The 54,046-nt window shown below is 73.1% G+C and carries 63 protein-coding genes, 2 pseudogenes and 2 riboswitches (2 of these 67 only partly in view); of the genes and pseudogenes, 25 read left to right on the forward strand and 40 right to left on the reverse strand.

Annotated features, from left to right (window positions below):
* The 4 genes from TPA0908_RS23170 to TPA0908_RS23185 all read right to left on the reverse strand — a co-directional run.
* Positions 1–342, reverse strand: partial view of a hypothetical protein gene (locus TPA0908_RS23170; RefSeq protein ID WP_281941211.1) — the 5' portion only. 225 nt of this gene lie to the left of the window's left edge; 342 of the gene's 567 nt are visible here — the first part of the coding sequence; its start codon is at positions 340–342; the stop codon falls past the left edge of the window.
* A 32-nt stretch (positions 343–374) separates the two neighbouring features.
* The gene (locus tag TPA0908_RS23175; RefSeq protein WP_281941213.1) at positions 375–1,154 is read right to left on the reverse strand and encodes a class I SAM-dependent methyltransferase; all 780 of its coding nucleotides are present in this window, start codon (positions 1,152–1,154) and stop codon (positions 375–377) included.
* Positions 1,155–1,568, reverse strand: a complete 414-nt coding sequence (locus TPA0908_RS23180) for a nuclear transport factor 2 family protein (RefSeq protein WP_281941215.1) — start codon at positions 1,566–1,568, stop codon at positions 1,155–1,157.
* Between the two features lie 85 nt (positions 1,569–1,653).
* Complete coding sequence (locus TPA0908_RS23185) at positions 1,654–2,193, reverse strand: DUF1062 domain-containing protein (RefSeq protein ID WP_281941217.1); 540 nt, start codon at positions 2,191–2,193, stop codon at positions 1,654–1,656.
* A 362-nt stretch (positions 2,194–2,555) separates the two neighbouring features.
* Between TPA0908_RS23185 and TPA0908_RS23190 the strand changes: the two are divergent.
* A pseudogene (locus TPA0908_RS23190) lies at positions 2,556–2,765 on the forward strand (NUDIX hydrolase); the annotation flags it as partial.
* Positions 2,766–2,780: 15 nt separating this feature from the next.
* On the opposite strand, the gene TPA0908_RS23195 reads toward TPA0908_RS23190, so the two are convergent.
* The 4 genes from TPA0908_RS23195 to TPA0908_RS23210 all read right to left on the reverse strand — a co-directional run bounded on the left by TPA0908_RS23195 (position 2,781) and on the right by TPA0908_RS23210 (position 6,040).
* Entirely contained in the window at positions 2,781–3,239 is a 459-nt protein-coding gene (locus TPA0908_RS23195) for an HNH endonuclease family protein (RefSeq protein WP_281941219.1), read from the reverse strand.
* 100 nt (positions 3,240–3,339) lie between these two features.
* Positions 3,340–3,648 (reverse strand): hypothetical protein, encoded by a 309-nt coding sequence (locus tag TPA0908_RS23200; RefSeq protein ID WP_281941221.1) that lies wholly within the window; start codon positions 3,646–3,648, stop codon positions 3,340–3,342.
* Between the two features lie 39 nt (positions 3,649–3,687).
* Positions 3,688–5,148: a hypothetical protein gene (locus tag TPA0908_RS23205; RefSeq protein ID WP_281941223.1), complete on the reverse strand. Its 1,461-nt coding sequence runs from the start codon at positions 5,146–5,148 to the stop codon at positions 3,688–3,690.
* Positions 5,149–5,221: 73 nt separating this feature from the next.
* Entirely contained in the window at positions 5,222–6,040 is an 819-nt protein-coding gene (locus TPA0908_RS23210) for a TIGR04222 domain-containing membrane protein (RefSeq protein ID WP_281941225.1), read from the reverse strand.
* 88 nt (positions 6,041–6,128) lie between these two features.
* Between TPA0908_RS23210 and TPA0908_RS23215 the strand changes: the two genes are divergently transcribed.
* The 4 genes from TPA0908_RS23215 (at position 6,129) to TPA0908_RS23230 (ending at position 8,489) form a co-directional block, all read left to right on the forward strand.
* The gene (locus TPA0908_RS23215; protein WP_281941227.1) at positions 6,129–6,617 is read left to right on the forward strand and encodes a GNAT family N-acetyltransferase; all 489 of its coding nucleotides are present in this window, start codon (positions 6,129–6,131) and stop codon (positions 6,615–6,617) included.
* A gap of 77 nt (positions 6,618–6,694) precedes the next feature.
* Complete coding sequence (locus TPA0908_RS23220) at positions 6,695–7,261, forward strand: cysteine hydrolase family protein (protein ID WP_281941229.1); 567 nt, start codon at positions 6,695–6,697, stop codon at positions 7,259–7,261.
* Between the two features lie 131 nt (positions 7,262–7,392).
* Positions 7,393–7,917: a DUF2087 domain-containing protein gene (locus TPA0908_RS23225; RefSeq protein WP_281941230.1), complete on the forward strand. Its 525-nt coding sequence runs from the start codon at positions 7,393–7,395 to the stop codon at positions 7,915–7,917.
* 137 nt (positions 7,918–8,054) lie between these two features.
* The gene (locus tag TPA0908_RS23230) at positions 8,055–8,489 is read left to right on the forward strand and encodes an Hsp20/alpha crystallin family protein (RefSeq protein ID WP_281941231.1); all 435 of its coding nucleotides are present in this window, start codon (positions 8,055–8,057) and stop codon (positions 8,487–8,489) included.
* 7 nt (positions 8,490–8,496) lie between these two features.
* On the opposite strand, the gene TPA0908_RS23235 is transcribed toward TPA0908_RS23230, so the two are convergent.
* On the reverse strand, positions 8,497–9,519 hold the full coding sequence (locus TPA0908_RS23235; protein ID WP_281941233.1) for a helix-turn-helix transcriptional regulator: 1,023 nt from the start codon (positions 9,517–9,519) through the stop codon (positions 8,497–8,499).
* Between the two features lie 82 nt (positions 9,520–9,601).
* On the opposite strand from TPA0908_RS23235, the gene TPA0908_RS23240 reads away from it, so the two are divergent.
* Both TPA0908_RS23240 and TPA0908_RS23245 read left to right on the forward strand, forming a co-directional pair.
* The gene (locus TPA0908_RS23240) at positions 9,602–10,588 is read left to right on the forward strand and encodes a tyrosine-type recombinase/integrase (RefSeq protein WP_281941235.1); all 987 of its coding nucleotides are present in this window, start codon (positions 9,602–9,604) and stop codon (positions 10,586–10,588) included.
* 29 nt (positions 10,589–10,617) lie between these two features.
* On the forward strand, positions 10,618–11,463 hold the full coding sequence (locus tag TPA0908_RS23245) for an LLM class flavin-dependent oxidoreductase (protein ID WP_281941237.1): 846 nt from the start codon (positions 10,618–10,620) through the stop codon (positions 11,461–11,463).
* 7 nt (positions 11,464–11,470) lie between these two features.
* Here the strand turns inward: TPA0908_RS23245 and TPA0908_RS23250 are convergent, their stop codons facing one another.
* On the reverse strand, positions 11,471–11,845 hold the full coding sequence (locus tag TPA0908_RS23250; RefSeq protein WP_281941238.1) for a VOC family protein: 375 nt from the start codon (positions 11,843–11,845) through the stop codon (positions 11,471–11,473).
* Positions 11,846–12,012: 167 nt separating this feature from the next.
* Between TPA0908_RS23250 and TPA0908_RS23255 the strand changes: the two genes are divergently transcribed.
* Positions 12,013–12,471, forward strand: a complete 459-nt coding sequence (locus TPA0908_RS23255) for an Rv0361 family membrane protein (protein WP_281941239.1) — start codon at positions 12,013–12,015, stop codon at positions 12,469–12,471.
* 3 nt (positions 12,472–12,474) lie between these two features.
* On the opposite strand, the gene TPA0908_RS23260 is transcribed toward TPA0908_RS23255, so the two are convergent.
* From TPA0908_RS23260 to TPA0908_RS23270, 3 genes are all read right to left on the reverse strand, one after another.
* A complete protein-coding gene (locus TPA0908_RS23260) occupies positions 12,475–13,194 on the reverse strand; it encodes a thymidine kinase (RefSeq protein WP_374709241.1) in 720 nt (239 codons plus the stop codon).
* A 62-nt stretch (positions 13,195–13,256) separates the two neighbouring features.
* Positions 13,257–14,648 (reverse strand): MFS transporter, encoded by a 1,392-nt coding sequence (locus TPA0908_RS23265; RefSeq protein ID WP_281941240.1) that lies wholly within the window; start codon positions 14,646–14,648, stop codon positions 13,257–13,259.
* An 18-nt stretch (positions 14,649–14,666) separates the two neighbouring features.
* Complete coding sequence (locus TPA0908_RS23270) at positions 14,667–15,434, reverse strand: glycerophosphodiester phosphodiesterase (protein ID WP_281941242.1); 768 nt, start codon at positions 15,432–15,434, stop codon at positions 14,667–14,669.
* An 88-nt stretch (positions 15,435–15,522) separates the two neighbouring features.
* On the opposite strand from TPA0908_RS23270, the gene TPA0908_RS23275 reads away from it, so the two are divergent.
* Positions 15,523–15,972, forward strand: coding sequence for a helix-turn-helix domain-containing protein (locus tag TPA0908_RS23275; protein ID WP_281941244.1), 450 nt, complete (start codon positions 15,523–15,525; stop codon positions 15,970–15,972).
* On the forward strand, positions 15,965–16,333 hold the full coding sequence (locus tag TPA0908_RS23280) for a DUF4180 domain-containing protein (protein WP_281941246.1): 369 nt from the start codon (positions 15,965–15,967) through the stop codon (positions 16,331–16,333). Before TPA0908_RS23275 ends, TPA0908_RS23280 begins: the two co-directional genes overlap by 8 nt.
* Before the next feature lie 111 nt (positions 16,334–16,444).
* On the opposite strand, the gene TPA0908_RS23285 is transcribed toward TPA0908_RS23280, so the two are convergent.
* The gene (locus tag TPA0908_RS23285) at positions 16,445–17,296 is read right to left on the reverse strand and encodes an SDR family NAD(P)-dependent oxidoreductase (protein ID WP_374709242.1); all 852 of its coding nucleotides are present in this window, start codon (positions 17,294–17,296) and stop codon (positions 16,445–16,447) included.
* A 33-nt stretch (positions 17,297–17,329) separates the two neighbouring features.
* A complete protein-coding gene (locus TPA0908_RS23290) occupies positions 17,330–18,100 on the reverse strand; it encodes a lysophospholipid acyltransferase family protein (protein ID WP_281941248.1) in 771 nt (256 codons plus the stop codon).
* Between the two features lie 148 nt (positions 18,101–18,248).
* Here TPA0908_RS23290 and TPA0908_RS23295 point away from each other — a divergent pair, with 148 nt between their 5' ends.
* Positions 18,249–19,658, forward strand: coding sequence for a cytochrome ubiquinol oxidase subunit I (locus tag TPA0908_RS23295; protein WP_281941250.1), 1,410 nt, complete (start codon positions 18,249–18,251; stop codon positions 19,656–19,658).
* 15 nt (positions 19,659–19,673) lie between these two features.
* Positions 19,674–20,672, forward strand: a complete 999-nt coding sequence (cydB, locus tag TPA0908_RS23300) for a cytochrome d ubiquinol oxidase subunit II (RefSeq protein ID WP_281941253.1) — start codon at positions 19,674–19,676, stop codon at positions 20,670–20,672.
* A gap of 78 nt (positions 20,673–20,750) precedes the next feature.
* On the opposite strand, the gene TPA0908_RS23305 is transcribed toward cydB, so the two are convergent.
* The 3 genes from TPA0908_RS23305 to TPA0908_RS23315 form a co-directional block, all read right to left on the reverse strand.
* Positions 20,751–21,440: a hypothetical protein gene (locus tag TPA0908_RS23305; protein ID WP_281942672.1), complete on the reverse strand. Its 690-nt coding sequence runs from the start codon at positions 21,438–21,440 to the stop codon at positions 20,751–20,753.
* A 67-nt stretch (positions 21,441–21,507) separates the two neighbouring features.
* Positions 21,508–21,966, reverse strand: coding sequence for a peroxiredoxin (locus TPA0908_RS23310; protein WP_281941255.1), 459 nt, complete (start codon positions 21,964–21,966; stop codon positions 21,508–21,510).
* Between the two features lie 37 nt (positions 21,967–22,003).
* Positions 22,004–22,840 carry a patatin-like phospholipase family protein gene (locus TPA0908_RS23315; protein WP_281941257.1) on the reverse strand — a complete coding sequence of 279 codons (837 nt, stop codon included), beginning with the start codon at positions 22,838–22,840 and terminating at the stop codon, positions 22,004–22,006.
* 75 nt (positions 22,841–22,915) lie between these two features.
* Here TPA0908_RS23315 and TPA0908_RS23320 point away from each other — a divergent pair, with 75 nt between their 5' ends.
* Positions 22,916–23,644, forward strand: a complete 729-nt coding sequence (locus tag TPA0908_RS23320) for an SDR family oxidoreductase (RefSeq protein WP_281941260.1) — start codon at positions 22,916–22,918, stop codon at positions 23,642–23,644.
* Positions 23,645–23,687: 43 nt separating this feature from the next.
* On the opposite strand, the gene TPA0908_RS23325 is transcribed toward TPA0908_RS23320, so the two are convergent.
* Both TPA0908_RS23325 and TPA0908_RS23330 read right to left on the reverse strand, forming a co-directional pair.
* Positions 23,688–23,813, reverse strand: a complete 126-nt coding sequence (locus tag TPA0908_RS23325) for an MFS transporter small subunit (RefSeq protein WP_281941262.1) — start codon at positions 23,811–23,813, stop codon at positions 23,688–23,690.
* A complete protein-coding gene (locus TPA0908_RS23330; protein ID WP_281941264.1) occupies positions 23,810–25,228 on the reverse strand; it encodes an OFA family MFS transporter in 1,419 nt (472 codons plus the stop codon). The genes TPA0908_RS23325 and TPA0908_RS23330 overlap by 4 nt, the downstream gene beginning before the upstream one ends.
* A gap of 178 nt (positions 25,229–25,406) precedes the next feature.
* Here TPA0908_RS23330 and pdxY point away from each other — a divergent pair, with 178 nt between their 5' ends.
* The 4 genes from pdxY (at position 25,407) to TPA0908_RS23350 (ending at position 29,631) form a co-directional block, all read left to right on the forward strand.
* On the forward strand, positions 25,407–26,258 hold the full coding sequence (gene pdxY, locus TPA0908_RS23335; RefSeq protein WP_281941266.1) for a pyridoxal kinase PdxY: 852 nt from the start codon (positions 25,407–25,409) through the stop codon (positions 26,256–26,258).
* Positions 26,259–26,298: 40 nt separating this feature from the next.
* Complete coding sequence (locus TPA0908_RS23340) at positions 26,299–26,751, forward strand: helix-turn-helix transcriptional regulator (RefSeq protein ID WP_281941267.1); 453 nt, start codon at positions 26,299–26,301, stop codon at positions 26,749–26,751.
* A gap of 19 nt (positions 26,752–26,770) precedes the next feature.
* Positions 26,771–27,184, forward strand: a complete 414-nt coding sequence (locus TPA0908_RS23345; RefSeq protein ID WP_281941270.1) for a VOC family protein — start codon at positions 26,771–26,773, stop codon at positions 27,182–27,184.
* An 86-nt stretch (positions 27,185–27,270) separates the two neighbouring features.
* Positions 27,271–29,631, forward strand: coding sequence for an excinuclease ABC subunit UvrA (locus TPA0908_RS23350; protein WP_281941272.1), 2,361 nt, complete (start codon positions 27,271–27,273; stop codon positions 29,629–29,631).
* 104 nt (positions 29,632–29,735) lie between these two features.
* Here the strand turns inward: TPA0908_RS23350 and TPA0908_RS23355 are convergent, their stop codons facing one another.
* A complete protein-coding gene (locus TPA0908_RS23355; RefSeq protein ID WP_281941275.1) occupies positions 29,736–30,605 on the reverse strand; it encodes an aminoglycoside phosphotransferase family protein in 870 nt (289 codons plus the stop codon).
* A gap of 97 nt (positions 30,606–30,702) precedes the next feature.
* Here TPA0908_RS23355 and TPA0908_RS23360 point away from each other — a divergent pair, with 97 nt between their 5' ends.
* Positions 30,703–31,695 carry a tyrosine-type recombinase/integrase gene (locus TPA0908_RS23360; protein ID WP_281941277.1) on the forward strand — a complete coding sequence of 331 codons (993 nt, stop codon included), beginning with the start codon at positions 30,703–30,705 and terminating at the stop codon, positions 31,693–31,695.
* On the opposite strand, the pseudogene TPA0908_RS23365 reads toward TPA0908_RS23360, so the two are convergent.
* Positions 31,692–32,713, reverse strand: a pseudogene (locus tag TPA0908_RS23365) (beta family protein). The gene TPA0908_RS23360 and the pseudogene TPA0908_RS23365 sit on opposite strands and share 4 nt — an antisense overlap.
* Positions 32,714–32,831: 118 nt before the next feature.
* Here TPA0908_RS23365 and TPA0908_RS23375 point away from each other — a divergent pair.
* Both TPA0908_RS23375 and TPA0908_RS23380 read left to right on the forward strand, forming a co-directional pair.
* Positions 32,832–33,857 (forward strand): hypothetical protein, encoded by a 1,026-nt coding sequence (locus tag TPA0908_RS23375; protein WP_281941283.1) that lies wholly within the window; start codon positions 32,832–32,834, stop codon positions 33,855–33,857.
* Positions 33,855–33,936, forward strand: a riboswitch (ZMP/ZTP riboswitch). Its footprint overlaps the gene before it by 3 nt.
* Before the next feature lie 13 nt (positions 33,937–33,949).
* Positions 33,950–34,840, forward strand: a complete 891-nt coding sequence (locus TPA0908_RS23380) for a bifunctional 5,10-methylenetetrahydrofolate dehydrogenase/5,10-methenyltetrahydrofolate cyclohydrolase (protein WP_281941285.1) — start codon at positions 33,950–33,952, stop codon at positions 34,838–34,840.
* Positions 34,841–34,843: 3 nt separating this feature from the next.
* Here TPA0908_RS23380 and TPA0908_RS23385 read toward each other — a convergent pair whose 3' ends face one another.
* Positions 34,844–35,623, reverse strand: coding sequence for an endonuclease/exonuclease/phosphatase family protein (locus TPA0908_RS23385; protein ID WP_281941288.1), 780 nt, complete (start codon positions 35,621–35,623; stop codon positions 34,844–34,846).
* Between the two features lie 174 nt (positions 35,624–35,797).
* On the opposite strand from TPA0908_RS23385, the gene TPA0908_RS23390 reads away from it, so the two are divergent.
* Entirely contained in the window at positions 35,798–36,574 is a 777-nt protein-coding gene (locus TPA0908_RS23390; protein WP_281941290.1) for a sulfite exporter TauE/SafE family protein, read from the forward strand.
* The gene (locus TPA0908_RS23395) at positions 36,574–37,350 is read left to right on the forward strand and encodes a GNAT family N-acetyltransferase (RefSeq protein WP_281941292.1); all 777 of its coding nucleotides are present in this window, start codon (positions 36,574–36,576) and stop codon (positions 37,348–37,350) included. The genes TPA0908_RS23390 and TPA0908_RS23395 overlap by 1 nt, the downstream gene beginning before the upstream one ends.
* Positions 37,351–37,366: 16 nt before the next feature.
* Here TPA0908_RS23395 and def read toward each other — a convergent pair whose 3' ends face one another.
* Both def and TPA0908_RS23405 read right to left on the reverse strand, forming a co-directional pair.
* Positions 37,367–37,876, reverse strand: coding sequence for a peptide deformylase (def, locus tag TPA0908_RS23400; RefSeq protein ID WP_281941294.1), 510 nt, complete (start codon positions 37,874–37,876; stop codon positions 37,367–37,369).
* Between the two features lie 10 nt (positions 37,877–37,886).
* On the reverse strand, positions 37,887–38,396 hold the full coding sequence (locus TPA0908_RS23405) for a MarR family winged helix-turn-helix transcriptional regulator (RefSeq protein WP_281941296.1): 510 nt from the start codon (positions 38,394–38,396) through the stop codon (positions 37,887–37,889).
* 51 nt (positions 38,397–38,447) lie between these two features.
* Here TPA0908_RS23405 and pip point away from each other — a divergent pair, with 51 nt between their 5' ends.
* The gene (gene pip, locus TPA0908_RS23410) at positions 38,448–39,395 is read left to right on the forward strand and encodes a prolyl aminopeptidase (RefSeq protein WP_281941298.1); all 948 of its coding nucleotides are present in this window, start codon (positions 38,448–38,450) and stop codon (positions 39,393–39,395) included.
* Between the two features lie 18 nt (positions 39,396–39,413).
* Here the strand turns inward: pip and TPA0908_RS23415 are convergent, their stop codons facing one another.
* Positions 39,414–40,601 (reverse strand): chorismate-binding protein, encoded by a 1,188-nt coding sequence (locus TPA0908_RS23415; RefSeq protein WP_281941300.1) that lies wholly within the window; start codon positions 40,599–40,601, stop codon positions 39,414–39,416.
* A gap of 123 nt (positions 40,602–40,724) precedes the next feature.
* Here TPA0908_RS23415 and TPA0908_RS23420 point away from each other — a divergent pair, with 123 nt between their 5' ends.
* Entirely contained in the window at positions 40,725–40,925 is a 201-nt protein-coding gene (locus TPA0908_RS23420; RefSeq protein WP_107157847.1) for a DUF5999 family protein, read from the forward strand.
* Positions 40,926–41,019: 94 nt separating this feature from the next.
* Here TPA0908_RS23420 and gcvP read toward each other — a convergent pair whose 3' ends face one another.
* Both gcvP and TPA0908_RS23430 read right to left on the reverse strand, forming a co-directional pair.
* Positions 41,020–43,842: an aminomethyl-transferring glycine dehydrogenase gene (gene gcvP, locus TPA0908_RS23425; protein ID WP_281941304.1), complete on the reverse strand. Its 2,823-nt coding sequence runs from the start codon at positions 43,840–43,842 to the stop codon at positions 41,020–41,022.
* Positions 43,843–43,915: 73 nt separating this feature from the next.
* Positions 43,916–44,006, reverse strand: a riboswitch (glycine riboswitch).
* Between the two features lie 57 nt (positions 44,007–44,063).
* On the reverse strand, positions 44,064–44,957 hold the full coding sequence (locus tag TPA0908_RS23430; protein WP_281942674.1) for an NAD-dependent protein deacetylase: 894 nt from the start codon (positions 44,955–44,957) through the stop codon (positions 44,064–44,066).
* 100 nt (positions 44,958–45,057) lie between these two features.
* On the opposite strand from TPA0908_RS23430, the gene TPA0908_RS23435 reads away from it, so the two are divergent.
* Positions 45,058–45,714, forward strand: a complete 657-nt coding sequence (locus TPA0908_RS23435) for an NAD(P)H-binding protein (protein ID WP_281941306.1) — start codon at positions 45,058–45,060, stop codon at positions 45,712–45,714.
* A 61-nt stretch (positions 45,715–45,775) separates the two neighbouring features.
* Here the strand turns inward: TPA0908_RS23435 and TPA0908_RS23440 are convergent, their stop codons facing one another.
* The 12 genes from TPA0908_RS23440 to TPA0908_RS23495 form a co-directional block, all read right to left on the reverse strand.
* Positions 45,776–46,435, reverse strand: a complete 660-nt coding sequence (locus tag TPA0908_RS23440) for a DivIVA domain-containing protein (protein ID WP_281941308.1) — start codon at positions 46,433–46,435, stop codon at positions 45,776–45,778.
* Between the two features lie 46 nt (positions 46,436–46,481).
* Complete coding sequence (locus TPA0908_RS23445) at positions 46,482–47,642, reverse strand: globin domain-containing protein (RefSeq protein WP_281941310.1); 1,161 nt, start codon at positions 47,640–47,642, stop codon at positions 46,482–46,484.
* 8 nt (positions 47,643–47,650) lie between these two features.
* On the reverse strand, positions 47,651–48,040 hold the full coding sequence (locus tag TPA0908_RS23450; RefSeq protein WP_281941312.1) for a group I truncated hemoglobin: 390 nt from the start codon (positions 48,038–48,040) through the stop codon (positions 47,651–47,653).
* A 382-nt stretch (positions 48,041–48,422) separates the two neighbouring features.
* Positions 48,423–49,013, reverse strand: coding sequence for a MerR family transcriptional regulator (locus tag TPA0908_RS23455; protein WP_281941314.1), 591 nt, complete (start codon positions 49,011–49,013; stop codon positions 48,423–48,425).
* A gap of 210 nt (positions 49,014–49,223) precedes the next feature.
* Positions 49,224–49,688, reverse strand: coding sequence for a bifunctional nuclease family protein (locus tag TPA0908_RS23460; RefSeq protein ID WP_088647333.1), 465 nt, complete (start codon positions 49,686–49,688; stop codon positions 49,224–49,226).
* A 215-nt stretch (positions 49,689–49,903) separates the two neighbouring features.
* Entirely contained in the window at positions 49,904–50,608 is a 705-nt protein-coding gene (gene ftsR / locus TPA0908_RS23465; protein WP_281941316.1) for a transcriptional regulator FtsR, read from the reverse strand.
* A gap of 50 nt (positions 50,609–50,658) precedes the next feature.
* Positions 50,659–51,111 carry an oxoglutarate dehydrogenase inhibitor Odhl gene (gene odhI, locus TPA0908_RS23470; protein ID WP_007071101.1) on the reverse strand — a complete coding sequence of 151 codons (453 nt, stop codon included), beginning with the start codon at positions 51,109–51,111 and terminating at the stop codon, positions 50,659–50,661.
* A gap of 218 nt (positions 51,112–51,329) precedes the next feature.
* Positions 51,330–51,710, reverse strand: a complete 381-nt coding sequence (gene gcvH / locus TPA0908_RS23475) for a glycine cleavage system protein GcvH (RefSeq protein ID WP_107157839.1) — start codon at positions 51,708–51,710, stop codon at positions 51,330–51,332.
* A 55-nt stretch (positions 51,711–51,765) separates the two neighbouring features.
* On the reverse strand, positions 51,766–52,698 hold the full coding sequence (locus tag TPA0908_RS23480; protein ID WP_281941321.1) for a DUF881 domain-containing protein: 933 nt from the start codon (positions 52,696–52,698) through the stop codon (positions 51,766–51,768).
* A gap of 10 nt (positions 52,699–52,708) precedes the next feature.
* Positions 52,709–53,041: a small basic family protein gene (locus TPA0908_RS23485; protein WP_007071104.1), complete on the reverse strand. Its 333-nt coding sequence runs from the start codon at positions 53,039–53,041 to the stop codon at positions 52,709–52,711.
* Positions 53,038–53,988: a DUF881 domain-containing protein gene (locus TPA0908_RS23490; protein ID WP_281941323.1), complete on the reverse strand. Its 951-nt coding sequence runs from the start codon at positions 53,986–53,988 to the stop codon at positions 53,038–53,040. Before TPA0908_RS23490 ends, TPA0908_RS23485 begins: the two co-directional genes overlap by 4 nt.
* Positions 53,985–54,046: the 3' end of a CDP-alcohol phosphatidyltransferase family protein gene (locus tag TPA0908_RS23495; protein WP_281941325.1), read on the reverse strand. It continues 574 nt past the right edge of the window; the window shows 62 of its 636 coding nt (coding positions 575–636); its start codon lies off the right edge, out of view — the gene reads right to left on this strand; its stop codon occupies positions 53,985–53,987. Before TPA0908_RS23495 ends, TPA0908_RS23490 begins: the two co-directional genes overlap by 4 nt.

A 54,046-nucleotide genomic window follows, 5' to 3' on the forward strand; every position in this document is an offset into this window, starting at 1 on the left:
GGCGAAGCCGCCCGGGTCGCAGGGCCCCCAGTGCCAGCCCCGGTCGTCCGGGTCGGCGGTGTCCACCAGCGCGGCGAGCATCCCGGCGGTGGCGGTCGCCACGGTCAGCACCCGCTCCGGTGGCGCGTCGGGGTGGACCCGCAGGTCGAACGGCAGGTAGCCGTCGGTGGGGCGGCCGGCCACCTGACCGGCGTACCCGGCCAGGTCGTGCGCGACGTGCGCGGTCGTGGTCCAGCAGGACCAGTCCAGGTCGCCCGCGCGTACCGTCCAGTCCCGGCCGGCGGCCGGCAGCAGCACGGCGGTCATCGCGGCGGCGGCGGCGCGGACGTCCGCGCCGGTCATCCCGGACTTGTGGGAGGGTCCCTCGGGGGGCATCACCGTCGGCGGACGCGCAGCACGCAGGTGCGCATCGGGAGCGTGAACTCGCCGTGCGCGGTCTCCGGCCGGCTGGCCAGGAACGCCCGGATGCGGTCGAGCGTGGCCTGCCGCTGCGGCGCCGGCATCACCAGCAGGCCCGCCCGGGTGGCGAGCGTCGCGGTCAGCGAGTCGGCGGTGCGCTGCTGCCCGTGCCGGAACGTGGCCTGCTCGGGCGCGTCGAAGCGGGCCGGCGCGCCGTTCTTCGGCAGGTGCGTCCGCGCCGTCTCGACCCGCCAGCTCGCGGGCGTGTCGCGAGGGCCGACGACGGCGCTGCCGCTGACCTCGGCCAGGCCGGCGACCCAGTCGACCTCGTCGTCAAGCACGTTCCACAGGCCGGCCAGGACGCCGCCGGGGGCGAGGACCCGGGCGATCTCCGGGCCCGCCACCGCCATGTCGAACCAGTGCATGGCGTTGCCGGCCAGCACGGCGTCGACGGACGCGTCGGGCAGCGGGATCGCCTCGGCGCTGCCGGACAGCGCGCGGACATCCGGCAGCGCGCCGCGCAGCTCGGCCAGCATCGCCGGGTCCGGCTCGACGGCCGTGACGTCGGCGCCGACCGCCCGGAGCGTGGCGGTCAGCTTGCCGGTGCCGGCCCCGAGGTCGAGCACCCGGGAGCCGGGAGCGGCCTCCAGCGCCCACCGGACCGCGTCCTGCGCGTAGTCCGGGCGGTGCTGGGCGTACGCGGTGGCCGCGGCTCCGAACGACGAGGAGTGCCGGGCGTGGTCGGGCTGCCGCATTCAGGGTTTCCTCTCGTCGAGCGCGGCGAGCAGGCGCAGCGGGTCGATGTAGTCGCGGTAGGACACGACCAGGCCGTCGCGGACCCGGAACACCGCGATCACGGTCTGCTCGAACGGCGCGCCGGTGGCGACGACGGCGCCGTGGGCCGCGTACTCCACGATGACCACCTCGGGGTCGGTGCTCTCGTGCAGCACCACGTCGCGGTGCTCGTCGATGGTGATCAGGGCGTTGGCCGCCTCGGTCAGGTGTCGGCGGATCTCGGCGTGCCCCCGCACCCGGCCGGGCACGCCGGCGGGGCGGAACGGCCACTCGATGTGCCCGGCCGGGTCCATCAGCGCCAGGAACGCCTCGACGTCCTGCTCGCGGCCGGCCCGCAGTACCCGCTCGACGACCTGACGCGCCGATGTCGTCATCGCTGCCTCCGGAGTGGATCGGCGTTGTCCCCGCCACCGTAGTACCGGTCGCGGCGGGCCGGGTGCCCGCCGCGACCGGTCCCCGTCAGTTCACGGACATCAGCGTGAACGTGAAGACGGTGTTCCTCGACCGCCGTTCGGGCACGTCGCACTTGACCCGGCGCCGGACCTCGGCCCGGCTGAGGCCCAGCCCGCGGGCGACGAGCCGGTCCGGGCGTACCGGCACCGGATCGTGGAACACCACCTCCACCCGGATCGGCCACGCCTCGCCGAGCGGTACCGGCACGGCGTCCAACCGCCACGCGTCCGTCCAGTCGAGGACGACGTGGTTACGCCGGGCGAACGCCGGATCCAGCAGGGTGGACGCCACCAGCCGCGCGTCGTTGGTGTGGTAGCCGTGCAGCTCGGCCGGATCGAGGGAGCCGACCGTCGTCCGTTCGTGGACGGTGAGCTTGCTGGTCCGGTCGCAGCGCACGCACCGGACCAGCAGCCACACGTCCAACAGCTTGCCGTTGGCGTTGACCCGGAACCGGCCGTAGCCGGTGGTGGCGGACTCCGACGGGCAGTCCACGCACCGCCGCGACAGCAGCGGCAGCCTGGTCCGGCGGACGACCCAGGGCAGCACGATATGAGGTGGTGAGGACATGAGTTTCGAGACCCGATCTCTCTGGACCTGACACCGCGACCTCGAACGCCGCGTGGCCGGGCGCGCGAGGGCAGCCCGGCGGAACCGACGGGACGCGTCGGGTTCCGGTGCGCGGTGGAACGTGTCAGATCCGGAGAGCGGGCGGGGTCATGCGGCTCGTGTCCTCTCTCCTCGGTGTGCCAGGCAACTTAGGAGACACGGAGGAGCGGCTCAACCGGTTATCCCGCTAATTAAAGGATTACCGGTTACAACAAACCAGTAAATCCGCTGGGCAAATGCCGCAAAACGTTCATGCACCATAATGACAGTTCTTGTGCGTAAGGCTTCGAGCTGGTGTCATCGCCCGCGCACCGTCCGGTCCGGACCTCACGCGGCAAGGACGCGGCACCGTCGTACGGATGCGCTGCTACACCGGCGACTACCGGGGCGCCCTACGGCCGGCCCACGAGATCGAGGAGATCACCTGGCTGACCTACGCCGACCGGCACCGCGTCTCCCCGGTCGACCAGAGCGACTTCGATCACCTGCACCGCGCCGACCAGCTTCGCTGACGACCGGATCGCGGCTCAGGGTCGGTAACCGGCTCGGGCGGCGGCCACCTCGGCGGCGCGGCGCTCGCGCCACCGCCGCTGGGCGTCGCTGTTGCAGTGCCGGCACACCTTCCGGAACCGACCGGTGCCGGGGTCGACCTCCCGCTCGTGCCCGTTGCGGCAGGTCGGCTGCTGCCGCCGCGCGCGGCGGTTGTCGCCACGGCTGAGCTGACGCAGGTGCGTCGGCTCGATGCAGTCGAGCACGCCGCAGTCGTGCCGCACCTCCAGACCCGGCCGGTAGCCGCCGACGAAGACCGCGTACGCGGCGACGTGCGCCCACGCCCGGCCGGCCACCTTCTGGTGAACCCCACGTCGGGTGCCGTAGCCGCGGACGATCAGGCAGCCGCCGGGCGTGCGGGTCGAGCGCGCCAGCAGGTGGGCCCGCAGTGACTCCTCGGTGAAGTGTCGGGACAGTCCGGTCACCTCAGACAGCATCCGGCGAGCATAGGCCGGCGGCATCGTCGCGGCGGGACCTCCCACCGCGACGAGACGTGGGGCCGCCGCCGGACCGGCGGCGCCCCCCAGCCGTACGTGGTCAGCGTTGCGTGCGGTCGTCGACCTCGGTGCCGGACTCACCGGGTCGGGCGCCGATCGCCTCCTCGGCGGCCCGGCCTCCGGTGCTCTCGTCGCCCTGCCGCAGCGAGCTTCGCGGCAGCCCGGCCAGGTGTGCCGGGTCCTCGATCGGCTGGTCCGGCCAGTCGTCCGAGGTGCCGTCGGCCAGGCCGGCCCGGCGCAACACCTCGACCAGGTCGTCGTGCGACAGGCGCTCGGCCTCCGGGATCCCGGCCCCGCGCGCCATGGACCGCAGCGTCTTCAGGTCTTCGCTCGCGAATGTCTCGGCCATGCCGGAGCCTTCCCGGCGGCCAAGACAAGGAAACCCGCCTCAGGCGCGGGCCCCGCCGAGGCCGAGGAGCACGGCCAGGCCGAGCGCGCTGCGCGGCGCGTACGGGATCCGCCACAGCCCGCCGTGTGCCGCCGCGTACGCTTCGTCCCGCCACGGGTGCTCCTGCGTCGGCCCGCCGCCGGTGCGCAGGTCGTGCACGAGCAGCGCGGCCATCAGCGTGTTGCTGGTGGCCGGCTCGAACACCTCGACGCCGAAACGGTGCGCGCCGGCGTACGCGGCGGCGAGCGCGCGGTTGCGCAGCACCGACCGGGTGCGGGTGGGCGGCGCGACGGTGAACGACACCGTGGTGCCGGCGTCACGGGCCACCGCCGCGCGCCAGCGTTGCAGCCGTTTGGCCAGCGCGTAGTTCGGTCCCTGCTGGGGGACCAGGCTGTCGTTGACGCCCGGGTCGGCGCCGGGCGGGTAGTTGCGGCGCAACAGCCGGCCGCCGGAGATCAGCCGCAGGGACCGGCGGGCCGGCCCGCGGGCGGCGTACCCGCGGTCGGCGTGGTCGACCGCGTCGCCGGGCACCGCGTACACGTCGGTGGGGGTGGCCAGGAACGCCAGCGCCGCGTCCGGGCGGTGCCGGGTCAGCTCGACGGTGAGCGCGTCGACGGCGGTGGCCACCCGGACGTTGGTGGCGCCGTCGGCGTAGACGTAGTTGCCGAGCACCAGCCGGCCGTCGATGCCGGCCAGCCAGCGGGCGGCCTGCGGCAGCCGGTGCAGCAGGTCCGCGCCGGCGGCGGCGGCCAGCGCGGCGTCGTCGTCGCCGGTGCCGGCCGGCACCGGCAGGTGCAGGCGGCCACCGTGACGCCGCGCGGTGCGCAGCACCCGGCGCCAGATCTCCGGACGGGGCAGGTCGACCGCGACCACGTCGCCGCCCCAGCGCAGCACCGACGGCAGCGGGCCCATCTCCGCGCCCGCGCCGAGCACCACGACCCGCTGGTCGCGCAGGTCCAGCCAGTCGGGGTTGGCGAGCACCGCGCCGACCGCCTCGGCGCAGCTCGGTTCGACCACGCCCGCGTCCACCCAGGCGTCGAGGCGGCGGCGCAGGTCGTCGCCACGCAGGCGGTGCCCCCGGTACGGCACGGACAGTTCCCGTTCCACCGGCCCGGCGCCGGTGACCGTGGCGGTGTGCAGCGGCGGTTCCGGGCCGGTCGAGGTGAGCGCCGCGTCGAGCGCGACGTCGGGGCCGCCGCCGGGCGGCGCGTACCGCATGCGGGTGTGCAGCGCGGTGAGGCCGTCACGGGCGACGGTGAGCGCGGCGGCGCGGGAGAGCAGGCCGGCCTCGACGAGTCGGCGGAAGTGGGTGAGGTAGCCGCGCCGCCAGTCGGTCTCGTGCTCGGCGGAGCGGGCGCCGACCGGGTCGACGGCGCGTAGCGCGTCGGCGACCACGGCGCGGCCCAGCGCGGTCGTGCTGCGCCGGCCGTCGCCGGTCGCGGGGAACACCACTCCGTCCACGGCTCACCTCCCTGCCCTGCGGTCGTGGGGTCACTCTGCCGCATCGGCGACGGCGTCGCCCGTCGAGGGCCGCTCAGCGGCGGGCGGGGCGGCGTTCCGGTCGGGGGCGGCCCCGCTCCGGGTCGACGCCGACCTGGACGGCGAAGGCCGGGTCGACGGCGAGCAGCGGACGCGGGCCGAACAGCGCCATGGCGGTGAGCAACGCGTCGGTGTCCCGGCCCTGCCAGGTGGGACGGCGTTCGGGGTCGAGGTCGGCGTGCTCGCGGCGCAGCAGGCGCAGCAGGCGCCGTGCGGCGGCGCCGGTCTCCGGCACCTCGGTCAGCCACCAGCCGCCCAGCGCGGTGGCCAGGCAGCAGAGCAGCAGCCCGGCGACCGAGGCGGGTCCGCCGGCGGTGCGGCCCTCGACCGCGCTCTCCACCAGCCGGGTCACCCCGACGGCGGCGACCAGGAACAGCGGCAGCGTGCCCAGGGCGACCCGTCGGCGTTGGGCGCGGGTGAGCAGCCAGCCGTCGCGGACCAGCCGGCCGACCATCCGGCGCAGCGCCCGCGCGACGTCGGGGTCGGCCAGCACGGCGGCCCAGGTCTGCGGGCGGCGCAGCGCGGTGTGCAGGGCGCGGACCAGGGCCGGCGGCCGGGACGGTGGTGGACCGTCGGCGTGCAGGGTGGCGAGTTCGCCGACGGTCACCCCGCCGGCGCGGCGCAGCGCGGCCACGCCCACCTGGCAGGCCAGCAGCGCCCGGTCGGTGAGGTACGCCAACTCGACCCGGTCGGGTGTCGCGCCCCGGGCCCGGCGGCCGGTCAGCTCGCGTACCGCCACGGCGACCGCGACGGCCACGGCGACCGCGCCCAGGTAGTCGAGGAGGAAGATCGGTCCGCTGACACCCCAGAGCATGGCGACAAGTATGGCCGTACGGTGATCCGGCGCGGGGGCGGGTGGAAACGGGTGGCCGCGCGTGACGTCGCGGGCTAGCGTGCCGACGATGCGCATCCGGGAGCACGTCGACGCCGACTGGGGCCAGGTCTGGCCGATCGTCGAGTGTGTCATCACCGCCGGGGACACGTTCGCCTACGACCCGGCCTGGTCGGCCGGGGTGGCCCGCGAGGTGTGGGTGGAACGCCCGCCGGGGCGTACCTCGGTGGCGGTGGACGACGACGGCGTCGTGCTCGGCAGCGCCAAGATGGGCGCCAACCGGCCGGGCCCGGGTGCGCACGTGGCGACCGCGAGTTTCCTGGTGGCCGCGGACGCACGCGGTCGTGGCGTGGGCCGGGCGCTGTGCGAGGAGGCGTTGGACTGGGCCCGTCGGGCCGGTTTCGCCGCGATGCAGTTCAACGCCGTGGTGGAGACCAACACCGTGGCGGTGCGGCTCTACCGGCGGCTCGGCTTCACGGTGGTCGGCACCGTGCCGGAGGCGTTCACCCATCCCACCCTGGGCCGGGTGGGCCTGCACGTCATGCACCGCTTCCTGTGACCGTCGCGCGGTACGGCGAAAGTGTCGGGGGCCGTCGTTAGGTTGACGGGGATCGCCGCCGTCGAAGGAGCCTCGTCATGACCACGCTCACCGACCGCCCGCACACCGCGCTGCTCGTCGTCGACGTGCAGAACGGCGTGGTGCGCGGCGCCCACGACCGGGACCGGGTGGTCGCGAACATCGCCGCCCTGGTCGAGCGCGCCCGCGCGGCCGGCGTCCCGGTGGTCTGGGTGCAGCATCACAGCGAGGAGCTGCCCACCGGCAGTGAGCAGTGGCGGATCGTGCCGGAGCTGGTGCGCCGCGACGACGAGCCGCTCGTGCACAAGGCCTACGGCGACTCGTTCGAGGCCACCGACCTGGAGCAGGTGCTCGCCGCCGGGGGTGTCGGGCGGCTCGTCGTGACCGGCGCGCAGACCGACGCCTGTGTCCGTTCCACCCTGCACGGCGCGTTCACCCGCGGCTACGACACCACGCTGGTCGCCGACGCCCACACCACCGAGGACCTGTCGGCCTACGGCGCGCCCCCGCCGGCGCAGGTGATCGCGCACACCAACCTCTACTGGGGCTTCCAGCGCGCCCCGGGCCGCCGCGCCGGCACGGTCGACACCGCCGACGTCGACTTCACCGCCGCCGTCCCGGCCTGACCGGCAGCCGAGCCGTCCGGTCCCCGACCGGCAGTCGAGCCGCTGGCGCGGCCGGTCCGGAACCGCCCACCCGCGGTGTGGTCGGGGAAAACGCCTGGCCGTCCCCGGTGGCTGCTGGCAGGCTGCCGGCCATGACCGCTCAAGCTCTCGCGGGGGCGCTCGCCGACGAGCGTCGCCGGGCCGTGTTCGCCGCGATCGTGCTCGGCGCCCGGGACGTCGCGTCGGTGGTGACGCGCACCGGCCTGCCGGCCCGCGACGTCGCCACCGCCGTGCGCCGGCTCACCGACGCCGGTGTGCTGACCGACGCCGACGGCCTGCGCGTCGACGGTGAACGGCTGCGCGAGTTCGCCCGGGCCGGGGCGTCGTCGCCGGCGCTCCCGCCGGCCGACCGGCGCAAGACGGTCCTGCGCACGTTCCTGCGCGACGGCGCGCTGATCCGGCTGCCGGCGCAGCGGGGTCGCCGCCGGGTGCTGCTGGAGCACATCACCGAGCGCACCTTCGAGCCCGGGCGGCGCTACCCGGAGCGGCTGGTGGACGAGGCGCTGCGCCCCTGGTGCGAGGGCGGTGCGGCGGACCACGTCACGCTGCGCCGCTATCTCGTCGACGACGTGCTGCTCACCCGCGAGCAGGGCGTCTACTGGCGGACCGGGCCGTGAGCGCCTGAGCGCCCTTTCGGGGGAGCGGCCGACAGAGGTTGACGACGGCGTGTCGCCGCGCTAAAACAGAAACCGGAAGTTGAGTCACTCAGACTCAAGTCGAGACCTTGGGCCAGGAGAACCGAGGAGGCAGGACCATGTTGATGCGTACCGACCCGTTCCGCGAGATCGACCGGATCGCCGAGCAGTTCTTCGGCACCACCGCCCGCCCGGCCGTGATGCACCTGGACGCCTACCGCGACGGCGACCACTTCTACGCCGCCTTCGACCTGCCCGGCGTGGACCCGGACAGCATCGACTGCACCGTCGAGCGCAACGTGCTGACCGTCCGCGCCGAGCGGCGTCGCCCGACCGGCGAGCACGTCGAACTGGTCGCGGCCGAACGTCCGATGGGCACGTTCACCCGGCAGCTGTTCCTGGGCGACACGCTGGACACCGACCGGCTGGAGGCCGGCTACGACAACGGGGTGCTGACGCTGCGCATCCCGATCGCCGAGCGGGCCAAGCCGCGCCGGATCGCGGTCACCTCGACCGCGGAGGGCAACGGGCACCGGCAGCTCACCACCGTCTGAACGCGCGTCACGCCGACGCGGGGGAGACCGGCGCGCCGGCCGCCCCCGCGTCGGTGTCCGACGGGTAGAGCCGGGTCAGCGCGCGCGCCGTGGCGGTGAACCGGTCCCGCAACTCGGCCGGGGCCAGCACCTCCACCTCGGCGCCGAGCTTGAGCAGTTCGGCGTGGGCGTGCCGCGTCGACTCGATCGGCACGGTGGTCTCCCGCCAGCCGTCCGGGCCGGGTTCGCCGGCCGCCGCCCGGGCCGCCCGTGCCATCTCCGGCGGGAAGACGTAGGGCATGAACTCCAACGCGGCGGTGCTGAGCCGGATGCGCGCCTCGCCGCGGTAGACGTCGCGTTCGTACCGGGCGGTCCACTCCCGCCAGTAGGCGGCCAGGTCGAAGCCGTCCGGGCGCTGGTGCCGCTCGTCGGTGACCACCGCGTCGAGCACCGCGCCGACCCGGTACGTGCGGACCTGCTCCTCGCACCGGGCCACCAGGTACCAGCGGCCGGCCTTGAGCACCACGCCGAGCGGGGCGACCAGCCGGGTCACCTCCCGTGGGGCGCGCCAACGCCGGTAGCGCAGCCGGACCAGCCGGTCCTCCCACACCGCGCCGGCCAGCGTGGCCAGGTGCGGGGTGGCCTCCGGGTGCCGGAACCAGCCGGGCGCGTCCAGGTGGAACCGCTGCCGCAGCCGGCCGCTGCGGTCGGCGAGTTCCTCCGGCAGCGCGGCCCGCACCTTCAGCTCGGCCGCGGCCACCGTGGTCGCCAGGCCCAGCTCCGCGGCGGGCCCGGGCAGGCCGGCGAGGAACAGCGCCTCGGCCTCCGGGCCGGTCAGCCCGGTGAGCCGGGTGCGGTAGCCGGCCAGCAGCCGGTAGCCGCCGGCCGGGCCGCGGTCGGCGTACACCGGGACGCCGGCGGCGCCGAGCGACTCGACGTCGCGGTAGACGGTCCGCACCGACACCTCCAGGGCGTCGGCGAGTTCCTGGGCGGTCATCCGCCCCCGGGCCTGCAGGAGCAGCAGCAGGGAGACCAGCCGGCTGGCGCGCACCGCACGACGGTAACCCCTGCCGGCGATCCGGTCGCGGCGCGCCTCGTCGCGAAACGCGCCGCCGACTGAGAACCTTTCTCGCATGTTGCGTCCCGAGGTCCTGCCCCGCGCCCGTGTCGCCGTGTCCGGCGCTCCGGCCGACTTCACCGAGGCGTGGCTGCGTAACCGGCGACTGTCCGAGCACACCCGCGACGCGTACCGGCGGGACGTGACCGGCTGGCTGCGCTGGTGCGCCGAGCGGGGCCTGGAGCCGCTGCGGGTCACCTTCCTCGACGTCAACGCGTACGGCCGGGACCTGGAGTCCACCCCGCGCGGACGCGACGGCCGCCCGCTGACCCCGGCCACCGTGGCGCGCCGGCTGTCCGCGCTGTCGAGCTGGTACGACTTTCTGGTCAAGCTGGGCGCGGTGCCGGCCAATCCGGTCGCCGCGGCCGACCGGCCCCGGGTCGACCGGGACCACTCCGCCACCGTCGGCCTCAGCCCGGACGAGGTCGACGCGCTGCTGGCCGCCGCCGAGGCGGACGCCGGCCCGACCGCCGCCCGCAACCGCGCCACCCTCGCGCTCCTGGCCGACCTGGGCCTGCGGGTCGGCGAGCTGGTCTCGCTGGACCTGGCCGACCTGGGCGCGGAACGCGGTCACCGCAGCGTCCGCTTCGTCGGCAAGGGCGGCAAGGTACGCCGTCGCGCGCTCACCCCCGGCACCACGTACGCGCTGGACGCCTACCTGGCGGAGCGGGCCGCCGCCCAGGGCGTCACGGTGCCGCAGCTGACCGGCCCGCTGCTGGTCACCGCCACCGGCGGGCGACTGGACCGGCACGCCGTGTTCCGGCTGGTACGTCGGCTGGCGCAGACCGCCGGGATCGCCGCCTGGGCGCGGTTGTCGCCGCACTCGCTGCGGCACGCGTTCGCCACCACGGCCCGCTCGGAGGGCGTGCCGCTGGAGGACGTGCAGGACGCGATGGGTCACGCCGACCCGCGGACCACCCGTCGCTACGACCGGGACCGGCACAACCTGGACCGCGACCCGGCGTACGCGATCTGGGCCGCCCGGGCCCGCCGCCGCGGCTGAGCGTCGGAGCCCGGCCGTAGGGTGCCGGGATGCGACACGGCCTGGAGATCTCCTGCGGCGGCGCCTCGGTGACGGTCGGCGACCTGGTCGCGCTCGGCGAGTTGGCCGAGCGGTCCGGCTGGGACGGCGTCTTCCTGGAGGACTACCTCATCCACCACGCCGGTGACGACCCGCCGACCTGGGACCCGTGGCTGGTGCTGGCGGCGGTGGCCGGGCGCACCGACCGGATCCGGCTGGGCACCACGGTGACCGCGCTGCCCCGGCGTCGCCCGGCGAAGCTGGCCCGGGAGGTGCTCACCCTCGACCACCTCTCCGGCGGCCGGGCCGGCGTCGCGGTCGGTCTCGGCGATCCGGCCGACCGAGGGCTGGCCGCGTTCGGCGAGCCGACCGACGTGAAGACCCGCGCCGCGATGCTCGACGAGGGCCTGGACCTGCTGGTCGCGCTGCTCGGCGGCGAGCGGGTCACCCATCGGGGCGGGCACTACCGCGCCGAGGGCGTGGCGCTGCGACCGGCGCCGGTGCAGTCGCCCCGGGTGCCGGTCTGGGTCGGCGGCAGCACCCAGGCCAAGGCGGTGCTGCGGCGGGCGGCCCGGGCCGACGGAATCGTGCCCTACAAGCTGACCGACACCGACGGCTGGTCCGACTTCACCGCCGACGAGGTGGCCGCCCTGGTCGCCGCGCTGCCGGCGACGCGCGCCGACGGCGCGCCGTTCGACGTGGCGGTCGGCGGCCGGCGGCGGCGGGCCGACGAGCGGGCCGAGCGCGCCTACCTGGCCGACCTGGCGGCGGCGGGCGCCACCTGGTGGCTGGAGTACGTGCCCGCCGGTGACCCGGCCGCGATGCGGGCCGCGGTCGCCCGCGGCCCGCTGCGCTGAGCCGGTCTCACTCCGGGCGGCGCGGGCAGAGGCAGAACGGCTGCCCGATCGGGTCGAGCAGCACGGTCCAGCTTCCGCCGCCGGGCTGGTGCCCCGGCCGGGTCGCGCCGGCCGCCACCAGGTCCCGCTCCGCGGCCGACACGTCGTCGACGGTCAGGTCCAGGTGGTAGCGCTTGACGCCGGTCGGGTCCGGCCAGGCCGGCGGCGCGTAGCCGGGCACCAGCCCGAACCCGATCGACGTGCCGCCGGAGGAGGTGATCATGGCGTACTCGGCCTCGCTGTGGGTGATCTCCCAGCCGAGGGCGTGGCCGTAGAACGCCGCGTGGGCGGCCGGGTCGGAACTGTCGAGGTTGACCATCGCGAGGTCGGCGTGCGTCGTCATGTCGGGCAGTCTGCCGCCGGTACCTGTCACCTCCTGTCAGGTACCGGCGACCGGCGCGGCACGCGTCGTTGACGGCTGCTCCGGGGCGTACGCCGACGGTGCCCGGTCCACCGCCGGGCGGCGCAACCGGCTGCGCGCCGGTCGCCGGTTGCCTACCGTCGGTGGTGATGGGCAGTCAGCAGGTGTGGCACCGACCGGCCCGGCGTCGCCGGCCGATGCGCGCGGGTGTGCTGGTCGCCGTGCTCGGGCTGGGTACCTGCCTGATCGGGGTGGCCGGGCTGGCGGTGTGGAACGCGCAGGTGGTGCTCCAGGCCGACGGGCCGGTGCGGGAGACCGCGGACGGGTTCTTCCGGGACGTCGCCGCCGGCGACACCGACCGGGCGTACGGACGGTTGTGCGCCGAGGCGCGCAGCCGGTGGAGCCAGGCCGGGTTCGGCAGTTGGGTGCGGACCCCGCCGCTGGTCAGCGGCTACGAGATCGTCGACGTGTCGGTGTCGACCCGGGCGGGTCGGCCACGCGGCACGGTGCTGGTGCGGTTGAACCGCGACGGCGGCGGCAGCGAGGAGCGGGAGCTGCCGGTGGTGCCGGAGGACGGCGGCTGGCGGGTGTGCGGGGACCCGTTCTGAGCCTCAGGCGCGCGGGCCCAGGTCGCCGGAGCGGTAGTGCCGCCGGCACAGCACCTGGTAGCGGACATCGGCGGTGTCCACGGTGTCGCCGATGACGACCTGCGCGCCCTCGCGGACCACCCGGCCGTCGACCACCCGGGCGTTGAGCAGCCCTTCCCGGCCGCACCAGCACAGCACCTCGACCTGGATGCGGGCCACCTCGTCGGCCAGCTCGAACAGTCGTTGCGCGGCCGGGAACAGGCAGGAGCGGAAGTCGGTGGCCAAGCCGAAGGCGTAGACGTCGACGTCGAACTTGTCGACCAGCTCGGCCATCTGCTCGACGTGGTCCAGGTCGTAGAAGGACGCCTCGTCGCAGATCAGGTAGTCGACGCGTACCCCCTCGGCCCACGCGTCGCGGACCAGGTCACGCAGGTCGAGTCCGTCGGTGACCTCGATGGCCTCGTGGGCCAGGCCGATGCGGGTGGTGACCTGCGGGCCCAGCGAGCGGTCGATGCGGGTGGTGACCAGGCCGCGGCGACCCTGCCGGGCGTGGTTGTAGTTCATCTGCAACGCCATGGTGGACTTGCCGCAGTCCATCGGCCCCCAGAAGAACTTCAGCGCGGCGGCGTGCAGCGGCCGGCCGTCGACGCCCCGGGCGGCGGCGCAGCCGCCGGCACGGTCGTCGCCGGGCCCCGGCAGGGGGCGGGCCAGGCAGGTCGGGGCGGCAGCGGCGTCGTCGGTCACGTCGGGGCAGCCTAGCCGATCGACGCCGCCGCATACCGGCCGAGATGATCGACCGGGTGCGCTCAGAGCACCCGGGGCGGGGTGTTGCCGGCGGCGATGATGGCCCGGCGCATCGGCACGGCGGCCAGCAACGCGAAGCCGACCACGAAGAAGATCAGCAGCGACACCAGGCCCACCCGGTAGGACGAGGTGAGCTGGAACACCAGGCCGAACGCGAGCGGGCCGAGCCAGCTGGTGCCCTTGTCGCTGATCTCGTAGAAGCCGTAGTACTCGCCCTCCTTGCCGGCGGGGATGAGCTGGCTGAACAGCGATCGGCTCAGCGCCTGGCTGCCGCCGAGCACCAGCCCGATGCAGCCGCCGAGGATCATGAACGGCACCGGCGCCTCGGCGGGCAGCCGGAACGCGGCGATGATCACGCCGGTCCAGAGCACCAGCGACAGCAGCACGGTCTTCCAGGCGCCGATGCGTCGGGCGAGCGCGCCGAGCGCGAGCGCGCCGCCGAAGGCGAGGAACTGCACCAGCAGGATGGTCACGATCAGGGTGCTCTGCTCCAGCCGCAGCTCCTCGGTGCCGTACTGGCTGGCGAGGGTGATGACGGTCTGGATGCCGTCGTTGAACACCAGGAACGCGAGCAGGAAGAACAGCGTCAGCGGGTACGCCTTGACCTCGCGCAGCGTGCGGCCGAGTTGCCGGAACCCGTCGGTGAGCACGTTGCCGCCGCCGAGCGGCACCGCGACCGGCGGGCGTTCGCGCAGCCAGCGCAGCGGCAGCAGGGTGAACGCGGCCCACCACACGCCGGCCGAGACGATCGACCAGCGGGCCAGGTCGAGGGTGCGCTGGGCGTTGCCCTCCTCGCTGAGCGCGGTGACGGCGACCAGGTTGAGCGCGAGCAGCAGCCCGCCGCCGAGGTAGCCGATGGCCCAGCCGCGGCTGGAGATGGCGTCCCGGTCGTCCGGGCCGCCGAGCTGCGGCAGGAACGAGTTGTAGACGACCACGGCGGCGCCGAAGGAGATGTTCGCGACGAGGAACAGCGCGCCGCCGAGCAGGTACCGCTCGCCGGTGACGAACGCGAACGCGATGGTCGCGCCGGCGCCGGTGAACGCGGCGGCGGCCAGCAGCCGCTTCTTGTGCGCGGACCGGTCGGCGATCGCGCCGATGACGGGCAGCACGAACACGGTCAGGAAGACCGACAGCGAGATCAGGTACGGGTAGTAGGAGCCGGCGGCGATGCGGATGCCCAGCGGGTGCACCACGCCGTCGCAGCGGTCGGCGCCCAGCTCGCAGCCGGCGGCCAGCTCGGTGACGGTGGTCAGGAACGGCCCGAGGAAGACCGTGATGACGGTGGTCTGGAACGCGGAGTTGGCCCAGTCGTAGAGGTACCAGCCGGTGCGTTCGCGGCGGGTGCTGCCCGGGGGTGCGGGCTCGGCGACGGCGGGGGTGACCGTTTCGGCCATCGGGGCGGTCCTCGGGGTTCAGGCGGCCCAGTGGCCGCGGCTGCGGTAGACGTCGCGGAGCACGCCGACGTGATCGGTCATGATGCCATCCACCCCAAGATCAAGTAACTGGTGCATCCGGGCGGGTTCGTCGATCGTCCAGACGTGCACCTGCAGGCCGATGCGGTGGCAGTAGGCGAGGAACCGCCGGTCGACCACCGGGATTCCCCCGTAGGAGACCGGGACCTGGGCGGCGGCCACCGACGGCGGCAGTCGCAGCGACCGGCCGTGCAGGGAGGCCATCCGCAGCCGGGCCACGCCGCGCATGCCGAGGCTGGTGGCGACCGTCGGGCCGGCCAGGGCGCGCAGCCGGGTCAGCCGGGCGTCGCTGAACGAGGCGAGCAGCACCCGGTCGCCGGCGCCGGCCCGCACCACCGCCTCGACGGTCGGCGCCACCCCGCCGTCGGCCTTGACGTCGACGTTGAACCGGACCTGCGGCCACGCGCCGAGCACGTCGTCGAGGCGGGGCACCAGGGCGGCGCCGCCGACGCGTACCGAGGCGAGGTCGGCGAAGCGCAGGTCGGCGATGCGCCCGCCCTCGCCGGTGACGCGGCGCAGCGTCGGGTCGTGGAAGACCACCGGCACGCCGTCGGCGGTGGCGTGCACGTCGGTCTCCACGTACCGGTAGCCCAGCGCGACCGCGCGGGCGAACGCGGCGGCGGTGTTCTCGTCGCCGTCGGCCGCGCCGCCGCGGTGGGCGAAGGCCAGCGGCGCGGGCGCGTCGAGGTAGCCGTGACGGGGCTGCACGCCGGCAGTATGCCGGGCCGAGACGGCCAGCGGGTGTCCGGCCGGTGAAATTCCCTATCGTTACCTGTTGTCGCTAGCATAGGGTGCGATGGGTAACGACATGTACTCGGTGGAGCAGGTCGCGGCGCGGCTCGGGCTGCACGTGCGCACGGTCCGCGGCTACATCCGCGCCGGCCGGCTGCCCGCGACGCGGATCGGCAAGCAGTACCGGATCGCCCGCGCCGACCTCGACGCGTTCACCGGCCGGCCCGCGCGACCGGCCGGCCCGGCGGCGGAGGTGTCCAGCATCGTGGCCCTCGACGGCGTCGACCGGGCCGCCGCCGACCGGCTCGCCACGCTGGTGCTGGCCGGCGTCACCACCCACCCCGACCCGGACCGTCCGCTGCGCGTGCAGACGGTCCACGACGAGGAACGGCACCATATGAAGATCATCGTCCTGGGCGACCTCGGCGCCACCGCCGAGCTGCTGCGCCTGCTCGACGCGGTGCTCGACGGCGACAACGGCCTGCTCGCCGGGAAGGAGGCCGACCGTGGCTGACGAGCTGCGCGAGCGCGCCGGCGTCACGGTGCTGGTCTGCGACCCGGCCGGCCCGCCGATCGTCACCGAGGCCGACGCGCTGGAGCTGATCGGCGCGGCGTTCGCCGGCGCCACGGTGGTGGCGGTGCCCGCCGCCCGGCTCGACCCGAGCTTCTTCACGCTGGGCACCCGCTTCGCCGGGGAGGTCATGCAGAAGTTCGTCAACTACCGGCTGCGCCTGGTGGTGGTCGGGGACATCTCCGCGTACCTGGCCGCCAGCGGCGCGCTGCGCGCCCTGGTCGCCGAGTCCAACCGCCACGACCAGGTGTGGTTCGTCCCGGACCTGGCCGCCCTGGACGCGCGCCTGGCCGCCGTCCCGTAACCCCCACGCGATCGTGCACTTCCGGCCCTCGTTCGAGGCGGTTCTGCCCGATACGCCCGGGCAGCAAGTGCAAGATCGCGGGGGCGGGTTGGGGGTGGGGGGCGGGGGAGGTCAGTGCAGCCAGCCGGCGGTCAGGGCGGTCACGCCCAGGCCGTCGGTGTCGGCGAGTTTGACGGCGACGAACTGGCGGGCGGCGGGGGAGGTCTGCACGCGGGGGGCGGGTTCCGGGTCGGTCAGTGTCGCCACCACCGCCGCGGCGGCCTCGGCCGGCGACTGCGCGGCGGCGAACGCGGCGGCGCTGCGACCGAGGTACGCCCGCAGCGCCGGCCCGTACGGCCCGGCGGCGGCCACCGCGGTGTCCGCGTCGATCCCGACGTTGGCGACGAACTCGCTGGCCACCGCGCCGGGCTCGACCACGCAGACGCTCACCCCGACGGTGGCCGCCACCGGCGCCAGGGACTCCATGAACCCCTCGACGGCGAACTTCGCCGCGCAGTACGCCTCGTTGAACGGCTGCCCGACCACCCCGCCGACGCTGGTCACGGTGATCAGCCGCCCGTTCGCGGCGCGCAGGTGCGGCAGCGCGGCACGGGTGACGTGCAGGACGCCGAAGAAGTTGACCTCCAGCACCGCCCGCACGTCGTCGACGGTCTCCCGCTCCAGCGTGCCGACGTGGCCGGCGCCGGCGTTGTTGACCACCGCGTCGAGCCGGCCGTGCCGGGCCACCACGTCGGCCACGCAGGCGGTCACCGAGGACTCGTCGACCACGTCGAGTCGGCGTACCTCCAGCAGGTCGCCGACCCCGGCGGCGTCGGCGGCGGCGCGCAGCGGGCCGGCCCGGTCGGGGTCGCGCAGCGTGGCGACGGTGCGCCAGCCGGCGCGGGCCGCGCCCACGGCGGTTTCCAGGCCGATGCCGGTGGACGTGCCGGTGATCAGCACGACGGGAGCGTTCACGTCTGCCACGGTCCCACCCTATGTCGGGGCCGCGCGGCGGATTCAGCCGGTTCGGTGCCGGCGGTGCGCGCGGCTCGGGTCGACCGGCCGGCCGGGGTCGACGTGGCGGGGCCCGTCGGGCTCGTGCGGGCGCAGCGGGGCCAGATGGTCGGTGATCGCGTCGATGATCCGGTCGGTGGCGCGGCGGGCCGCGCCGGGCGCGCCCGGATCCAGGTCGGCCAGGGCCACCGGGGTGCCGAAGTGCACCCGGATGACCGGCCGGCGGGCGAGCGCCCGGGCCAGGCCGCGCAGCATGCCCTTCGGCGCCCGGTACGGCAGGACCTCGTGCGAGCCCCACTGGGCGACCGGGACGACGGCGGCGCCGCTGGCGAACGCGAGGCGGGCCGCGCCGGTCTTGCCGCGTTCGGGCCACATGCCGGGGGCCAGCCCGATGCGTCCCTCCGGGTAGACCAGCACCACCGACCCGCCGGCGACCGCCTCGGCGGCGATCTCCAGCGACCGGTGCACGGCGGTGGTGCCGCGGTCGACGCGGATGTGCCCGGCGTGGCGCATCAGCGGCCCGAGCACCGGGGCCCGGAACAGCCCGCCGGTGGCCATGATCCGGGGGGCGACGCGCCGGACCCGGCAGGCGGCGGCGAGCACGACCGGGTCGAACGGGCTGATGTGGTTGGCGGCCAGGATCAGCGGCCCGCGGCGCAGCGCCTCCGGCACGTCGCCGGTGACCTCCAGGCGGCCGATCAGCGCGACGGCGGCCCGGGCGAGCGTCTGCGCGCCGCGCCACAGCAGCGGCGCGCGCCAGGGGGAGGTGTCCATCAGTGCTGGATGGTCGCACGACCGCGCCGGTGGAGGTGATCAGGGTCATTGGTCCCGGGTCGGTTCGGGCCCTCCGACTCTGAACTTTTTTCTACGACGCCGAGTAGTATTTACTACGTCTCGTAGTAAGAAGGCTGGGGGTTCTCAGGTGGACGCGTTGGACGTCGCCCGCTGGCAGTTCGGTGTCACCACCGTCTACCACTTCCTGTTCGTGCCGCTGACCATCGGCCTGTCCGTGCTGGTCGCCATCCTGCAGACCATGTGGCACCGCACCGGCAACGAGCGGTACCTCAAACTCACCAAGTTCTACGGCAAGCTGTTCCTCATCAACTTCGCCATGGGCGTGGTCACCGGCATCGTGCAGGAGTTCCAGTTCGGCATGAACTGGAGCGACTACTCCCGCTTCGTCGGCGACATCTTCGGCGCGCCCCTCGCCATCGAGGCCCTGGTCGCGTTCTTCCTCGAATCCACGTTCATCGGCCTGTGGATCTTCGGCTGGGACCGGCTGCCCAAACGCCTGCACCTGGCCGCGATCTGGGCCGCCGCGATCGGCACCAACCTCTCCGCCTACTTCATCCTCGCCGCGAACTCGTTCATGCAGAACCCGGTCGGCTTCCGCATCAACCCCGACAGCGGACGCGCCGAACTGACCGACTTCGTCGCCGTGCTCACCAACAAGGTCGCGCTGGTCACCTTCCCGCACACCCTCGCCGGATCGTTCCTGGTCGCCGGATCCCTCGTGGTCACCGTCGGGCTGTGGCACGTGATGCGCAACCGCGGCAGCGCCGACACCGGCGCCTACCGCTTCGCCACCAGGTTCGGCTCCTGGGTGGTCCTGGTCTCCGCCACCCTCGTCGTCCTCACCGGCGACATCCAAGGCAAGATCATGACCGAGGTGCAGCCGATGAAGATGGCCGCCGCCGAGGGCCTCTACACCACCGAGAGCCCCGCCTCGTTCTCCGTGCTCACCGTCGGCAGCCTCGACGGCAGCCGCGAGGTCTTCGCCCTCAAGATCCCCTACCTGCTGTCGTTCCTCGGCACCGGCGACCCGAACGGCACCGTGCAGGGCATCAACGACCTCCAGGCCCAGTACGCCAGCCAGTACGGCCCCGGCAACTACGCCCCGATCATCCCGGTCACCTACTGGAGCTTCCGCTTCATGATCGGCTTCGGCCTGGCCGCCGCCGCCATCGCGCTGCTGGTGCTCTGGAGCCACCGCAAGGGCCGCACCCCCACCAGCCGCTGGCTGCTGCGCGCCGGCCTGGTCATGCCGGTACTGCCGCTGCTGGCCAACTCCTTCGGCTGGATCTTCACCGAGATGGGCCGCCAACCCTGGATCGTGTTCGGCGAGATGCTCACCCGCAACGGCGTGTCCCGCAGCGTCTCCCTGACCGAGGTGCTCACCTCCTTCACCGCCTTCACCCTCATCTACGCCACCCTCGCGGTGATCGAGTTCAAGCTGCTGGTCCGCTACGCCCGCGCCGGCGTCCCCGACGTCACACCGCCCCCCGCCGACGACACCGACGACGCGCAGCGCCCCCTCGCGTTCGCCTACTGACCGAAAGAGCCCACCGTGGAACTGACCACCGTCTGGTTTCTCCTCGTGGCCGTGCTGTTCACCGGCTACTTCATCCTCGAAGGCTTCGACTTCGGCGTCGGCATGCTGCTGCCCGTGCTCGGCCGCGACGACCGGCAACGCCGCGTCCTGATCAACACCATCGGCCCCGTCTGGGACGGCAACGAGGTCTGGCTGATCACCGCCGGCGGCGCCATGTTCGCCGCGTTCCCCGAGTGGTACGCCACCCTGTTCTCCGGCTTCTACCTGCCGCTGCTGCTCATCCTGCTCGCCCTCATCGCCCGCGGCGTCGCCTTCGAATACCGGCACAAGCGGCCCGAGGCGTCCTGGAAACGCCGCTGGGACCAGGCCATCTTCTGGGGTTCGGCGGTGCCGGCCGTGCTGTGGGGCGTCGCGTTCGCCAACATCTTCCGCGGCGTCCCCCTCGACGCCGACCACGAGTACGCCGGCGGCCTGCTCGACCTGCTGCACCCGTACGCGCTGCTCGGCGGCCTGACCACGCTCGGCCTGTTCGCCACCCACGGCGCGGTGTTCCTCGCGCTCAAGACCACCGGCGACATCCGGCAGCGCGCCGGCACGCTCGCGGTCCGCCTCGGCGCCGGCACCGCCGTGGCCGCCGTGGCGTTCCTCGGCTGGTCGCTGAGCATCCGCGCCAACGCCGCCGCCGTCGTGCTCGCCGTCGGCGCCGCCCTCGCCCTGCTCGGCGGCCTCGCCGCGGCGAGGGCACGCCGCGAGGGCTGGGCGTTCACCGGCACCGCGCTGGCCATCGCGCTGGCCGTGGCGACCCTGTTCGCCGCGCTGTTCCCGAACGTCCTGCCGTCCACGCTCGACCCGGCCGGCACGCTCACCGCCACCAACGCCGCGTCCACCCCCTACACCCTGAAGATCATGACGTGGGTCGCGGTGGTGTTCACTCCGATCGTGCTCGCCTACCAAGGTTGGACCTACTGGGTGTTCCGCCGCCGAATCGGGGTACAGAACATTCCGCAACACTGATGGACCTGCGGGCGCAGGGGTGGCGCGGGGCCGGTGCGAGGGGGTCGCACCGGCCCCGCGGGGTGCCCGGGACAGCGCTCAGCGGGCCTCGCGCAACTCCGCCAGCCGCGCCTCGATCTCCGCCAGCTCCGCACGCAACTTCTCCGCCTGCTGTTCCGCCTCGGCCCGCTCCGCGCCCAGGATCTGCTCCACCGCCTCCTGCACCCCCGGCACGTCCACCAACGCCACCATCCGCAGCGCCTCCGCCGGCTTCACCACGTACGGCCTGGCGAGGGCCTTCGCGCCCTGCTGCGCGGCCACCGTCCACTCGCCCTCGGCGTACGCCAGCGTCACCGTCAGCCCCGCCGGCGTCTTCGGCTTCGCCGCCTTCACCGCCCGCTTCGCCGGCCTCGGCTCCGCCTGCTGCTCCACCTTCGGCTCCTCCCGACGCGGCGCGGGCACCCGCGGCGTGTCCAACACGAACTCCGGCGCCGCCGGCGCGGCCGGCGCGGCCACCTCCGGCTCGGGCTTCGGCTCGGCAGCCGGCCGCCGCCCGGCGCCCTTCGGCGCGACCGCCACGTCAGCGGGGGAGAAGGGCAACTCGTCGCGGCCGAAACGCACCACCACGAACTCCTCGGACTGCTCGGGATCGGTCAGCTCCACCACCTGCCCGAGCTGCCCGGCCATCTGCCCCGCCGCCTCGGTGAACACCACCCGCGGCTTCCGGCCCGCCGCCAACGACTCACGGATCTGCTGTACCTCGTCAGTGGACAACCCCTGGACCGCCATCACGCCCTCTTCCGTACACCTGTTTGATTGCCGCCCTTGATACCAGGCCGGCACGACAGCCCGACGGTCAACCCCCGAGCGCCCGCAACGCCGCGTCGGCGTGCGCGTTCATGCTCACCTCGCTGTGCACCACCGCCAGCACCCGCCGGTCCGGACCGATCACGAACGTCATCCGCCGGGTGCTCAACGCGCCCAGCGGCAACCGCCGCCGCACCCCGAACGCCGCCGCCACCGCGCCGTCGACGTCGGACAACAGCGGATAGTCGAAACCGTGCCGGCGGGCGAACTCCGCCTGCCGCTCCACCGGGTCCCGGCTGATCCCCACCCGCGACGCGCCCACCGCCGCAAACTCCGCCGCCAGGTCCCGGAAGTGGCAGCTCTCCGCCGTGCACCCCCGCGTCATCGCCGCCGGATAGAAGAACACCACCACCGGCCCGGCGGCCAGGAACTCCGACAGCCGCCGCGGCGCACCCGTCTGGTCCGGCAGCGTGAAATCCTCCACCAGGTCACCGACACCCACACCCACCACATACCTCCCGAGCCTCGCCGTCGATGCGGTGAGCCTAGGCGCGCCAGACGCCCGCCACCTCGTCGGCCACCACCTCGGCCTGCGCGAACCCCGCCCGCGCCGACGCCGCCCGCCGCGTCGGATCCAGCACGTTACGCCCGATCGCCGCCCGCGCCGCCCGGTCCGGCACCACCACCGCCACCCGCGCCCCCGCCGCCCGCAACGCCGCCACCTGCGCCGACACCCGCGGCATCGGCCCCACCGCGGCACTCGTCGGCGCCAACACCACCACCCGCCGCGCCCCGGCGGCCAGATCCGCGTTCACCGGCGACCGCACCCCACCGTCGACGAACCGCCGACCCCCGACCGTCACCGGCGGCCACACCCCCGGCACCGCGCAACTGGCCCCCACCGCGTCGACGAGCGACACCCCACTGCCGGCGTCGAACACCACGAACTCACCCGACACCGCGTCGACCGCGGTCACCAACAGCCGCCGCGCCGGCCACTGCCGCGCCGGCAACCGCGCCGCGATCACCGCCCGCCGCGACTGCTCCGACGGGGTACGCGCCGCCAACGCCACCGCACCCACCCGCGCGCGGGCCCGCGCCGCGTCCCGCCCCCGACCGCCGGCCCACGCCCACCGGGCCAGCACCCCCAACCCGAGCCGGGCCTGCACCTCGTCACCCGGCGGCCGCAACTGCGCCGCGTACCGCTGCGCCGGCGGCACCCCGCAACACACCTGCGCCCCGACCACCGACCCCGCCGACGTGCCCACCACCAGATCCGCGTCCTCCAGCGACACACCCCGCCCGGCCAACCCGGCCAGCAGCCCCAACTCCCAGGCCACCCCGGTCACCCCACCGCCGCCCAGCACCAACGCCCGCCCCATGTGACAGTCCTCTCCGTCGCCGCCGGTGCCGCCCACGGTAACGTCGCCCCCAGCAGCAGGGCAGGGGAGGACGCATTGACCTCGGTCACCATCGTCACCGGCGGTGGACGCGGCATCGGCGCCGCCACCGCCCGCCGGCTCGCCGCCGCCGGCCACGACCTCGTCATCGGCTACCGCGCCGACCACGACGCCGCCGCGACCGTCGCCGCCGACGTCCGCGCCGCCGGCCGACGCGCCGTCACCGTCGCCGCCGACACCACCGACCCCGACGCGGTACGCCAGCTCTTCGCCGCCGCCGACCAGCTCGGCCCGCTCACCGGCCTGGTCAACAACGCCGGCGTCACCAGCCCCATCGGCCCCTTCACCGACCTGCGCGCCGAGGACCTGCGCGACGTCGTCGACATCAACCTGATCGGCTACGTCCTCTGCGCCCAGCAGGCCGCCCGCCGGATGAGCGCCGGCGGCGCCATCGTCAACGTGTCCTCCGCCGCCGCCACCCTCGGCAGCCCCGGCGAGTACATCCACTACGCCGCCGTCAAAGCCGCCACCGACACCCTCACCGTCGGCCTGGCCAAGGAACTCGCCCCGCGCGGCATCCGCGTCAACGCGGTCGCCCCCGGCATCATCCGCACCGACATCCACGCCCGCTCCGGCGTACCGGACCGCCCCGACCGCGCCGCCGGCCGCATCCCGCTGGGCCGCGCCGGCGAACCCGACGAGGTGGCCGGCGCGATCGTGCACCTGCTCGGCCCCGACGCCTCGTACACCACCGGCGCGGTCCTGCGCGTCGCCGGCGGCCTCTGACCGGCGCGGCGACCCGGAGCAGACCCCGGGCCGCCGCCACGCGTCAGTGCGTGAACAACTTCGCCGCCGTGATCAGCGTCTGCACCACGCCGTAGCCCAACAGCACGGCCACCACCAGCCACGACACCACCAGACGGACCTGCTGCCCGCCACCGCTGCGCTCGTTCACGACCCGCTCCGCTCCGCCGTCACCGGCTGCCCGTCCACCATCTCGTCCCGGCCCGACGCCGGCTCGTGGAACCGCCGCGGCACCGGCCGGATCAGCAGGTTCGCCACCAGCCCCACCGCCAGCACCCCGACCATCGTGAACAACGCCGGCCGGTACGCCGACGCGGTCAACGAGCCCGGCTCGCCCTGCGCGTCCAGGAACGCGTTGACGATCAACGGGCCGGCCACCCCCGCCGCCGACCACGCGGTCAACAGCCGACCGTGGATCGCGCCCACCTCGAACGTGCCGAACAGATCCCGCAGATACGCCGGCGCAGTCGCGAACCCGCCGCCGTAGAACGACAGGATCACGCAGGCCAGCAGCACGAACAACGCCGTCGCGCTCTGCCCGACCAGCGCCAGCACCAGGTACAGCACCAGGCCCACACCCAGATACACCACGTAGATCGGCTTACGGCCGATCACGTCCGACGTCGACGACCAGACGAACCGGCCCGCCATGTTGAACAGCGACAGCAACCCGACGAACCCGCCGGCCGCCGCCACCGACACCGCCGACGTGCCGTTGTCCCGGAAGAAGTCCTGGATCATCGGGCTGGCCTGCTCCAGGATGCCGATGCCCGCCGTCACGTTGCAGAACAGCACCACCCACAGCAGCCAGAACGAGCGCGTCCGCACCGCGTTCGCCGCCGACACGTTCGCGGTGGTCACCATCGGCTTCGCGGCCACCTTCGCCGGGTCGAACCCGGCCGGCCGCCAGTCCGCCGCCGGCACCCGCACGTTGAACACCCCGAACATCATGATCACGAAGTAGCCGACGCCGAGCGTGACGAACAACCACACCAACGCCGACCCCGACGCCGTCGACCCGCTGTTCGACGGGTCGTACCCCGGGTCGAACAACGACAACAACTGCCGGGACAGGGGAGAGGCCACCATCGCCCCGCCACCGAACCCCATGATCGCCAGCCCGGTCGCCAGACCCGGCCGGTCCGGGAACCACTTGATCAACGTGGAGACGGGGGAGATGTACCCGATCCCCAACCCGATCCCACCCAGCACCCCGTACCCCAGGTACAGCAGCCACAACTGCGACGTCGCGATGCCCAGCGCGCCCACCAGGAAACCCGCCGCCCAGAAGCACGCCGAGACGAACATCGCCTTCCGCGGCCCGTTCGCCTCCACCCACGTACCGGCCACCGCGGCCGACAACCCCAACATCACGATCGCGATGCTGAAGATCACCCCGATCGCCGTCTGCCCCGAGTCGAAATGCGCGATCAGGGAGTTCTTGTACACGCTCGTCGCGTAGACCTGCCCGATGCAGAGATGGATCGCCAGCGCCGCCGGCGGGATCAGCCACCGGCTGTACCCCGGCGGCGCGACGGTGTGCCGACGATCGAGTGCGGAAAGCATCAGTGCTTCCTCCGTCCAGATGGCGAGAACCCCTCGCTTCATGCCCCCCGCGCATGCAGTGCCCAAACCCGCCACGCGCCCGACGGTCGAAACCCGGAGCCGAACGGTCGACCGTACCCGCACCCGTCGCCCGACGACCACCGAGCGTGACCACCCGCCGAAGTGCGAGGATGAGCCCGTGAAGATCCTGTCCATCCAGTCCTCGGTCGCCTACGGCCACGTCGGCAACTCCGCCGCCGTGTTCCCGCTGCAACGCCTGCGCCACGAGGTCTGGCCGGTGCTGACCGTGCACTTCTCCAACCACACCGGCTACGGCGCCTGGCGCGGCCCCCTGCTCGCCCCCACCGACGTCGCCGACGTCATCACCGGCATCGCCGACCGCGGCGTGCTCGGCACCGCCGACGCCGTCCTCTCCGGCTACCAGGGCGACCCCGCCGTCGGCGCCGTCATCCTCGACGCCGTCGCCCAGGTCAAAGCCGCCAACCCGGCCGCCCTCTACTGCTGCGACCCGGTCATGGGCGACGTCGGCCGCGGCATGTTCGTCCGCCCCGGCATCCCCGAATACCTGCGCGACACCGTCGTGCCCCGCGCCGACATCGTCACCCCCAACCAGTTCGAGCTGGAGTTCCTCGCCGGCCGCCGCACCGACACCCTCGACGACCTGCTCACCGCCGTCGACGCCGTCCGCGCCACCGGCCCCGACCACGTCCTGGTCACCAGCGTCCTGCACGGCGACCTGCCCAACGACCACCTCGACGTCGTCGCCGTCTCCACCGACGGCGCCTGGGCCGTCACCACCCCGCTGCTGCCGATCAGCCCCAACGGCGGCGGCGACGTCACCGCCGCCCTCTACCTGGCCCACCTCGCCACCACCGGATCACCCGCGACCGCGCTGGAACGCACCACCAACTCCATCTACGCGGTCCTCGACGCCACCCTCGCCGCCGGCACCCGCGAACTCCAACTCGTCGCCGCCCAGGACGCCATCGCCGACCCACCCACCCGGTTCACCGCCCGCCAACTGCGCTGAACACCTGGACGCCCCCGCCCCGGCCAGCGAAAATGCCAACGTGCCAACCCACCACCCGGCCACCGACGACCCCGCCTTCGCCCACCGCCTGCGCGACCTCGCCCGCCTACGCCGCATCCGCGACCGCATCGACCGCGAACACGCCCAACCCCTCGACGTCGAAGCCCTCGCCCGCGGCGAACACATGTCCGCCGGCCACCTCAGCCGCCAGTTCCGCCAGACCTACGGCGAAACCCCGTACTCCTACCTCATGACCCGCCGCATCGAACGCGCCATGGCCCTGCTGCGCCGCGGCGACCTCAGCGTCACCGACGTCTGCTTCGCCGTCGGCTGCCAGTCGCTCGGCACCTTCAGCACCCGCTTCACCGAACTCGTCGGCGAACCCCCCAGCGCCTACCGTGCCCGCCATGCGCCCGGCGCCGCCGAACCACCCCCGTGCCTCACCAAACACGCCACCCGACCGATCAGGAATCGAGAAGCCCCCGCCACCTGACCGAACTAGCGTGACCACCATGACCGTCACGATCCACTACGCCTTCCTGCCCCACACCGACGCCGACGCCGCCCTCGCCTTCTACCGCGACACCCTCGGCTTCGACCTGCGCAACGACGTCGGCCAGGGCGACACCATGCGCTGGCTCACCGTCGGCCCACCCGGACAACCCGAGACCGGCATCGTCCTGCACCCGCCGGCCGTCGACCCCGGCATCACCGACGACGAACGCCGCACCATCTACGAACTCATCGCCAAGGGCACCTACGGCGCGCTCACCCTCGCCACCGACGACCTCGACACGCTCTTCGACCGCCTCCAGGCCAGCGGCGCCGACGTCGTCCAGGAACCCACCGAACAGCCCTACGGCGTCCGCGACTGCGCCTTCCGCGACCCCACCGGCAACCTCATCCGCATCAACCAACGACGCTGACCCGACACGACGTACCGTACTATGTACGCCGGCCGGCGCGCCGTACGCCGGCCGGCCCCGACACCGCACCAACCGGACGGAGACCCATGCCCCAGGCACGCGCCGACAGCCACGACGTCATCCGCGTCCACGGCGCCCGCGAGAACAACCTGCGCAACGTCGACGTCGACGTGCCCAAACGCCGCCTCACCGTCTTCACCGGCGTCTCCGGCTCCGGCAAGAGCAGCCTGGTCTTCGGCACCATCGCCGCCGAATCCCAACGCCTCATCAACGAGACCTACAGCGCCTTCGTCCAAGGCTTCATGCCCACCCTGTCCCGCCCCGACGTCGACATCCTCGAAGGCCTCACCACCGCCATCATCGTCGACCAGGAACGCATGGGCACCGACCCCCGCTCCACCGTCGGCACCGCCACCGACGCCAACGCCATGCTCCGCATCCTCTTCAGCCGCCTCGGCCAACCCCACATCGGCCCACCCAACGCCTACTCCTTCAACGTCCCCTCCGTCCGCGCCACCGGCGCCATCACCGTCGACCGCGGCCCCGACAAGACCCAGACCAAGAAGGGCACCTTCCACCGCCTCGGCGGCATGTGCCCCCGCTGCGAAGGCCGCGGCAGCGTCACCGACTTCGACCTCACCGTCCTCTACGACGCCGACCGCACCCTCAACGAGGGCGCCATCACCATCCCCGGCTACAGCATGGACGGCTGGTACGGCCGCATCTTCCGCGCCAGCGGCATGTTCGACCCCGACAAACCCCTGCGCGACTACACCGACCGCGAACGCCACGACCTGCTCCACAAGGAACCCACCAAAATCAAGGTCGAGGGCATCAACGTCACCTACACCGGCCTCATCCCCGCCATTCAGAAGTCGATGCTCGCCAAGGACGTCGACGCCATGCAGCCCCACATCCGCGCCTTCGTCGAACGCGCCGTCACGTTCACCACCTGCCCCGACTGCGACGGCACCCGCCTCGCCCCCGAGGCCCGCTCCTCGAAGATCAACGGCATCTCCATCGCCGACGCCTGCGCCATGCAGATCAGCGACCTCGCCACCTGGGTCCGCGACCTGCACGAACCCTCCGTCGCCCCGCTGCTCACCGCACTGGGGGACACCCTCGACTCCTTCGTCGAGATCGGCCTCGGCTACCTCAGCCTCAACCGCCCCGCCGGCACCCTCTCCGGCGGCGAGGCCCAACGCACCAAGATGATCCGCCACCTCGGCTCGTCCCTCACCGACGTCACCTACGTCTTCGACGAACCCACCATCGGCCTGCACCCGCACGACATCGCCCGGATGAACAACCTCCTGCTCCGCCTGCGCGACAAGGGCAACACCGTCCTGGTCGTCGAGCACAAACCGGAAACCATCGCCATCGCCGACCACGTCGTCGACCTCGGCCCCGGCGCCGGCACCGACGGCGGCACCATCTGCTACGAAGGCACCGTCGCCGGCCTGCGCGCCAGCGACACCGTCACCGGCCGCCACCTCGACGACCGGGCCACCCTCAAGGACACCACCCGCACCCCCACCGGCACCCTGCCCATCCGCGGCGCCGCCACCCACAACCTGCGCGACGTCGACGTCGACATCCCGCTCGGCGTCCTGGTCGTCGTCACCGGCGTCGCCGGCTCCGGCAAGAGCAGCCTCATCCACGGCTCCCTGGCCAAACGCGACGACGTCGTCAGCATCGACCAGACCGCCATCCGCGGCTCCCGCCGCAGCAACCCGGCCACCTACACCGGCCTGCTCGACCCCATCCGCAAGGCCTTCGCCAAGGCCAACGGCGTCAAACCCGCCCTGTTCAGCGCCAACTCCGAAGGCGCCTGCCCCACCTGCAACGGCGCCGGCGTCATCTACACCGACCTCGGCATGATGGCCGGCGTCGCCAGCACCTGCGAGGACTGCGAAGGCAAGCGCTTCCAGGCCGCCGTGCTCGACTACCACCTCGGCGGTCGCGACATCAGCGAGGTCCTCGCCATGCCGGTCAACGAGGCCGAGAAGTTCTTCGGCGCCGGCGACGCCCGCCTCCCGGCCGCCCACGCCATCCTCGACCGGCTCGCCGACGTCGGGCTCGGCTACCTCACGCTCGGTCAACCACTGACCACGCTGTCCGGAGGGGAGCGGCAGCGGATCAAGCTGGCCACCCGGATGGGGGACAGGGGCGGCGTCTACGTCCTCGACGAACCGACCACCGGCCTGCACCTGGCCGACGTCGCCCAACTGCTCGGCCTGCTCGACCGGCTGGTCGAATCCGGCAAGTCGGTCATCGTCATCGAACACCACCAGGCGGTCATGGCGCACGCCGACTGGATCATCGACCTCGGCCCGGGCGCCGGCCACGACGGCGGTCGCATCGTCTTCGAGGGCACCCCGGCCGACCTGGTGACCAAGCGGTCCACCCGCACCGGCGAACACCTCGCCGCCTACGTCGGGGCCTGACCCGCGAAACCCGGGGCGGCGGTGTCCGGCACCGACACCGCCGCCCCGACCAAGCAGTTCGATAATCTACATTATGTCAAGTAAGGCGGGGTCGGGGTCCCCCGTCACTCCACCACCGGGTCCGCCAACACCGCCGCCAACACCCGCGACGGCTCCGCGACCGGCCCCGACCCGGACACGATCGTGACGAGCGCCTTCCACAACGCCCAGCCCCGAGCCCGCCGCCACGCGTCGACCGGCAACCCGACCGCATCCCGGAACGCCGCACGCTCGACGCCGACGCACCACGTCCAGGCCGGCACCAGGTCGCAGGCCGGATCACCCACCCCGCACTGCCCGAAGTCGATCATCGCGGCGAGCCGGCCGCGCACGACCAGCAGATTCCCGGCCGAGACGTCACCGTGGAACCACACCGGCGCCGTCGGCCAGGCGGACGTCACCGCGCCCGCCCACACCTTGCGCGCGGCGGCCGCGTCCACCCGGCCGTCCAGCGCCGCCAGGGCCTGCTCCACCTCGTCGCCGTAGACGCTCGGGTGGCAGCCCCGGAAAGCCGAGTTCCGGCCGGCGACCGGTCCGCCCGCCGTCGGCGCCTCGCGCAGCGCGGCCAGCAGGCCGCCGAGGTCCCGGGCCACGGCGACGCGGTCCAGGCCGTCGGCGGCCTCCAGCGTGTCGCCGGGCAGCCACCGCCGCACCGACCAGGGGTACGGGTAGCCGGCGCCGGGCGCCCCGGTGGCGACCGGTTCGGGTACGGGCAGCGGCAGGTGGCGGGCCAGGACGGGCAGCCAGCGGTCCTCCTTGGCGACGCCGGGCACGTAGCCCTCGGCGCTCGGCAGCCGGGCCAGCAGGTGCTCGCCGAGGCGGAACGTCCGGTTGTCCCACCCCTGGCGCGCGACGGCGGTGACCGGCAGGTGCGCCCACTGCGGGAACTGCGCGGCGACCAGGGCGCGGACGAGTGCGGCGTCGATCTGCACCATGCGGTCCAGTCTGCGGGGTACGGCAATCGTTTTTGTCGGTGCGCTCCCCCGGAGTGGCGGCCTGGCAGGAACGCGAGAATCATGCATAATATCCCTTATGCATGACAAAGCGGACGAAACGGTAGGGTCGTTGATCGAGGAGTTCCTGACCGCCCGGGCCACCCGCAAGCCCTCACCGCACACCCTGGCCGCCTACCGGCGGGACCTCACCGGCGTCGCCGCGCTGGAGGTGGCGGACGGTGACGACACTCCCCTCCCCCTGGGCCGGCTGCCGGTCGGGCGCCTGTCCCCCCGGCTGATGCGCGCGGCGTTCGCCCGGTTCGCCGCTCCCCGCGCCGCCGCGTCGGTCCACCGTGCCTGGTCCACCTGGAACAGTTTCTTCACGTTCCTGGTGGCTGACGGGGTGGTGGCCGGGAACCCGATGCCCGCGGTCGGGCGGCCCCGTACGCCGCTCCCCCGGCCCAAGCCGTTGCGGGGCGAGGACACCCCGGAGGAGTTGCTGGCGGCGGTGGCGCGGGCCGAGGGCCGGCAGCGCGACCCGTGGCCGGAGCGGGACGTGGCGGTGCTGGCGTTGGCGTTGTGTGCCGGGTTGCGTCTGTCGGAGCTGCTGGCGCTGCGGGTGTCGTCGCTTGCCGGTCGCGAGGGTGAGCGGCGGGTGGACGTGGCCGGCAAGGGTGGTCGGCCGCGTACGGTGCCGATCGAGGTGGGCGTGGACCGGGTGGTGGGTGGTTACCTGGACAGCCGGCGGCGGCGGTTCGGGGCGCGCAGTGTGCGTCCGGACGGGTCGTTGCTGGTGGACCGGCAGGGTGAGCCGTTGCGTCGGGGTGGTCTGCAGTATCTGGTGGAGTCGTGTTTCCGGCGGGCGGGCATCGGTGACCGGGTGCCGCGCGGGGCGCGGTTGCACGCGTTGCGGCACACGTTCGCGACGCGGTTGGCCGAGGACGGGGCGAGCGCGGCGGAGATCATGCGGTTGCTGGGGCATGCGTCGTTGGCGTCGTCGCAGACGTACATCGAGGTGACGGCGGGTCAGCAGCGGGCGGCGGTGGCGGCCAACCGAACGAACCGGGCGTTGTCGGGGTTGGGTCTCTAGGGGGCGGGGGGCGCGCCGGGCAGGCCGAGGTGGTTCGCGACGTGGGCCAGGTGGTGGGAGGTGCCCCAGGCGAGCCAGTGTCGGGCGGTGCCGGGGGTGGCGTGGCGGGCGGCGCGCAGGGCGATCTGTTCGTCGCCCCAGGAGAAGTGTCGTCCGAGGGTGGGCCAGTGGTCGGCGGTGACGAGTGTCCGGCACAGGTCGTGGATGGCGCTGTTGCCGTTGTCGTCGCGGGCGGCCCGGTAGGTCCACCAGACGTCGTGGTCGGTGTAGCGGAGGTTCGGGGGTGGTCCCCAGCCGCCGGTGGCGGGTCGGGGGTGGGCGATGCCGTAGTCGGCGAATCGGATGTCGTGGTCGTGGAGGCGTTGCCAGAGGTCGAGGTCGAGGCGGCGGAGCGGGGTGGCGGTGTTGGGGGGTAGGTGGGCGATGCTGCGGGGCATTGCTCCGGCGGCGACGACGATGGCTTTCCAGGGGTGCCGGTGGGTCCAGGAGAGGTGTTTGCGGACCAGTGGTTCGGCTCGGGTGAGGTCGTGTTCGGAGCGGAGGTGGGCGGCGTCGAGGAGCAGGACGGCGTGTTCGGCGCGCAGGTCGATGGCGGACAGGAGGCGTTGGCGCGGGTTTCGGCGTCGTCGTCGGTGGGGTCGAGTCGCAGGACGGCGCCGTGTCCGTGCAGGGCGGCGGCGTCGCGGATGTCGGCCAGTCGGGCGGGGCTGTCGTGGGGGTGGGCGACGGGCAGCATCGGGTTGCCCCACTGGTGCAGGTCTTCGGCGATGTCGGGCAGCGGTCGTCGGATTCCGGTGGCGGGGTCCGGTAGGCGGTGGGCGTCGACGGCGATGGTCATGTCGCGGTGGACGGTTCGTCGGGCGTGCTGGCTGAAGGTGTGGGCGTCCTGGATGGGTCCGTGTGTGGTGGCGGCGACGTCGAAGACCGGGAGGATGTGGGGCGCCAGGTCGTCGGGGACCTGGTCGAGGGCGTCGAACTCGCCGGCGCGGCCGTGGAGTATCGGGAAGTAGTCCGCCATTGCGCATCGCCCCACACGATCCGACCGACAGTTACTGTCATCGATGGTCCACGCTTCGTGTCCGATCGGCAACCGTAGGTGTGCGGCTGGTGGTCGTGGTGGTGGCAGGATCGGTCGGATGCGGGTGGATGCGGCGCGGGCGGTGGCGGTCGACTGGGTGCGGGAGCGGATGCGGGCGGATCCGTCGGTCGAGGGGGCGTTGTTCAGTGGCTCGACGGTGGGGTTGCCGGGCGACGCGCAGTTGCCGGTGTGGTCGGACGTGGACGTGCTGCTTGTGCGGGACTCCCCCGGCGTGAAGGTGGGCAAGTTCGTCCATCGGGGGGTGTTGTTGGAGGTCAGTTCGGTCACCTGGGCGGAGGTGGGTGAGCCGGAGGATGTGCTGGGGTCGTGGGTGTTCGCGCCGATGTTCCGTACCGATGCGGTGATCGCGGATCCGTCGGGGCGGTTGGCGGCGGTGCGGCGGCGGGTGGCGGTGGGGTACGCGGATCCGGTGTGGGTGCGGCGGCGGTGCGCGGGGGTGCGGCGGCGCATCGAGGACGGGTTGCGGGTGTTGGACGCCGGGGCGCCGCTCGCGGAGCAGGTGTTGGCGTGGGTGTTCCCGACGTCGCTGGTGGCGGTGTGGCCGGCGGTGGCGGGGTTGGTGGATCCGACGGTGCGACGGCGGTTCGTGCGGGCGTCGGAGGTGTTGACGCGGTTCGGGTTCGGCGCGCGGTATCCGCGGTTGCTGGCGGCGGTGGACGGGGGCGGGTTGGGCGCGGGGCAGGTGCGGGAGCATCTGGCCGGGTTGGCGGTGGTGTTCGACGAGGTGGCGCGGCTGCCGCGGGAGGGGTTCGCGTTCGGGGCGGATCTGGGCGCGGCGGGGCGGCCGGTGGTGTTCGACGGTGGGGCGGCGTTGGTGGCGGCGGGGCGGCATCGGGAGGCGATGTTCTGGGTGGTGGTGACGTACGCGCGGTGTCTGGTGGTGTTGGGGGTGGTGGCGCCGGAGCGGGAGCGGGCGTTGCGGCCGGGGTTGGTGGCGGTGTTGGCGGATCTTCAGGTGGTGTCGGCGGCGGATCGGCGGCGGCGCGCGGACGCGGTGTTGGCGTCGTTGCCGGGGTGGCAGTTGGTGGTGGATGCGATCGTGGCGCGCGCTGTGGCAGGGTGAGGGGGACGCGACTGGCGGCACGGGGATGGGTGAACCATCGGGGAGCTCGTCGTGGGGGTCGACCGCCTGGGCCTCCGCGGGCGAGGTGTCGCATGTCTTCTTCTTCGGTGGTTGCGGGTTCGTCGGCGCGGTTGTTGCCGGGTGGGCCGGTGGCGGAGCGGGTGTTGGGTGAGGTCGCCGCGTCGGTGGCGGACCTGCGTGCGGTGGGGGTGACGCCGGCGTTGGCGACGGTGCTGGTGGGTGACGACGACGCGAGCGCGGGTTACATCCGGATCAAGCAGCGGCAGGCGGCGGCGTTGGGGTTCGCGTCGCCGCACGTGCATCTGCCGGCGTCGGCGTCGCAGGCGGATCTGCACGCGGTGGTGGCGGATTTCAACGCCGACTCGGCGGTGCACGGGGTGCTGGTGCAGCATCCGATCCCGGGGGGTCTGGACTACGACCGGGCCCTCGCCGTGGTGGATCCGGACAAGGACGTCGACGGCATGCACCCGGTGAACATGGGTCGGTTGGCGTTGGGGTTGCCGGGGCCGTTGCCGTGTACGCCGGCGGGGATCGAGGCGTTGTTGGCGTTTCACCAGGTGCCGGTGTCGGGCCGGGAGGTGGTGGTGCTGGGTCGGGGTGCGACGTTGGGTCGGCCGTTGGCGATGTTGTTGGCGCAGAAGCGGCCGACGGCGAACGCGGCGGTGACGGTGGTGCACACGGGGGTGGCGGACTGGCCTCGGTACACGCGGCGGGCGGAGATTCTGGTGGCGGCGGCGGGGGTGCCGGGGATCGTGCGGCCGGAGCATGTGCGTCCGGGCGCGGTGGTGGTCGGTGGTGGGGTGCGGTATGAGGGGCGGCGGTTGTTGCCGGATGTGGACGAGTCGTGTGCGCGGGTGGCGGGTGCGATCACGCCGCGGGTGGGTGGGGTGGGTCCGACGACGGTGGCGATGTTGTTCCGTAACGCGGTGCGGGCGGCCCAGCGGCTGACCGGCGTGGTGTGAGGGTCAGCCGAGGTCGACGATGAGGGGGCGGTGGTCGGAGACGGTGGAGGGTGGGGTGTCGACGGCGGTGACGGGTGGGAGCCGGTCGAGGTGGTGGGGGTCGGCGAGGATGTGGTCGAGTTGGACGCGGGGTTGTCCGGCCGGGTAGGTGGGGAGTCGGCCCAGGGGGCGCCAGCGTGACAGCGCGGCGGCGGGGCCGGCGGGGAGGTTGAGGTCGCCGAGCAGGATGCGCGGGGCGGGCAGCGCGCGCAGGGCGCGCACGACGCGGCGTAGTTGCCACATGTTCCAGCCGGGGACGAAGGACAGGTGGGTGGCGGCGACGGTGAGTGGGCCGTGGGGGGTGTCGAGGAGGGCGGCGAGGACGACGCGGGGTTCGTCGCGGAGCAGGACGAGTCCGCCGCGGGGGCCGGGGATGTAGATGGGTGAGCGGACGGGTGCGGCGGGTAGGCGGGTGACCTTCCAGGAGCGGACGGGGTGGCGGCTGATGAGGCCGACGCCGTAGAGGGGTTCGCCGTGGCCGTCGTCGTCGTGGGTGAGGGGGCGGAAGTGTTCGCCGGGGGTGCCGACGACGGCGGCGGCGAAGCGGTGGTGGTCGGCGTGCAGGGCGTGGGCGGCGAGGGCGGTGAGGTCGAGTTTGCCGCTGCGGGTCTGGTCGCGGTCGACTTCCTGGAGGGCGAGCACGTCGGCGTCGAGGGCGGTGACGGCGGCGGCGAGTCGGTCGGGGTCGACGAGCCCGTCGGTGAGGGAGCGGCCGTGCAGCAGGTTGAAGGTGGCCAGGCGCACCTGCACACCCTACGTGGTGGTGGCAGGCTGGTCGGATGGTGAAGCTGTTGTGTTGTTCGGTGCTGGTGTTCGTGGCGGTGGCGTCGGTCGGGTTGTGGGTGCGGCGTCGTCGGGGGCGGTGAGGCTGGCCACAGGGGTGCTCGCGGGTGGTGGCGGGGTGGGCAGAATGCGGCCGTGGATGCCGGGTCGTTGGTGACGTTGCTGGCCGCTGCGGCGTTGGCCGGTTGGGTGGACGCGGTGGTGGGTGGTGGCGGGTTGCTGTTGTTGCCGGCGTTGTTGCTGGCGGCGCCGGGGGTGCCGGTGGCGACGGCGTTGGGGACGAACAAGTTGGCGGCGATCTTCGGGACGTCGACGGCGGCGGTGACGTATGCGCGGCGGACGAGGCTGGACTGGGTGGTGGCGGGTCCGGCGGCGGGGTTGGCGGTGGTGACGGCGGGGTTGGGGGCGGCGTTGGCGGGGGCGGTGCCGGCGGGGGCGTACCGGCCGGTGGTGTTGGTGGTGTTGGTGGTGGTGGCGGTGTTCGTGCTGACCCGGCCGCGGTTGGGGGTGGTGGCGTCGCCGTCGCGGCGGACCCGGCGGCGGGTGGTGGTGGCGGTGGTGGTGGCGGGGTTGGGGGTGGCGTTGTACGACGGGTTGATCGGTCCGGGTACGGGCACGTTCCTGGTGTTGGCGTTCACGGCGTTGGTGGGTGCGGATTTCGTGCACGCGTCGGCGATGGCGAAGGTGGTGAACGCGGGTACGAATCTGGGGGCGTTGGTGGTGTTCGGGGTGACGGGGCACGTGTGGTGGTTGTTGGGGGCGGCGATGGCGGTGTGCAACGTGGCCGGGGCGGTGGTGGGCGCGCGGATGGCGTTGCGGCGGGGTGCGGGGTTCGTGCGGGTGGTGTTGTTGGTGGTGGTGTTGGCGTTGGTGGCGCGGTTGGGTTACGACCAGTGGGTGGCGGTGCGGTGATGGTGGTGCGGGCGGAGCACGACCGGGCGGTGCTGGCCGGGTTGTTGGGTCGGGATCCGGTGTTGCACGCCTACCAGTTGGGTGATCTGGACGATTTCTTCTGGCCGTACACGTCGTGGTTCCGGTCGGGTGACGAGGTGGTGTTGCTGTACCACGGGGTGGAGTTGCCGACGTTGTTGGCGTTCGCAGCGCCGGATCGGGTGGCGGCGTTGTCGGGGTTGCTGGTGGCGGCGGCGCCGGTGTTGCCGGCGCGGTTGTGGGCGCACCTGTCCCCTGGTCTGGAGGCGACGGTGGCGCGGTGGTACGCGGTGTCGGACGCGGCGGCGCATGTGCGGATGGCGTTGACGGAGCCGGGGCGGTTGGCGGCGGTGCCGGCGGTGGGTGAGCCGTTGGGGCGGGCGGATCTGCCGTTGTTGCGGGAGTTGTACGCGGTGGCGTATCCGGGGAACTGGTTCGACGCGCGGATGGTGGACACCGGTCAGTACGTGGGGGTGCGTGCGGGTGGCCGGTTGGTGGCGGTGGCGGGGGTGCACGTGTTCTCGCCGCGGTGGCGGGTGGCGGCGGTGGGGAATGTGACGACGCATCCGGAGGTGCGGGGGCGTGGTCTGGGGGCGGGTGTGGTGGCGGCGTTGTGCGCGCGGCTGCGGGCGTCGGTGGATCATGTGACGTTGAACGTGCGGGTGGACAACGTCGCGGCGGTGCGGTTGTACGAGCGGTTGGGATTCACCCGGGTGGCCGGGTTCACCGAGTGCGCGTTGACCCGGTTGCCCGGCTGACGGGGGCGCTGGGGTGTCAGCGGCCTCGGCTGGGTGAGTCGAAGCGGCCGGCGCGGATCTCCCGGAGTGCGTGGCGGCGGGTGTCGCCGCGCAGGGTGTCGACGTAGAGGCGGCCGCGTAGGTGGTCGGTTTCGTGTTGCAGGGCGCGGGCGAGGAAGCCGCTGCCGGTGATGGTGAGGGGTTCGCCGTGCTGGTCGTAGCCGTGGGCGGTGGCGTGCAGCGCGCGGGGGGTCGGGAAGTAGAGGCCGGGGATGGACAGGCAGCCCTCGTCGTCGTCCTGGAGTTCCTCGGACAGTTCCAGGGTGGGGTTGACGAGGTGGCCGCGGTGGCCGTCGGCGTCGTAGACGAAGACCTGGGTGTTGACGCCGATCTGGGGGGCGGCGACGCCGGCGCGGCCGGGGGCGCCGAGCAGGGTGTCCATCAGGTCGGCGACGAGGGCGCGTAGTTCGGTGTCGAAGGTGGTGACGGGTTCGCTGGGGGTGCGCAGGACGGGGTCGCCGATGATCCGGATCGGGCGCATGGTCATGCCCGGAAGGCTATCCGTTGCTTACCGGTGCGGGGGTGCCACCCGCCGGTGGGAGCAGGCCGGTGTCGGCGATGCGGTCGCGTAGTGGGCGGTGGCGTAGGGCGGTGAGCACGGCGTACAGCTCGTCGGCGAGGGGTACGGGCAGTTCGGTGTCGAGGTGGCGCATGGCGGCGGTGGTGGCGGCCCATTCGGCTTCGACGGCGGGCAGCAGCGTGTGGGCGCGGTCGGTGAGGGTGACGATGCGGTGGCGGGCGTCGGTGCCGGGGGTGAGGGTGACCAGGCCGGCGCGGCGCATGCCGGCGACGGTCTGGCTGGCGGCGGAGTGGGTGACGCCGACGCGGGCGGCGAGGTCGCGGATGGGTAGTGGTCCGTCGGTGACCAGGGCGCGGACCAGGGGTGAGTAGCGGGGCCGGTAGTCGGTGAGGCCGAGTCGGTCGTGGACGGCGGCGACGTCGCCGTCGAGCAGTTCCAGGACGTGGCGCAGCAGGGTGCCGAGGGCGTCGCGGTGGGGGGCGGTCACGTCCGCTAATGTAACAGCGCTGTTGTTTTCGGTGCGGGGAGGACCTGGGGCATGTATCCGCCGATCGAGCCGTACGCGTCGGGGCACCTGGACGTCGGTGACGGCCAGCGCGTCTACTGGGAGACCTGCGGCAACCCGGCCGGCCGGCCGGCGCTGGTGGTGCACGGCGGTCCCGGCTCGGGCGCCGACGCGTCGTGGCGGCAGTTGTTCGACCCGGCCGCCTACCGGGTCGTGCTGTTCGACCAGCGCGGCTGCGGGCGCAGCACCCCGTCGGCCGCCGATCCGGGGACCGACCTGTCGGTGAACACCACCGGCCACCTGGTGGCCGACATGGAGGCGCTGCGCGTGCACCTGGGCGTGCCGCGGTGGCTGCTGTGCGGCGCGTCGTGGGGCTCGGCGCTGTCGTTGGCGTACGCGCAGGCGCATCCGGGGCGGGTCACCGCGCTGGTGCTGTTCAGCGTGGTGGCCAACACCCGCCGCGAGATCGAGTGGGTGACCCGGGACATGGGCCGGGTGTTCCCGCAGGAGTGGGCGCGGTTCCGCGACGGGGTGCCCGAGGCCGAGCGGGACGGCGACCTGGCCGCCGCGTACGCCCGACTGGTCAACGACCCCGACCCGGCGGTGCGGGAGCGGGCGGCGCGCGACTGGTGCGACTGGGAGGACGTGCACGTCTCCCTCGCCGGCGGGTACGCGCCCAGCCTGCGCTACGCCGACCCGGTGTTCCGGTACGGGTTCACCCGGCTGGTCACCCACCACTTCGCGAACCTGGGGTTCGTGCCGGACGGTCAGTTGCTGCGCGACGCCGGCCGGCTCGCCGGCATCCCCGGGGTGCTCGTGCAGGGCCGCCTGGACGTCAGTGGCCCGCCGGACATCGCGTGGCGGTTGACCCGGGACTGGCCGGACGCCCGGATGGAGATCGTCGAGTCCGGCGGGCACGGCCGCGGCCACGGCGTCGGTGAGCGGGTGGTGGCCGCCCTGGACGCGTTCGCCGCCGCCTGAGGCCCGCGGCCGGGCGGGTCAGCCGGCGGCCAGCAGCGCGCGTACCGGGGCGGCTTTCGCGGCGGCCTCGGCGACCTCGGCGGCGGGGTCGCTGTCCCAGGTGATGCCGCCGCCGGCCCACAGGTGCAGCCGGTGGGCGTCGGCGGCGGCGGTGCGGATGGTCAGGCCCAGGTCGAGCCGGTCCGGCCCGACCCAGCCCAACGCGCCCATGCCGGCGCCGCGTCCGACCGGCTCCCGCGCGGCCACCTCGGCGAGCGCGGCGTGCTTCGGCGCGCCGGTGACCGACCCGCCGGGGCAGACCGCGCGCAGCAGGTCGGCCAGGCCCAGGCCGTCGGCGGGCGCCGCGGAGACCGTCGACTCGGCCTGCCACAGGTCGCACCAGCGGCGTACGGCGAACAGCTCGTCGACCCGGACGGAGCCGGTGCGGGCCACCCGGGCCAGGTCGTTGCGTTCCAGGTCGACGATCATGATGTGTTCGGCGCGTTCCTTGGCGGAGGCGAGCAGGTCGCGGCGGCCGGCGGCGGTGGCCGCGCGGGTGCCCTTGATCGGGCGGGTGACCAGCCGGCCGTGTTCGGTCGCGACGAGTGTCTCCGGGGAGGCGCAGCCCAGCGCCCAGCCGGGCCCGGTGAGGGCGCCGCCGTAGCGGGCGCCGGGCAGCGCGGCGAGGCGGCGCAGCGCCGGGCGCGGGTCGCCGGTGTAGTCGGCGGCGGCGTGCCCGACGAGGTTGACCTGGTAGACGTCGCCGCGGGCGATGGCGGCGCGGACCGACTCGACGGCGGTGGCGTGCGCGTCCGGCGTCCAACTGTCGCGCCAGTCCCCCAGCCGCCAGCCGGTCGGCGACGGTGGCCGGTGCGGGCGGTCGCCGTGGTGGTAGACGACCACGACCAGGTCGGGCAGCGCCGGCAGGGGCGTGGGCGCGCCGGTCGGCGCGCCGACGGCGTACGCGCCGGCGGCGGCGGACAGGAACAGCGCCGCCCCGCACGGCCCGTCGGCGGTGTGCCGGCCGGGCCGCGACAGGTCGTCGACGTCGACGCCGTACGCGGTGAGGAAGCGTTGCGCGAGGTCGGTGGGGTCGCCGCCGTCGCCGAGGCGCCACTGCAACCGGGCGGTCTCGACCAGCCGGGACCGGCAGCCGGGTGGCGCGCCGGGCACCGCGACCGGCACGTGTGGGAGCGCTTCCACACCGTCTGGACCGTTCCGCCTCATCCGTTCAGCCGATTCTGGGTGAACAAGCCGCGACCTTGCTCGGTGTTGCGCGGTTGAGCTTGGTACTGTGCGTCACTGGTCATGTGAACCATGACACAGTGCCCCCACAGTCCGGAGAACCCGATGTGTCAGCACCAGCCCACCTGCCCCTCCGCCGACGCGACCGACCGCGAGGCCGCCCGCGTCCTCGCCTGCTTTCCTGAGCAGGGCTGGAGCCTGCTCTGCAACGGCGTCATCATCTTCGAGGACACCGGTGAGCTGCTCCCCGACGGGCGGACCATCGCCCCGCACCGGGGACCGGCCCGCCACGCCCTCGTCGCCTGAGCAATCACACAGCGTCAGTGAGCGTACGCGCCGACGAAGCCCGTCGGCGCGCCGGCCGGGGCGGCGATCCACCACCGCCCCGGCGTGCACGCCCTCAGTCCTCGAACGCCTCCGGCGCGGGACACGAACAGACCAGGTTCCGGTCCCCGTACGCGCCGTCCACGCGCCGCACCGGCGGCCAGTACTTCCCCGCCCGGTCCACCGCCCCCGGATAGGCGCCCACCGACCGCGGGTACGGGTGCGGCCACTCGTCGCCGGACACCATCGCCGCGGTGTGCGGCGCGTTCGACAGCGGACTGTCGCCCGCCGGCCACTGCCCGGACCCCACCTGGTCGATCTCGGCGCGAATGGCGATCATCGCGTCGCAGAACCGGTCCAGCTCGGCCAGGTCCTCACTCTCGGTCGGCTCCACCATCAACGTGCCCGCCACCGGGAACGACATCGTCGGCGCGTGGAAACCGTAGTCGATCAGCCGCTTCGCGACGTCGTCGACGCTCACCCCGGTCGCCTTCGTCAACGGCCGCAGGTCCAGGATGCACTCGTGCGCCACCAGGCCCTTGTTGCCGGCGTACAGCACCGGGAAGTGCTCCCGCAGCCGCACCGCCACGTAGTTCGCCGCGAGCACCGCCACCGCGGTGGCCCGCGCCAACCCGTCGGCGCCCATCATCCGCAGGTACGCCCACGGGATCGGCAGGATCCCCGCCGACCCGTACCGGGCCGCGGAGATCGCCGGCCGGCCGTCGACGGGCGCGCCCACCGGGTCACCGGGCAGAAACGGCGCCAGGTGCGCCCGCACCGCCACCGGACCCACCCCCGGCCCGCCGCCGCCGTGCGGAATGCAGAACGTCTTGTGCAGGTTCAGGTGCGACACGTCCGCGCCGAAGCGCCCCGGCTTGGCGAACCCGACAAGCGCGTTGAGGTTCGCCCCGTCGACGTACACCTGACCGCCGGCGTCGTGGACCTTCGCGCACAACTGGGCGATGCCCGTCTCGTACACGCCGTGCGTCGACGGGTACGTCACCATGATCGCCGCGAGGGCGTCCCGATGCTTGTCGATCTTCGCGTCGAGGTCGACGAGGTCGACGTTGCCGTCGGCGTCGCAGCCCACCACGACCACCCGCATGCCGGCCATCACCGCCGACGCGGCGTTCGTGCCGTGCGCCGACGACGGGATCAGACACACGTCCCGGTGCCCCTCACCCCGGTCCCGGTGGTACGCGCGGATCGCCAGCAACCCGGCCAGCTCCCCCTGCGACCCGGCGTTGGGCTGCACGCTGACCGCGTCGTAGCCGGTCACCTCCGCCAGCCAACCCTCCAACTGGGCGATCAACTCCCGGTAGCCGGCGGTCTGCGCGTCCGGCGCGAACGGGTGCAGGTGCGCGAACTCCGGCCAGGTGACCGGCTCCATCTCCGTGGTGGCGTTCAGCTTCATCGTGCACGACCCCAACGGGATCATGCCCCGGTCCAGGGCGTAGTCGAAATCAGCCAGCCGCCGCAGGTACCGCAGCATCGCCGTCTCCGAGTGGTGGCTGCGGAACACCGGATGGGTGAGCACGTCACCGGTGCGGGCCAACCCGTCGGGCAGCGCCACCTCCACGTCACCGTCGACACCGTCGACGCCGAACGCCGCCCACACCGCCCGCAGGTGCGCGTCGGTGGTCGTCTCGTCGCAGGACACCCCGACCCGGTCGGCGTCCACCAGCCGCAGGTTCACGTTGCGCGCCGCCGCCGCGGCCACCACCTGCGCGGCCCGACCCGGCACCGTCACGGTGACCGTGTCGAAGAACGCCACGTCCGCGACATCGACACCGCCGGCACGCAGCCCGGCCGCCAACCGCGCCGCCGCCGCACGGGTACGCCGGGCGATCGCCCGCAACCCGTCCGGGCCGTGATAGACCGCGTACATGCCGGCCATCACCGCCAGCAGCACCTGCGCGGTGCAGATGTTGCTGGTCGCCTTCTCCCGCCGGATGTGCTGCTCACGGGTCTGCAACGCCAACCGGTAGGCGGCACTGCCGTCGGCGTCACGCGACACCCCGACGAGACGGCCCGGCAACATCCGCTCCAGACCGGCGCGCACCGCCAGGTAGCCGGCGTGCGGCCCACCGAACCCCATCGGCACCCCGAACCGCTGGGTGGTGCCGGCGGCGATGTCCGCGCCGATCTCCCCGGGCGGGCGCAGCAACACCAACGCCAACAGGTCCGCCGCGACGGTCACCAACGCGCCCACCGCATGCGCCGCCTCGACCAGCGGGGCGTGGTCCCGGACCGCCCCCGACGCGCCCGGGTACTGCAGGTGCAGGCCGAAGAACTCCGCCGGCAACTCCTCGACGTCGACGTCGACGACCCGCACCTCGATACCGAGCGGCTCGGCGCGACTGGCGATCACCGCGACGGTCTGCGGCAACGCGTCGGCGTCGACCACGTACACCGGGCTCTTGCTCTTCGACGCGCGGCGCGCGAGCGTCATCGCCTCCGCCGCGGCGGTGCCCTCGTCGAGCATCGACGCGTTCGCGGTGGCCAACCCGGTCAGGTCCGTGACCATCGTCTGGAAGTTCAGCAACGCCTCCAGCCGACCCTGGCTGATCTCCGGCTGATACGGCGTGTACGCGGTGTACCAGGCCGGATTCTCCAGCACGTTGCGGCGGATCACCGCCGGAGTGTGCGTGCCGTGGTAACCCAGGCCGATCATCGACACGGCCACCGTGTTGCGAGCCGCGAGCGCCCGCAACTCGGCCAGGGCCTCCCGCTCCGAGGCCGGCGCCGGCAGGTCCAGCGTCCCGTGCCAGCGGATCACCTCGGGAATCGCGGCGTCCATCAGCTCGTCCACGGAGCCGTAGCCGACGGCCTCCAACATGCGGCGCTCGTCGTCCGGGCCGGGGCCGATGTGCCGATCGGCGAACTGCTCAGCGGTCATGCGCGGCGCTCCTTGTGGGGGCGAGGTCGACGGGTCGGCCTCCCCCTGAGTCACGCTGACGCGCTCCACAGCGCCTGCCCACGTGGTCCTTTTGCCTGAGAGGTTCCGGGGAGAATCTGCCCCTTCGGCGCCGTCGGGTCGACGGTCTCTCCCACGTGGGTGGTACCGGCACCCCCCACGCTACCAGCGGCCGTGTTTCCCGCTCATGTCCCAGGGTGTGATCACACCGGCGCCGGCTCGGCGAACCCGGCGGCCAACGCGGTCAACGTGGCGCCCAGCGGCGCGTCCAGCCGCACCGCCGCATACCCGTCGCCGCGGGTGACGCCCTGGTTGACGATCGCCACCGGAATGCCGCGCTTCGCCGCCCGCAACACGAACCGCCGCCCCGACATCACCGTCAACGACGACCCCAGCACCAGCACCGCCCGGGCCCCCTCCACCAACGCGAAACAGTCCGCCACCCGCGGCGCCGGCACCGTCTCGCCGAAGAACACCACATCCGGTTTCAGCATGCCCCCGCCGCACACCCCGCAGTCGACGACCCGGAACCCGGCCACCGCCTCGTCCGGCAGCTCCACGTCACCGTCGGGGTTCACGTGCGCCACCCGCGCGTCGAACCCCGGGTTCGCCTCGGTCAACCGCCGGTGCAGCTCGTCACGGCCGGTCAGGTTGCCGCAGTCCAGACACGTCACCTCGTCGAGCCGGCCGTGCAACTCGATCACCCCGGTCGCGCCGGCAGCGGTGTGCAACCCGTCGACGTTCTGCGTGACGATGCCGTCGAGCAGCCCCGCGTGCTGCAACCGGGCCACCGCCCGGTGCCCGTCGTTGGGCGCCGCCCGCGCGATGGTCCGCCACCCGAGATGGCTGCGCGCCCAGTAGCGTCGCCGCGCCTGCGGGTCCCGGGTGAACGCCTGGTAGGTCATCGGGGTGTGCCGCCGCGCCGCGCCGCTGGGCCCCCGATAGTCCGGGATGCCCGACTCGGTGGACAGGCCGGCGCCGCTGAGCACCACCACACCCCCGCCGGCCAGCAGCCGCGCCAACCCCTCGAACGCATCACTCACCCCACCATGCTGCCTCGCGCACCCCCGCCCGCCCACCCCGCCAGGGCCGATCATGAGATTGGCGGCACGATCCGACGCGCCACCCACCGCCAACCTCATGATCAACGACGCTGGTCGCCCGGCACGACGACCACCGGCGGGCTACGTTGAGCACATGCGCGTCGTCATCGCCGGAGGCCACGGAAAGATCGCCAAGCTGCTCGAACGGGACCTCGCCGGACGCGGCGACACCCCGGTCGGACTGATCCGCAACCCCGACCACGCCGCCGCGCTGCGCGCCGCCGGCGCCGAACCGGTCGTGTGCGACCTGGAACACACCGACGCCGACACGCTCGCCCGGCACCTCGCCGACGCGGACGCGGTGGTGTTCGCTGCCGGCGCCGGCCCCGGCAGCGGCGCCGACCGCAAGGACACCGTCGACCGCGGCGCCGCCGTGCTGCTCGCCGACGCCGCCGTCCACGCCGGCGTCCGCCGCTACCTGCTCGTCTCCTCGATGGGCGTCGACGACGCGCCCGCCCCCGGCACCGACGACGTGTGGGCGGCCTACCTGCGGGCCAAGAAAGCCGCCGAGGACGACGTCACCGGCCGCGACCTCGACGTCACCGTGCTACGGCCCGGCCGGCTCACCGACGACGAACCCGGCGGCCGGATCACCCTCGCCCGACACGTCCCACCCGGCGCGATCAGCCGCGCCGACGTCGCCCGCGTCCTCCTGGCGCTGCTGGAGACCCCCGGCACCGCCGGGCACACCGTCGAACTCGTCGCCGGCGACACCCCCGTCGCCGACGCCGTCGACGCGCTCACCCGCTGACCCACCACCCACCGCCGGCCTCGCCGGTCCGGCCCACCCGCACGGCGGGCCGGACCGGCGCTCACCGCTGGTGACGCGGCAACGCCGGCTGCGGCGCCTCCCGCGTGAGACGCTCCATCGTCCGCGCCAACTGCTCACTGCCGTCGTCGAGATGCCGGGCCGCCGCCCGCATGTGCGACATCATCATCTCGCCGAAGATCCGCAACGCCTCCCGCGTCGCCACCGAATCGTCCACGTCGCCACCGGCGGCCCGGCGGTACTCCACCACCGCCCGCTCAGCCTCCTGCTTCGCCTCCTCCGCCGCCGCCCGCAGATAACTCTCATACTGCGTCCGGGCGTACTCGGCGACCCGACGGGCATAGTCGTGAGCCTGCGCGATGATCTGCTCCGCCTCCCGCTGCGCCGCCGACAGCAGATTCACCTCCTTCGCCGCCGGCCGCACCGGCGCCTCCGCGCTCGGAATCACCCCGTGCCGGTGCAACTCCAGATGATCGTTGAGCCGCTCGTTCTCCGCCCGCAGATTCGCCACCTGGGTAGCCAGCAGATCCAACTCGTCGGCCACCTGCACCCGGAACCGGTCCACATCGGCCTGCTCATAGCCACGCCTGGTGAACGCCGCCGACCCGAACTCCCACCGCCGCACCCGGTCCGAGGTCAACCGCACCTGCACCGACCCGGACACCTGCTGCGCGTCGTAACCACTGATCGGGGTCGCACTCATCGGACCACCTCCGTTCGCGACTGCGGGGCTCGCAGGACCGGCTCACTCACCGGACCACCCCGGACTCGTCGGCGGCCGTGACGGCACGCCACGCCGGCCCGTACCACTGCTTGCCGAAACCCTCGTGGTGCAACTGACCCGGCCGGTAACCGGCCCCCGTCAACGCCGCCACCGACTGGCCCACCATCTCGTCGGACCCGCACACGTACACGTGCCGCGACCGCCAGTCCCCGTCGGCCAACACCCGGTCCACCATCCGCGCCGGCTCACCCGGCCGCACCGGATCCGACCCCGCCACGTACGACACCCGCAACCACGGACACGACGCGGCCACCTTGTCGATCGCCTCGCTGTCGTAGAACTCCGACCTCGACCGCGCCCCCACATACAGGTCCACCCGCCGGCCCGACCCCTCCGCCGCGACCTGCTCCACCAACGCCTTCACCGGCGCCCAACCGGTCCCACCGGCCAACAGCAGCAGATCCGACGACCCGGCCAGCCGCAACGTCAACCCGTCCCCCACCGGCGCCGCCAGATGGATCTGATCCCCCGCCGCGCACCCGTACACCAGCCGCGACGACACCGCGCCACCCGGCGCCGCCCGCACGTGCAACTCCACCGTGCCGTCCGCGCGCGGCGCGTTCGCCGGCGAGTAGTACCGCCACGACCGCACCGCCGGATGCGACACCCCGATCGACTGCCCCGGCACGAACGGCAACAGATACTGCGGCCGCACCGTCAACACCGCCACGTCGAACGTGCGCTGCTCGTGGGTCAACACCTCCGCCACCCACCACGGCGGCGAATGCGCCTCCGCCGCCTGCGCGGCCTCCGTCATCACCCGCGACACCAACCCGTACGCCGCCACCCAGTCGGCCGCCAGCTCCTCGGACCACCCGTCACCGCAGAAATGCCGCAGCGTCTCCACCAGCGCCTCACCGACCGCCGGGTAATGCTCGGCACGCACCGCGAACTTACGGTGATCCGCACCCAGCTGCCGCAGGAAACCAACAAGCCGATCCACCTGGTCCACGTGCGACACGATGTGCCCCAACGCCGACACCAACCGGTCCCGCTGCCCCGCCATGTTCGTGCCGAACATCTGCCGGGTCTCCGGATGCGCCAGGAACAACGTCGAATAGAAGTAGAGCGGCACCTGGTCACCGTGCCCGGCGACCACCGACCAGCTCTGCCTGAGCCGATCCACGTCCACGCTCAGGCGTTCCCCGCCGACACGATCTGATCCCGCACCTGCCCCAACACCACCTGCACGTCGGCGATCACCTCCGCCGGCACACCCAACTCCACCAACGTCGCGCTCAGGTGCTCACCGACCCGCGCGTAGTGCGCCCCCGGAATACCCAACGGCTGATGCGCCTCCGCCAACCCCCGACCCGCGTACTCGTCCGGCCCACCCAGCACCACCGTCAACATCAACGCCAGATGCCGCCGCTGCGCCACCATGTCCACGTCGGCGAAGTAGCCGGCCAACTCCCGATCCGCCAACACCCGGTCGTAGAACAGCTCCACCGCCGCCTTCACCGCCGCCGCACCACCGATGCGGTCGTAGTGGGAGATCGGGGTGGCCTCATTCGTCACCGTCATGCTCGGTCCTTCCGCCAAAGGGGCCCCGCGGCGACGCCGCGGCAGGGACAACGCCAGTCGACGCGACAACACGCACCGTGACATCGACGCGTCGACGACAGTGACGGACCATAGCGCGCCCACCGCCACCGTTCACGCCTGCCCCAACCCCATCCCGACAACCCTCAACTACGGACAGTCAACAAAACGCCCCCGGGACCCCACCCGAGCAACCCACAGTCTCTTTCGGACACCGCACCACTACCCATCGCGACCTGCGCACACCCCACCCACCACCGAAACCACCCCACCCCACCCCACCCGCTCACCCACCGTCACCAAACAAAAGATCGCGCCGGGCCGAAAAGCCACGACGCGATCCCAAAACCGAAACGCCGACGAATCACCCGGCACGACGCCGCGCACGACGCGCCGCCAACTCGTCCCCCACCGAATCCGCCTCCGGCTCCGGCTCCACCGGAACCTCCCGACCCGACCCACCCGCCGGCTCCGCCGGCAGATGCGACAACGAACCCTGGATCTCCTTGAACGCCCCACCGATCGCGATGCCGAACACGCCCTGGCCACCCTGCAACAGGTCGACCACCTCCTCCGGCGACCGGCACTCGTACACCGTCGTCCCATCGGAGATCAACGTGATGCCCGCCAGATCATCCACCCCACGCGACCGCAACGCCTCGATCGCCCGACGGATGTTCTGCAACGACACCCCCGCGTCCAACAACCGCTTCACGACCTTCAACACCACCAGATCGCGGAACGAATACAACCGGGACGTCCCCGAACCCGACGCGTCCCGAACACTCGGCACCACCAGCGACGTCCGCGCCCAGTAGTCCAACTGCCGGTAACTGATGCCCACCGCCGAACACGCGGTCACACCCCGATAACCCACCTCGCCGTCACCGAACGACTCGGGCCCCACACCCGCCTGCTGCTCCGAACTCGGACCAGGATCCCGCGGCTCGTGCATCCGGACCAACCTCCCCGCCCGTGCGGCGCCACGTCGACTTCCCCGTACGCGCACCCCTCGACACGGCAACCCTAACGCCGGACAGCCGACAACACCGGCAGGAGAACCCCGACACGCCGCGCCACCAATCCACGACAGCACACACGGCGGTCAGCCGCCACCACCGTGACAACCACCGCCGCGCACCCCGGCCACCCAGCCGGCCACCAGTCAGCCCGCGAAATCCTCCGGCCGCACCTGCTCCAGGAACTCCCGGAACTTCTCCACCTCGTCCTCCTGCTCGTCCGGAATCACGATCCCCGCCTCACTCAGGACCTGCTCCGCACAACGAATCGGCGCACCCACCCGCAACGCCAACGCGATGGAGTCACTCGGCCGCGCCGACACCCGCACCCCGTCACCCAGCAGCAGATCCGCGTAGAAGACGTTCTCCTTCAACTCGGTGATCTCCACCGCCCGCAACGGCGCCTGCAACGCCGCCAACACATCCCGCAGAAGATCATGCGTCAACGGCCGCGCCGGCTTGACCCCCTGCTGCTCATAAGCAATGGCCGTCGCCTCGACCGCACCGATCCAGATCGGCAGATAGCGGTCCCCCTCGACCTCCCGCAGCAGGACGATCGGCTGGTTGCTCGGCAACTCCACCCGAACTCCGACCACGCTCAGCTCGCGCACCGCCGCCTCCGTGTCGTCGTCACCTGCGCACCGCGCCCTTCCCTGCACGGTACACGGACCAGGACACGAGAGTCCCACGCGCTACGTGCACCACGCCTCGACAGACGGGCTTACCCCGGCAAGCCTACGACACGCCCATCCCGGCCGATCTTTCCGCGCCCATCCACGACGAAAGGGGCCGGGCACCCACCGGCACCCGACCCCCACCGACAACCTCACCGACCCAACGTCGACCGCAGCCCCACCCGCACCAACGCCGCGTGCAACTGCTGCGACAACGCCATCAACTCCCGCGCCGTCTCCGCCGCCCGCGCCCGCGCCGCCGGATCACTCTGCCGCGCCAACGGCGCCACCAACTGCGCGAACAGACCGACCTCCCGATCCGCCGCCGACCGGTACGCCCGCAGATGCCGCGGCTGGAACCCGTACGCCGCCAACCCCGCCACCGCACTCGCGATGATCAACGCATCCCCGTCGTACCAGCCCGGCGGATCCGACACCAGCACACCGAGCCGCTCCAACTCGACCAACGTCGACTCGTCGACCCCGCTACGGGCAATCAACTCCGCCCGACCCAGCCGCACCTCCGGCGACTCCACCGGCTCCGGCGGCTCCCGACCCGGCACCACACCACCCGGACCGACCGCCACCAGATTCGGCCGCGCCCGCCCCGGCGGCGACGCGTCCGAGCCGTCCCACTGCGCCAACTGATCCCGGATCACCCGCAACGGCAGATACTGATCCCGCTGCGCGGACAACACGAACCGCAACCGCGCCACGTCGTCCCAGCCGTACTTCCGGTAACCCGCCGGCGTCCGCTGCGGCTCCACCAGGCCCTCGGCCTCCAGGAACCGCAACTTCGAGATCGTCACGTCCGGAAACTCCGCCCGCAACTGCGCCAGCACCTCGCCGATACTCATCAGCGCAGGCGCCCGCCCCGCCCCGGACGGCGTCGAAGCCGCAGGCTCGTTCACCCCCGGCCGGCCTCCTCCTCCGGGCGCGGACCAGCGATGAACACGACCCGGAACTTGCCGATCTGCACCTCGTCACCGTTGCTCAACGTCGCCGCCTCGACCCGCTCACGGTTCACATACGTGCCGTTCAGGCTGCCCACATCCCGCACCGTGAACGTGCCGCCGTCCCGATGGAACTCCGCGTGCCGCCGCGACACCGTCACATCATCGAGGAAGATGTCACTGTCCGGGTGCCGACCACTCGTCGTCACATCGTGATCCAACAGGAACCGGGCACCCGCATTCGGGCCCCGCCGAACCACCAGCAACGCCATTCCCGGCGGCAACGAACCGGACATGCGGCTCGGCACCACATCGGTGTCCGGCCCCTCCAGCACTTCGTCGAGCGAACCGAGATTGAGCGTCGAAGTGACGTCGAGCGGGGGGAACTCGTCGTCGGGCCGCGTCATGGGACCACCTCACGGATCTGTTCGGTCGGCGTCGGGGAATGGCGGGTCTGGCCGCCGGGCTAACCCACACCCGGCGGCTGGCTCCCCATGCCCGGGAAGGCGCATTCCGCAACGCTCAAACAATTGGTTCTCGGTCGACTGGGCGAGCCTAGCCAGCGCCGAAATGCAGGGCAACCGGACGCGCGGAACCAACCCCGCCCGCCCGGCACGACACGAACTCAGCTCTCGGTGAGCTCGCGGTACGCGTCAGCGGTCAACAGACCCTCGACCGCCGCCGGATCATCCGGAGTGATCTCCACCAACCAACCCGCACCGTACGGATCCGTGTTGATCACCTCCGGCGTGTCGGTCAACGCCTCGTTGCGCGCCGACACCGTGCCACTCAACGGCGCGTAGATCTCCGACACGCTCTTCGTCGACTCGATCTCCCCCAGCGACTCACCGGCCGCCACCACCGCACCGGAGTCCGGCAGCTGCACGAACACGATGTCACCCAGGGCATCCTGCGCGAAGTGCGTGATACCGACGCGGACGACACCACCGTCACCACCGACCACCCACTCGTGCTCGGCGGTGTACCGCAGATCCTCAGGAATCACCAGCTGCGTCCTTCGTCATCGGTGCACCGGACGAACCGGCGCGGGCCGCGACCGGTCAGGAGACCGGCCGGGCGTGGTCCAGCTTGATCGGCGCGTGCAGCTGCGAAACCTCCACAACCTCACGATCCTCGGACGTCACGTTACCGGCGGCGTCCCGCACCGATGAGACCACCCCGCCCGGAATGTTCAACGCCGTACGCATCGTCGCCGGGTCACCGATCACCAGGATCGTGTACGGGCCACTCAACCGCCGCCCGTCCACCACCAGACCCCCACCCGACGCGTCCACGAAATACGTCGACGCGATGACCCGCACCGCGGTGCCGTCCGCGCCCTGGATCTGCATCGCCTCCGCGCCCGCACCCCGCAACTCCTGCACCGCGTCCAGGATCCGCGTCGACGACATCGCCTTCTCCGGCCCCGAGAACCGCACCTCAAGACCCGGCCCCACCGCCGGCAGCGTCCCCGCCAGAATGCCCAGCTCGTCCGCCCGCCGCGTCGCCTCCTCCAACGCCGCCTGCCGCCCCAGCTCACCGGAGCGCAACTGACGCTGGCTCTCCTCCAACGCCTCGATGTCCTGCCGCAGCCGCCGCTCCCGCGAATCCAGATCCGACGAGATCCGCACCAGGTCCTCCTCCCGCGTCGCCGCGAGCGTCGGATCCGTCGACGTCGTCTTCAACTGCACCACAAGCGTGAAGCCCAACAACGCCAGCAACACCGCGATCATCGCGCCCGCCGACGTCAACCGCCGCGACACCGGCGCACGATCCGGCGCCGCCGCGGCCCCCGGCTCCTCCGCCGGCGCCGGCACGTCCTCCCGCTCCCCCGGCGCCAACGGCTCCACGGGCTCCACCGGCGCCAACGGGCTCAACTCGTCCGGATCGGGCGCGTCCGGACGCGGATCCGGCTCACCCGCCGGACCCGACGGCCGCCCCGGCCCCACCGGCGACGGCCAGCCCGTACCCGTCTCCCTGTGCTCCTCGCTCATCCCCACCAACCTACGCCCGGAACAGGTGCCGGCGGATCGCCGCCACATTCCCGAAAATGCGCACCCCGAGCACGACCACCACACCGGTGGACAACTGACCGCCCACCCCCAGCTGGTCACCCAGGTACACGATCAGACCCGCCACCAGCACGTTCGAGATGAACGACACCACGAACTGCTTGTCGTCGAAGATCCGGTCCAGCTTCGCCCGCACCCCACCGAACACCGCGTCCAACGCGGCCACCACCGCGATCGGCAGATACGGCTGCAACGCCGCCGGCACCGTGGGATCCAGATACACCCCCAGCACCACCCCGGCGAGCAACGCCAGCACCGCGATCATCGGCCACCTCCGGAGGGACTGGGAGAAACACCCGAGCCGGACGGCCCGGGACTGGACGAGCCCACGACACCCGAACCCGACGGCACCGGGCCCGGACTCGCCGGCGACTCGGCGTAGCGTAGCCGTGGCTCCGGAGCCGCCGGCAGGGTGAGGCCGTCGACCTCCTTCACCCCGAACGACAACCCCGTCGTCTTCGCCACCTCACGCATCAACGCCGCCGCCCGACCGTCGTCGAACCGGTCCCGCATCGACCCCGGCCCGATCGCCTGCACCTCGTACGGACTCGTCACCGGCCGGTAGTCCACCAGGATCGCCTCCCCGGCCTGCCGGATCGTCGACGTCGCCGTCAGCCGCTGCCCGTTGATCGACACCGCCTCCGCACCCGCCGCCCACAGACCGTTCGCGACCTTCTGCAGATCCGAGTACAACACCTGCGACGGACCCGCCTCGGCACCCGTCACCGCGTCCTTGTCACGCGGCGCGTCCACCAACCGCACCACCACACCGTCGCCCCGCACCCGCCCCAGGCCCGTCCCCGCCTCAAGATTGCGCAACCGGGACGCCTGCGAGCCGCTCAACGCCGCGTCCCGCTGCCGACCGACCTCCACGCGCAACTGCTCCGCCCGCTGGGTCAACCGGTCGGTCTCCGCCTCCCGCTGCTTGATCTCCGCGATCAACCCGGCCCGCGCCGTCGCCCGGCTCGGCTCCTCCGCCATTGTCTCCCGGTACGCCACCGCGAACAGGAACCCGATCACCGCCAGGACCACCAGACTCACCGGCCGGGCCAGCACCTGCCGCACCCGCGACACCGGACCGACCGCACGCCGCGCCGCGGCGTCCCCGTACCCCGGATCCAACGGATTGCGGAACAACTCGGTCAGGAAGTCCGGCGCGTACACCCGCGCCGACGGGTCGCGTTCCCCGTCCCGCGGCGGCGCCGCCGTCACGCCGACACCCCCGCGCGCCGGGCCCGCATCGCCCGGACCAGCCGGCGCGCCTGCACCA

The organism is Micromonospora sp. AKA38 (genome assembly GCF_027925725.1).
Classification (GTDB): domain Bacteria; phylum Actinomycetota; class Actinomycetes; order Mycobacteriales; family Micromonosporaceae; genus Micromonospora.

Coding starts and splice junctions, on each gene's coding strand:
- TPA0908_RS23175 (WP_281941213.1), bottom strand. CDS start 1,154: ATGCGGCAGCCCGACCACGCCCGGCACTCCTCGTCGTTCGGAGCCGCG.
- TPA0908_RS23180 (WP_281941215.1), bottom strand. CDS start 1,568: ATGACGACATCGGCGCGTCAGGTCGTCGAGCGGGTACTGCGGGCCGGC.
- TPA0908_RS23195 (WP_281941219.1), bottom strand. CDS start 3,239: ATGCTGTCTGAGGTGACCGGACTGTCCCGACACTTCACCGAGGAGTCA.
- TPA0908_RS23200 (WP_281941221.1), bottom strand. CDS start 3,648: ATGGCCGAGACATTCGCGAGCGAAGACCTGAAGACGCTGCGGTCCATG.
- TPA0908_RS23210 (WP_281941225.1), bottom strand. CDS start 6,040: ATGCTCTGGGGTGTCAGCGGACCGATCTTCCTCCTCGACTACCTGGGC.
- TPA0908_RS23215 (WP_281941227.1), top strand. CDS start 6,129: ATGCGCATCCGGGAGCACGTCGACGCCGACTGGGGCCAGGTCTGGCCG.
- TPA0908_RS23220 (WP_281941229.1), top strand. CDS start 6,695: ATGACCACGCTCACCGACCGCCCGCACACCGCGCTGCTCGTCGTCGAC.
- TPA0908_RS23225 (WP_281941230.1), top strand. CDS start 7,393: ATGACCGCTCAAGCTCTCGCGGGGGCGCTCGCCGACGAGCGTCGCCGG.
- TPA0908_RS23230 (WP_281941231.1), top strand. CDS start 8,055: ATGTTGATGCGTACCGACCCGTTCCGCGAGATCGACCGGATCGCCGAG.
- TPA0908_RS23240 (WP_281941235.1), top strand. CDS start 9,602: ATGTTGCGTCCCGAGGTCCTGCCCCGCGCCCGTGTCGCCGTGTCCGGC.
- TPA0908_RS23245 (WP_281941237.1), top strand. CDS start 10,618: ATGCGACACGGCCTGGAGATCTCCTGCGGCGGCGCCTCGGTGACGGTC.
- TPA0908_RS23250 (WP_281941238.1), bottom strand. CDS start 11,845: ATGACGACGCACGCCGACCTCGCGATGGTCAACCTCGACAGTTCCGAC.
- TPA0908_RS23255 (WP_281941239.1), top strand. CDS start 12,013: ATGGGCAGTCAGCAGGTGTGGCACCGACCGGCCCGGCGTCGCCGGCCG.
- TPA0908_RS23265 (WP_281941240.1), bottom strand. CDS start 14,648: ATGGCCGAAACGGTCACCCCCGCCGTCGCCGAGCCCGCACCCCCGGGC.
- TPA0908_RS23275 (WP_281941244.1), top strand. CDS start 15,523: ATGGGTAACGACATGTACTCGGTGGAGCAGGTCGCGGCGCGGCTCGGG.
- TPA0908_RS23290 (WP_281941248.1), bottom strand. CDS start 18,100: ATGGACACCTCCCCCTGGCGCGCGCCGCTGCTGTGGCGCGGCGCGCAG.
- TPA0908_RS23305 (WP_281942672.1), bottom strand. CDS start 21,440: ATGGCGGTCCAGGGGTTGTCCACTGACGAGGTACAGCAGATCCGTGAG.
- TPA0908_RS23315 (WP_281941257.1), bottom strand. CDS start 22,840: ATGGGGCGGGCGTTGGTGCTGGGCGGCGGTGGGGTGACCGGGGTGGCC.
- TPA0908_RS23330 (WP_281941264.1), bottom strand. CDS start 25,228: ATGCTTTCCGCACTCGATCGTCGGCACACCGTCGCGCCGCCGGGGTAC.
- TPA0908_RS23345 (WP_281941270.1), top strand. CDS start 26,771: ATGACCGTCACGATCCACTACGCCTTCCTGCCCCACACCGACGCCGAC.
- TPA0908_RS23350 (WP_281941272.1), top strand. CDS start 27,271: ATGCCCCAGGCACGCGCCGACAGCCACGACGTCATCCGCGTCCACGGC.
- TPA0908_RS23355 (WP_281941275.1), bottom strand. CDS start 30,605: ATGGTGCAGATCGACGCCGCACTCGTCCGCGCCCTGGTCGCCGCGCAG.
- TPA0908_RS23360 (WP_281941277.1), top strand. CDS start 30,703: ATGCATGACAAAGCGGACGAAACGGTAGGGTCGTTGATCGAGGAGTTC.
- TPA0908_RS23375 (WP_281941283.1), top strand. CDS start 32,832: ATGCGGGTGGATGCGGCGCGGGCGGTGGCGGTCGACTGGGTGCGGGAG.
- TPA0908_RS23380 (WP_281941285.1), top strand. CDS start 33,950: ATGTCTTCTTCTTCGGTGGTTGCGGGTTCGTCGGCGCGGTTGTTGCCG.
- TPA0908_RS23395 (WP_281941292.1), top strand. CDS start 36,574: ATGGTGGTGCGGGCGGAGCACGACCGGGCGGTGCTGGCCGGGTTGTTG.
- def (WP_281941294.1), bottom strand. CDS start 37,876: ATGACCATGCGCCCGATCCGGATCATCGGCGACCCCGTCCTGCGCACC.
- pip (WP_281941298.1), top strand. CDS start 38,448: ATGTATCCGCCGATCGAGCCGTACGCGTCGGGGCACCTGGACGTCGGT.
- TPA0908_RS23415 (WP_281941300.1), bottom strand. CDS start 40,601: ATGAGGCGGAACGGTCCAGACGGTGTGGAAGCGCTCCCACACGTGCCG.
- TPA0908_RS23420 (WP_107157847.1), top strand. CDS start 40,725: ATGTGTCAGCACCAGCCCACCTGCCCCTCCGCCGACGCGACCGACCGC.
- gcvP (WP_281941304.1), bottom strand. CDS start 43,842: ATGACCGCTGAGCAGTTCGCCGATCGGCACATCGGCCCCGGCCCGGAC.
- TPA0908_RS23430 (WP_281942674.1), bottom strand. CDS start 44,957: ATGATCGGCCCTGGCGGGGTGGGCGGGCGGGGGTGCGCGAGGCAGCAT.
- TPA0908_RS23435 (WP_281941306.1), top strand. CDS start 45,058: ATGCGCGTCGTCATCGCCGGAGGCCACGGAAAGATCGCCAAGCTGCTC.
- TPA0908_RS23440 (WP_281941308.1), bottom strand. CDS start 46,435: ATGAGTGCGACCCCGATCAGTGGTTACGACGCGCAGCAGGTGTCCGGG.
- TPA0908_RS23450 (WP_281941312.1), bottom strand. CDS start 48,040: ATGACGGTGACGAATGAGGCCACCCCGATCTCCCACTACGACCGCATC.
- TPA0908_RS23455 (WP_281941314.1), bottom strand. CDS start 49,013: ATGCACGAGCCGCGGGATCCTGGTCCGAGTTCGGAGCAGCAGGCGGGT.
- ftsR (WP_281941316.1), bottom strand. CDS start 50,608: ATGAGTATCGGCGAGGTGCTGGCGCAGTTGCGGGCGGAGTTTCCGGAC.
- odhI (WP_007071101.1), bottom strand. CDS start 51,111: ATGACGCGGCCCGACGACGAGTTCCCCCCGCTCGACGTCACTTCGACG.
- TPA0908_RS23480 (WP_281941321.1), bottom strand. CDS start 52,698: ATGAGCGAGGAGCACAGGGAGACGGGTACGGGCTGGCCGTCGCCGGTG.
- TPA0908_RS23485 (WP_007071104.1), bottom strand. CDS start 53,041: ATGATCGCGGTGCTGGCGTTGCTCGCCGGGGTGGTGCTGGGGGTGTAT.